The following is a 48,331-nucleotide window of genomic DNA, read 5'->3' as shown; positions in this document are numbered from 1 at the left end:
CATAGCAATCTATTCTTTCTCTAGAAAATTTATAAATCTTCTAATCAAGACTAGATAGCAAACCTTATATCTGTGTATCAAAAATGCGATATCAAGTGACATACAAACCTTGGCACAAAACCAACTGATTGCAACACCTATTGACATCTCAAATCCTCATAGTTGCAACTTTTAATGAATGTAAATCTTGCAGAAAGCTGACAAATGCATGACATTAGCCTCGGGCGATGCTGACGCTTTTAAGCAGCAGATTAGAAGTTCCTGCGGTATTGCATAGGAGACAGCCATCCAAATAGCTATTTGCAGTGTTCTTATGTCTAATTCTATGCATGCGCTTACCATATGCCGCTCTTTCTGCGCTGCTCGCAGCGTATAAGAATTAATTAGCGCTACAATAGGCGCATTCTTATCAAGACGAGCGAAGGAGCATCTCGCAATGGGTAGAGTTTACAATTTCTCGGCAGGTCCTGCAGTTTTGCCAGAAGAAGTGTTGCGTGAAGCACAGGCAGGCATGTTGGATTACAACGGTACAGGCATGTCGGTAATGGAGATGAGCCATCGTTCAAAAGCATTTGCTGAAATAATTGAAACTGCGGAAGCTGATATTCGCGAATTGATGGCAATTCCCGACAATTACCATGTGTTGTTTTTGCAGGGTGGCGCAACACAGCAATTTGCTGCTATCCCTATGAATTTGATGAAAAATGGCGTGGCTGACTATATTGTGTCTGGCTCTTGGTCAAAAAAGGCATTTAAGGAAGCAAAAATATATGGTGATGCCCGTTGTGTTGCATCTAGTGAAGATGAGAATTTTAGCTATGTGCCCGACGTGGACTCTTTGAAATTTTCCAATGATGCCGATTATGTATATATATGTCAAAACGAAACAATCTACGGTACGCGTTATCCGAAATTGCCCAACACGGGTAATATCCCGCTGGTTTCAGATGTGTCTTCTATGTTCCTTTCAGAGCCTATGAACGTTTCTGATTATGGTCTGATTTATGGTGGCGTACAGAAAAATGTAGGTCCGGCGGGTGTTGTTATAGTTATAGTTCGTGAAGATCTTGTTCGTGAAGACGTTAATCCGGCTACTCCTACTATTATGCGTTATCTTACTCAAGCTAATGCTAAAAGCTTGTCAAACACACCGCCTTGCTGGGGTATATATGTTTGCGGCTTAGTTTTCAAATGGCTGAAAAACATGGGCGGTCTTTCGGCAATGAAGCAAAAGAATGAAGAAAAGGCGGCGCTGCTATATGAATTCCTAGATCAGTCTAAGCTATTTAAAGGCACCGCACGCAAAGACTGTCGCTCTTTGATGAATGTGCCGTTCATAACTGGCGACGCTGATTTAGATGCAAAATTTGTTGCAGAATGCAAGAATCACAATATCGAATCGATTAAAGGTCATCGCTCTGTTGGTGGAATGCGCGCTAGTATTTATAATGCTATGCCTAAAGCTGGAGTGCAAGCACTTGTCGATTTCATGGGTCAATTTGAAAAGGAAAACTTGTAGCCAAGTATTTGTTTCCCAAAATTAAGGACATACAATGACCAAGAAGATTCTAATTACTGAAAAAATAGCCGACGAGGGAATAGATATACTGCGTAGGCGCGGTTTTCAGGTGGACGAAAAGTTAGAGCTTTCCTCCGAGCAGCTTGTAGAGCAAATAGGGGAATACGATGCCCTTATTGTGCGCTCTGCTACTCATGTTACTTCGCAGGTTATAGATGCAGCGAAGAATCTTAAAATTATTGGTCGCGCTGGTGTTACTGTTGACAATATAGATATAGATGCCGCCAATTCTCACGGAATTGTTGTATGCAATGCACCTACATCGAACATAATTTCTGCAGCTGAATTTGCTATGGCAATGCTTTTATCGTCTGTCAGAAAAATTCCTCAAGCAAATGCGTCTATGCACAGCGGCAAGTGGGATAGGCGCGATTTCATGGGAAGTGAGCTTTACGGCAAGACACTTGCGATATTCGGTCTAGGTCGCGTTGGCAGTCTTGTGGCTGAAAGGGCGAAGGCGTTTGGCATGAATCTTATCGCCTACGATCCGTATTGCAGTCCCGATCGCGCAATGCAACTTGATGTTACTTTGTTCAACAGTGTAGAAGACGTGCTTCCTCGCGCCGATTTCATAACCCTGCATTTGCCGAAAACTGAAGAAACAGTTGGCATGTTTGGACCGAAGGAATTTGCAGCCATGAAGAATGGCGTAGTTCTGATCAACTGCGCACGAGCTAGCATTTTGAACATGGATTCACTGGCTGATTTTGTAGCTGCTGGCAAAATAAGTGCAGCGGCTATAGACATATTCCCCGAAGAGCCTTGCTATTCTAGTCCGCTACATGAACTACCGAATGCGATACTAACGCCACATGTGAATGCTGTTACAAAAGAAGCTCAGGTGCGCGCCGGCGAGCAAATTGCCGAATACGTGTGGGCTGGGCTTGAAGGTTCAATAGTTCCTACAGCAATAAACGCTACTGGTTTGCCACCTGAGGTAATGGATAGATTGCGTCCTTATATGCCAGCTTGTCGAATGGTTGGACGCATGGCTTCAAGCATATTGAAACGCATTCCCAAACGGTTGTTGGTGCAGTTAGAGGGCAGAATCGCTGATGCAGACCCGGATATGTTAGTTGCGGGAGTTGTAGATGGCATACTTTCATATAAGCAGGTAGGCTCTGCTATGCCTGATAATGCACGCTTGATGGCTGAGCGTCACGGCATGAAAGTGGAGACACATTCTTGTGATGATGCTCAGGAATTTGCATCTGCTGTACGCATAAAAGCTGATGGCGTAGAAATAGCGGCTACTTTATACGGAATAGATATGCTTCCGCGCATTATTTCGCTTATGGGATACAAAATTGATATTGCTCCTGCGGCGCAATCGCTTGCATTTGAGTATATTGATGCCCCCGGTAGAGTAGGCATAATAGGCACGATTTTAGGTGCCGCTGATGTGAATATAACCACTATGCAGATTGGAACTAAATCTGAGGAAAAGTGTGCGCTTGTTTACATGAATGTAGAGGGCGAAGTTACCGACGCAGTACTTAATGAGCTTCGTGAATCAATAGACTTGAAGAACCTCTGGCACATACGTCTATAATATATTACTTACTTTGATATTATGCAGGCAGTCGTTTTATTGACGGCCTGCATTTATTTTGGGAGAACGGAGGATGCGTATGACTCGCAAGATTGACATCTTCGACACTACGCTGCGCGACGGCGAACAATCGCCCGGCGCTTCTATGAACACCGAGGAAAAATTAGTTATAGCGCGACAATTGCTGCGTTTGAATGTGGACGTAATAGAAGCTGGATTTCCAATTTCTAGCCCCGGTGATTTTGAGAGTGTGCGTAAGATTTCAGAGCTTGCGGGTGATAATGCTACAGTAGCAGCTCTAACGCGTGCGGTTGAAAAAGACATTGTTGTGGCGGCTGATGCACTGAAATATGCCAAACGTCCACGCATTCATACAGGCATTGGCGTATCTGAAAGCCATATGCGCGACAAACTTCGGCTTACTCCCGATGAAGCTGTAGAGCGCGCTGTGGCTGCTGTGAAGTGTGCAAAGCAATATGTAGACGATGTTCAGTTTTATGCAGAAGATGCCGGACGATCTGATTACGATTTTCTTGTTCGCATGATTCAATCTGTTGTTGATGCTGGTGCTACCGTTGTTAATATTCCTGATACTACTGGCTATTCATTGCCGGAGGAATTTGGGCAGCGCATTAAATATCTTGTAGATAATGTGGTTGGAATTGAAAACGTTACTATAGCTGTGCATTGCCACAACGATTTGGGTATGGCAACAGCTCTTGCTATGGCTGGTGTTGCAAATGGTGCGCGACAGATTGAGTGTACTATAAATGGTCTTGGTGAACGCGCGGGCAATACTGCCATGGAAGAAGTTGTTATGGCTATGCGTATGCACGGAGAAGAACTTGATGCGCATACTGATATAAATACTCGTGAGTTTATGAAGGCAAGTAGGCTTGTTTCTACTATCACGGGTATGAATGTTCAGGCTAATAAGGCGATTGTAGGCGCAAATGCGTTCGCGCATTCTTCTGGAATACACCAAGATGGTGTACTAAAGAAGCGCGATACTTACGAAATAATTGATCCTGCCGATGTTGGTGCTGGCGAAAGTCAGATTGTTCTTACAGCTCGAAGTGGGCATGCGGCACTGAAGCATCGTCTTGAAGAGCTCGGATATGAATTTGATGGCGAAAAACTTGATGAGTTATACGAGGCATTCTTGAATTTGGCAGACAAGAAGAAGGAAATTTACGACGAAGATCTGGAAAGCCTTGTAAACGAGCGCGATCGCGAAGAAACAGCGCTATATTCCCTTGAGAGCGTGCAGATAAGTTGCGGTTTCCCGCTGAAACCCACAGCTACCGTTACTATCCAAGACCCCGAGGGTGATGTTATTACAAAATGTGAGTGGGGCACGGGTCCGGTGGATGCAGCCTATAAAGCAATCGATAGCATAATAGGCATAAACGCAGACCTTACCGAATTTTCAGTGCAGTCGGTTACGCGCGGAATTGATGCATTGGGTGAAGTTACGGTGCGCGTGAAAGCCAAAAATGGCGAAATGTATACCGGTCGTGGTGCTGATGGCGACATAATCGTGTCGTCTGCAAAAGCGTATTTAAATGCCCTAAATCGTCTAATAGGAGAGCGCCACTAAGCGTTTATCGAAATCACAGTTCGTCGCATATATTCACTTGGATAATGTGGCGGGCTGTGATATTATCTATTCAGTGCGCAGGTATGTATAAAGACTTTTCGTTTTCTTTGAAAAGTGGGCTTGTCCCGCTTTTTTTATTGTCAGAAGGCGGAAGCCAGAAAGGGAGAAATGCTCACATCGAAAGAACAGAAGCTATTGTGCGCGCTTGAGCCGCGTGCAGCACAAGAGGGAATCGAAATAGTTACTATCGAGATAATTGGCGCTAAGCGCGCTCCTATCATACGTATCTATATCGATGCCGATGGTGGAGTTAGTTTCGATGAACTCTCGTCTGCTCAGGCTTGGATGGGCGAAATGCTAGATGTTATAGACCCGTTTCCGGGAGCATATACGATGGAAGTATCGTCGCCCGGCATAGATAGACCGCTACGTACACGTGCACATTTTGAGCGTTTTGTTGGAAGCCGTGCAAATGTTCGGACGGCTGCGCCAATAGATGGTAGGTCAAATTTCAAAGGTACGATAGAACCTTTCCGAGGCGAAAGTCTTGTACTTACGACTGATAACGGAGAAGTTTGTATACCTTTTGAGGCTATAAAAAGAGCCAATTTAATTGGAGAAATAGTTTTTTAAGCGAAGGAGAAAACGTGTCCGAATCAGAAAGCTCATTGATTGAAGCGTTGCAATTGTTAGCGCATGAGCGCAAGATTGACGAATTTTATATCATAGAGCGGTTAGAGGAGTCACTTGCAAAGAGTTACGAGCGCATTCTAGATTTGGAATACGATGCGCGCGTCACAATTGATCGCCAAACTGGCAAAATCTATGTATACGAACTTGTACCTATTGGTGAACCAGAAGAAGTGGAAGATGAAGAAACCGGAGATGTAGAGCTTGTTTATCACGACTTCGAAGAGCGCGATGTAACGCCCGAGAATGTAAGTCGTATCGCAGCTCAGAATGCCAAAAGCGTAATAGCTGCTATCGTTCGTGACGCAACTCGGCAGACCATATATGAAGAGTTTTCTGGTCGTGTGGGCGATCTTATTACGGGAACGGTTTTACAGGGCACACCCGACTTCACTATCGTAAAAATACGTGATGGCGTTGAAGCAGAACTCCCGCACTACGATTTGAAGCGTAATCCCAACGAGCGCAACGAGCGTCCGTCTAATGAGCATTATCGCCATAATCAGCGCTTAAAGGTGCTTATAATTGAAGTGCGCGACCCATCTTCTGATGCACCGCGTGTAAGGGGAGAGCAGGCGAAACCTTCAATTGTGGTATCGCGTACCCACCCCGACTTAATTAGGCGTCTATTCGAAATTGAAGTTCCTGAAATATATGAAGGTGTGGTTGAGATCAAATCTATTGCCCGCGAACCCGGCGCTCGTTCTAAGGTTGCTGTCGATTCGCGAGAGAGCAACCTAGACCCAGTAGGTGCGTGCGTTGGTCCAAAAGGCAGCCGTGTGCGTATGGTTGTAGAAGAATTGCGCAACGAGCGTGTTGACGTTATACAGTGGAGTGAAGATCCTAGTGTATATGTTGCAAATGCTCTGTCACCTGCTAAGGTACAAAGCGTTACTATAGACCCAGAAAACCATTATGCTACTGTTGTGGTGCCCGACGATCAGTTATCGCTTGCTATTGGTAAAGAAGGGCAAAATGCGCGTCTTGCAGCGCGACTAACAGGGTGGCATATAGATATTCGCTCTTCTAGTATGTCAGGTGAATCGCTTGTAGATGAAAATATCCTGATAGATGAAGAGGAAACAGAAGACGAATTCTGCATCTATGTTAGCGAAGATGGTACGCGTTGTCGCAATCATGCGCGTCCGGGTTCGAAGTATTGTGGGGTACATGCGGGCGCTGAGGAAGAGGCGCTGGTTTAAGATTGATGCAGCTTGAAGCGAAGCTTGAATGGAGTGATATATGGTCGCTATGCGCGTACATGAGTTAGCGAAAGAATTTAACATGTCCAGCAAAGACATGCTTGCGAAGCTTCGCGAAATGAAGATAGCAGCAAAGTCGCATGCTAGTGTGCTAACCGATGCGGATGTAGAGGCAATCCGCAAGAATATAGAGCCTGCGATACTTCAGCGTGCTGGTGAGCTTGACGCTAAAGCGAAGAAGGCTTTAGAGAAAGAGCAGGCAGAAAGCGCAAAGCAGAAAGCTGAAGAAGAGGCTGCTAGGCGTGCGGCTGTTGAGGCGGAGCGTGCTGCGCGTGAGGCTGCAAGAGCTGCGCGTGGTGAAGATGCTCCTCAACAAAAAGAGGAGGAAAAGGAAGCACCCGCCCCGCGTAAAGTGCGCAAGATTGAGACTAAGAGCTCTAGTTTTGATAGCTTAGCTAGCCAGATAGAGTCTGAAAAAGAGCGCGTAGAGCGCGAACGTAAGGAAGCACGTGCACGTGCGCGCGCTGAAAAGGCACGCGCTGAGGTGGCTAAAAAACAAGCGGTAGAAGAAGCTCTGCGCAGCAGAGGTAAAAAGTCGCAGGCAAAAGCCGCAGAAGCGCAGCCACAACACGAGCATGTGGCTGCACCGGTATCTACGCCTGCTGAAAACACACGGTTTAGCTCTTTGCTATCGCAGATAGAATCTGAAACACAGCGTATGCAGTCGCAGAAAAAGCCAGCGCCGGCGCAGAAGACAGAACATCAGAATCAAAAACGCGGAAAGCACAAGCGAAATAAGAATAAAGCTCAGTATGTTCCCGAATTAGAAACTGAACAAGAAAATCAAAGTGAAGATCGCTATGCGCAAATGGCGGTTCAAGCTGAAAAATTACAGCGTGACAAGGTTCTTGCAGAAGCGCGAGCAGCTGTAGAGGCGGCAACTACCCACGAGGGCGAAGGTAGACGCAAGAAGCGCAAGGAAAAGCGTGAAGCAGAGGCTAGAGAGCGTGCAGAGGCTGAGGCTATAGAGCGCGGTATAGACCCCACGCTTGTGCTGGATGATTCGGTGGTTGAGGTTCCGCAAGGTGCAACGGTTGGCAAGCTAGCCGAATTGTTAAATGTTCAACCAAATGACATTATTAAGCGTCTATTCTTGCTGGGACAAGCGCTTACATTAACTCAGTCTATGAGTGACGATTTGATCGATATTGTGGCAGACGATATGGATCGCAAAGTGCGTATTGTTTCTCCAGAAGAAGAATACGCTGTTGTGTACAACGATACAGAAGACGATTTGAAGCCAAGACCGCCTGTAGTTACTGTTATGGGTCATGTTGATCATGGTAAGACTTCGCTACTTGACGCTATTAGAGATACTGGCGTAGTTGCAAGTGAAGCTGGTGGCATAACACAACATATAGGTGCATCTGTTGTTGATATAAACGGGCGACAGATAACTTTTATCGATACTCCCGGTCATGAGGCATTTACTGCCATGCGTGCGCGTGGTGCACAAGTAACCGATATTATCGTTTTGGTCGTAGCAGCAGATGACGGCGTTATGCCTCAAACAATAGAAGCTATCAATCACGCAAAAGCTGCTGATGTTCCTATTGTTGTTGCTGTAAATAAAATAGATAAAGATGGAGCCAACCCCGATCGTGTTCGTCAGGAATTAACCGAATATGAGGTTATTCCAGAGGAATGGGGCGGGCAAAATATGTTTGTAGAGGTTTCTGCAAAGAAACGTCTATACATTGACGATCTGCTGGAAACTATTATTTTGCAAGCCGACGTGTTAGAGCTGAAGGCTAATCCCGATGCGCTTGCGTCCGGCTTTGTTATTGAAGCTAATTTGGATAAAGGTCGCGGACCTGTAGCTACGGTGCTTATCCAGCGTGGTACTTTACATCCGGGAGATGCTGTGGTGGCTGGAACATCTTATGGGCACGTTCGCGCATTGGTTAACCCGCATGGCGAACATGTTGAAGCTGCTATGCCTGCCGATCCGGTTGAGATATTAGGCTTGAATTCCGTTCCTGTTGCAGGTGATGAGTTCCGTGTGTTTGCAGATGAACGCGACGCGCGTAAGCTGGCAGAGGAAAGGCAATTGCGTGAGCGTGTGGCTGAACAGCGCCATGCATCTCATATGAGCTTAGACGATTTGTTTAGCCGAATTGAGGAAGGCAAGCAAACCGACCTCAATCTTATTGTGAAAGCGGACGTGCAAGGTTCAATTGAGGCATTGCGTGATGCTTTCGATAAGATGGATCAATCTGAAGTTCGCATCAATATTGTTCACTCTGCTGTTGGTGGCATAACTGAAACAGATGTAACTTTGGCGGCGGCATCCGATGCTATTATTATTGGTTTTAATGTGCGTCCAACTGGTAAAAGCCGCCAGCAAGCCGAAAAAGAAAAGGTAGACATTCGCCTGTATCGTGTTATTTATCAGGCAATAGAAGATATTAATCAAGCTAGGGTGGGATTGCTTTCTCCCGATATCGTAGAAGAAGACACTGGCATCGCCGAGATACGTGAAACCTTCAAGGTTCCCAAGGTTGGTACAATTGCTGGCTGCTATGTTATAGAAGGCGAAATCAGTCGCGATAATAATGTGCGTGTTGTGCGCGATGGCACTGTTATTTACGAGGGTACTATAGAAAGTCTTCGTCGCTTCAAAGATGATGTTAAGAGCGTTTCGCGTGGTTTTGAATGCGGCATTGGCATCGCAGGTTACCAAGATGTAAAAGTTGGCGATACTATCGAAGGGTATACTGTTAAAGAAGTAGAGCGTACCGAATAAGAACTTTTATAGCGACCTTGTTTTTGCATAAGAAGAAGTATTTTTGGCATAACGCAAGGTCGCTTGGTTCATCTAGGTTTTAGCCTTTAAGGAATTCTGACGCGCTGCGAATTCTTAATGTTGCTGATTGAATTGTGAGGTGATTTCAGTGAAAGAAGGCAATCGTAAAGTTGATGAACGGGCACGCGAAGTAATTTCAAACATTATGCTATTTGATATATCTGACCCAAGATTACAGATGGTTACTATTACCGGATGTAATGTTAGCTTTGATCGTGCATACTGCGATGTTTACTACACATCTGAGCCCAATAGGTATACAGACGTAGAAGCTGCTTTTAGCGCTGCAAAGGGTCATATTCGCTCCCTGATGGCAAAAAGGCTTGATTGGAAGCAAGCGCCAGAGTTGCGCTTTCACTTGGACGAAACAGTAGATGCGGCAGAAAAGCTTGAACAGTTCATCAATGCTGAAAAAGAACGACAAGCTGCATACGGCAATACAGTGGAGTAGGCAAGGAATTCGATAAGCTATGGCGGTAACTCCACAAACTAATACAACGCTTAACGAGATAGCGGAAGCCCTTTTGAAACATGACCGTATTTGTATATGCGGTCATGTTAGTCCTGATGGCGACTGTATTGGGTCGCAATTAGCGTTGCGTTGCGCACTAGCGCAACTAGGAAAAGAAGTTGTGGTGCTTTTAGCTAGCGCTGACAAGCTAGGTGTAAGTTTCGAATTTCTTCCGGGTTTTGAAGAATTGATACCAGCAGCTTCATTTGAAGGTACTTGCGATGTGTTTGTGCAAGTTGATGTTCCTAATGCGCGAAGATTGGGTGAGGATGCGTCGAAGATTAGACAGAGCGCTTCTCTTACAATAACTATTGATCACCATGCTGTAGATGAGCGCGAGACTCATCTTAGTTATACCGATCCAGATGCTGCGTCAACTAGTATGCTTGTGTGGGAGACTATAAAACATTTAGGGGTAGATTTAACTAAAGATATAGCAACTTGTGCATATACCGGATTAATGACCGATACTGGCAGGTTTCAGTATCAAAATGCCGATTTGCGCGCTTTTAGAGCAGCTTGCGAAATGGTAGAAGCTGGTGCAGATCCGGCGTTTATATCGGCAGAGTTTTTTCAGCGTGCTACATTGGCTTCCATACAACTTGAAGCAGCAGCCATAAGCAATATGCGCTTCATATGTGATGGATGTGTTGCTCTTAGTTTTATTACTCAAGACGAAATGAAGCGCGCAGGTGCTGTTAAGTCTGATTGTGAGCAGCTTATCAATACGCTGCGCTCTATTGATGGCGTTAAAGTGGCTGCTATGTTGCGCGATGAAGGCAAGCAAGTTCGTGGCAGTTTTCGATCAAAAGATACAACCGACGTATCTGCTATAGCAAAGCGCTTCGGTGGCGGTGGACACAAAGCAGCAGCAGGGTTCACACTATATGAGCCGCTAGATAAAGCTGTACGTATGGTTGAAAAAGCGCTATGCCAAGTTTTTTGCGAGGGTAATAATTGAAGCGCGGAGAGGCGGGGCTTAGCCTTGTTATAGGTGTTGATAAGCCGAAAGATCTTACATCACATGATGTAGTTGGTCGCTGCAGACGTATTTTTAATGAAAGGCGGGTAGGGCACGCTGGCACACTTGACCCTATGGCTACGGGTGTACTGCCAATTTTGGTAGGTTCTGCAACGCGCCTGAATCGATATATGTCTGGTCACGACAAGCGCTATGAAGCAGTTGTTGCATTTGGTAGCGCAACAGACACAGACGATGCGAAAGGTAAGGTTATTCGTCAATCTGCTGTGCCAAGAGAAGTGCTTGATAGCGGATTTGCTATGTCGGTTCTTGAGCGATTTACTGGCTGCATAAAACAGATTCCTCCGATATATTCAGCGCTGAAGCGCAACGGTAAGAAAGCATGTGATGAAGCGCGCAGAGGAAACGTGGTTCAACTAGATCCACGCGATATTGAAGTATACGAGGCGCGTTTGCTTGATATATTGGAAACGGATGGCGTTGTAGCTTGGCGTTTAATGTTTCATGTATCCAAAGGTACTTATATACGTTCATTAGCACGTGATATAGGCAATGCGTGCGGTAGCGCCGCACATCTTCAAGCACTAAGACGCACATCGGCAGGTTTGCTTCAAATTGACGATTGCGTAACGCTAGAGACGCTGGAAAGAATTGGGCTAGGCGCTTCGATAGACCCGGTGCAGGCGCTCGGTTTCCCTATAGTTTTTGTAGATGAAGCAAATGAAAAGAGAATAAGAAATGGCATGTCTTTCCCTTTGAATGACCAAATATTTTATGAATATCCTGCTGTGTCTTGGAAGGAACATGCTTGTTCGTGCACGTCTGGTTTAGTTGAATGTTGTGATGCGCCTATCGATGGGTGCGCTATTAGTGTGGTGCGCGCAAATATGCTGTTGGCAATATACAGAGTTGATGTTTCGAATTGTCTTTTAAGAGCCGAATGTGTTTTTCAGAATGGGGTTAGTCGTGGCAGAGGTATTTGAGCTTGGTATATCTTCGGCAGATATACGTCTTTCAGGATGTGTGTGTGCCATAGGTGTCTTCGACGGCATTCATTTAGGACATAAAGCCATAATAAATAAAGCTTTGGAAGATGCCAAAGCAAGAAAAGTTCCGTGCGTTATTATTACGTTTAGCGTAGATCCTGACGAAATATTTAAGGGTGAAAATTTCCGAAAAATAATGAGCAATACCCAGCGTATTTCGGCTTTATCTGAAACGGGTGCAGATAAAGTTGCTGTTCTTATGTTTGAAAGAGATATGGCATGTAAGTCTCCAGAGGAATTCTTAGATGCCGTGTTTTCAAATGCCGCTGTTGTTGCTATACATGTTGGCTGCGATTTTAGATTTGGTAAAGCTGCAGCGGGCACTGTGGCAGATTTGCGGAAATGGGCAGCTGAATATGATGTTTCTGTTTGTGCACACGATCTTCTAACTTTTGGTGGTGTTCGCATTTCATCTACGAGAATACGTGGATTACTTGAAGACGGCAATGTGGTATGCGCCCGAGAACTTTTAGGACATCCGTATACACTTGAAGGAAATGTTGTTCGCGGGCGTGAAGCTGGACGCGAAATGGGTATACGAACGGCTAATCTTAAAATACCTACCAACATGCGCGTATTGGGTAGTGGCGTGTATGCCGCGTATGCAGTTTTGGATAAAAAGCGATACAAGGCTGCGGTTTCTGTTGGAATATCGCCAACATTTGAAGACATTGCAGAGTCGAATATAGAGGCTCATATTTTAGATTTTGATGGTGATATTTACGGCAAAGAACTAGTGCTTGAATTTATTGATTATATTCGCCCTATGCAGCGCTTTGATAGTGTTGATAGGTTGGTGGCAACTATTAAGCACGATATATCCTATGTAAAAAAGAGCCTTTAGCAACATATTTAGCTGCATATACAATCCTTTAACATGTATAGTAGCTAACAACCGATAAAATCATGTTGTTGCTGTCTTGCGGCTGTAATTGCGTTTCAGCCACAAGACCACAACGTCACTCAAGGCTTAACCTTAGGAGGAGATGTGACAACAGCTATAGCTTGGCTTGCTCCTGTATGTGCCTTAGTTGGCATATTAGTGGCAACCTACCTCGGAAATTGGGTTTTAAAACAAAACCCGGGTTCTGACAAAATGAACGGTATCTCCAAGAAGATACAACAAGGTGCGAAAGCGTTTTTGATGAGCGAATATAAGCTGCTCATCATTTTTATGGTGGTAGTTGCCATAGTTATGGCGATTGCTTTGTCGTGGGTTACAGCTCTAGCATTCATTACTGGTGGTTTGCTGTCGGCGGCTGCCGGATATGTTGGTATGCATGTTGCTACTCGCGCTAATACCAGAACAGCGTATGCTGCAGAAACTTCTGTTGCCAAAGCTCTTACGGTTAGTTTCCGTAGTGGTCTTACCATGGGGCTTTGCGTTGCCTCGTTTGCGCTGATGGGTTTGTCGCTTTGGTTGATAGTTATGGTATTCTCCGGCATTAACCTGTTCGACCTAGAACTCGCTTATAAGTTCACTATGGATATTGCGCACGAGCATATCGGCATGGTGGAAGGCTTTGCAACTGGAGCGTCTGCTGTGGCTCTATTTGCTCGTGTTGGTGGCGGCATTTATACAAAAGCAGCCGACGTTGGTGCCGACCTTGTTGGTAAGGTAGAGGCAGGCATTCCCGAAGATGATCCGAGAAATCCTGCAACCATAGCTGATAATGTGGGCGATAATGTAGGCGATGTTGCCGGAATGGGTGCTGACTTGTTTGAGAGCTATACTGGCTCTATTTTAGCTCCTACAATTCTTGCGGTAACGTTTGGTGCACTTGGTGGCTACTTTGTTGGCGGAGATTTAATTTGGGCTATTGTTACTCCGGTTGTTATAGCGGCATGCGGCATTATTACTTCAATAATAGGTTTGTTTGCAGTACGCACCAAGGAAGGCGCCGATCTGCATAAGGCGCTAAATCGTGGTACTTATGTTGCTGCCGGTATAGAAATTGTAATAATACTCTGCATATTCCTAATCTGGAGTAATCAATCTGTTGTTTCTCAACCCGTGTGGCTGTTTGGTTCGGTTATATGTGGTTTGGTCGCCGGTCTTGCTATAGGCAAGATTACAGAGTATTTCTGCTCCGATCATTACAAACCGGTTCACAAAATTGCCGAAAGCGCAGAAACCGGTGCGGCAACTGTAATTATTGAAGGTCTGTCTACCGGTATGCTGTCAACTATTGCTCCGATAATCTTAGTAGCGCTTGCCATAATAGGCGCATTTGTATGCGGCAATATGGCTTTCCCGCTAGCTGGATTAGGTGTCGAAAAAACTATTGCTGTTGGTCTTTATGGTGTTGGTCTTGCTGCTACTGGCATGCTTTCAAATACTGCTATAACAATCGGTGTTGACGCATACGGTCCTGTGGCTGACAATGCTGGTGGCATAGCTGAAATGGCTGGTCTTCCCGAAGAAGTACGCGATCGTACCGACGCGCTTGATGCTGTAGGCAATACAACTGCCGCTATTGCTAAGGGCTTCGCTATTTCTAGTGCTGGTCTATCTGCAATATCGCTTTTCGTATCCTATCAAGCAACAATGCACAATTATTTGCCAGAATTTGAACTTGCGCTTACAGATCCACTTATCGTGGCTGGTATTTTTATAGGCGCAATGATGCCTTTCATGTTTGCAGCACTTACTATGGGCGCAGTTTCGCGCGCAGCGCATGCAATGGTTGAGGAAGTTCGTCGTCAATTCCGCGAAATACCCGGAATTATGGAATACAAAGCCGAGCCTGAATACGATAAGTGTGTGGCTATTTCAACTACATCTGCACTTCGCGAAATGATGACCCCGGGCATAATTGCAATTGTGGTGCCAATTGTAATCGGATGCATTGATCCGGCTATGCTAGGCGGCTTCCTTGCAGGAGCTGTTGCTACTGGTATGTTGATGGCTATATTCATGTCGAATTCGGGTGGCGCTTGGGATAACGCTAAGAAATACATAGAACAGGGCAACTTTGGCGGTAAGGGTAGTGAAGCTCATAAGGCTGCCGTTGTGGGCGATACTGTGGGCGATCCTTTCAAGGATACGTCTGGTCCCTCAATGAACATTCTTATTAATTTAATGACTATCGTGGCACTTACTTTTAGTCCTCTGTTTATTACTATACAGATGATGTTCTAGTTTGAATTGAAGCAAGTTACACTATATTCAGATGGCAGCGCGCGCGGTAATCCGGGAAATGGCGGTTACGGCGCGCTTCTGCTGTATAAAGGCGCTGATGGGAAGAATTACGAAATGCGCCTTTCTAAAGGTTTTCGTTTAACTACCAATAATCGTATGGAGATTCTTGGCGTTATAGCTGCGCTTGAAGTCTTAAATCAGCCATGCAAAGTAGATGTATACACCGATTCGCAGTATGTATGCAATGCATTCAATAAAGGATGGATTGCTAAATGGCAGGATTGTGGCTGGAAAAAAACTAAATCTACGCCCATTAAAAATGTAGATTTATGGAAGCGATTGCTCTTAGCTATGACACCGCATAATGTTACATTTAATTGGGTGCGCGGTCATGCAGGCAACAATTACAACGAAGAGTGCGACAGGCTTGCTACCGAGGCGGCAGACTCTAGAAATTTAGAAATTGACATAGAATATGAAGGCCTAAATCAGACTTCTTTCAATTTGGATCAGTCCGCATCGTAGTAATCTTTCTGGATGCGTCTTTTGCTATTTGGGAATAAGCGGGCATACATGTTCATGAAGTAATTATCAGTCATGGAAGCTATATAGTCGGCAACGATGCGGTTCGGCTCTTGCGATAGATAAGCGTCCGCTGTTAGCGAATGTGACATTTTTACAAGCGATTTTACGTGTTGTCTAAAAATTGGCGATTCATGGCGCTCTTTTACTAAATCATCTAATAGGCGCGCATACATTTCCTCAAACATGGTTTCCACGACATTGTCCGGTTTATCAAGTATGCCCTCCTGCGAATATATAACCTGATAATTTTGACGTTTCGCCAGCTTTAAGTCATCGAAAACCTCTCGACTCATGGCAATTTTATTAGAACCGTAGCTATTATTTACTATATCTGCTGTTACATTGTTAATAATGCGGGCATTGTCGCGTCCAATTACAGAGCTGTCGAACATATCAAGCGAATCAATAACACCCATCTCTATCGCATCTTGTCTGTCTTTGCCTAAATACGCAATCATATCGCTTACGCGTACAACGCATCCTTCTAAAGTAGATGGTCGCAATGTGCCTATAACCTGTTCGTCTTTATTGCACGCCTCAACCATTTCATCTAGCTGCTCAAATGTTTCTACATTGCCGCATTCAAGTGTTTGGCATGCAAATTCTCCATTATGAGTAATAACTCCATCTAGTGTCTGTAGCGATAAATTTCTGGGGTAGAGCTGGTCTAGTACACGAACTGAGTGCACGTTGTGATGGAAGTAGCGCCCTGTGCGTTTATGGTAGCTTTCAGATAGATAGCGCTCTCCTGCATGCCCAAATGGCGTATGTCCTATGTCGTGACCTAACGCTATAGCCTCAATCAGATTCGTATTCAAACCTAGTAGCGTACCTATTCCTTGCGCTACTCGATTTACTAGCTGAACATGAAGCATGCGTCGTGAAATGTCATCATTTTCTACTAAGCTGAAAACCTGCGTTTTGCCGGAGTAGCGATTATAGGCTGGAAGATTAACAATTTTTTCTACATCGCGCATGAAGGCAGGGCGAGTTAGCGTTGCTTGGTCGTGCTCTTTGCTTGAGCGACGCACTACATTTTCATCGCGAAAGCGGAACGGATGAAGCCTACCCGCCGCTCTGTCGGCTATTATTGACTTTTCGATTTCTGGATCGAGTGAAAGGTAGGGTATTTCTTCTTTTTGTGAATTGCTCATATGAATTATCTCCGCTCATATCTTTTTTCGAAATGATAGCATTCATATTCAATTTCTTGGTTGTAGTGTTTTATGATTCTCGTTTAGAGATTAAGGAGTAAATATTTGTAAATGATTAGCGATAGCGACATACAGAAAGTTCGTGAAGCTACAGACATTGTGGCGCTGTTTGCCGAAAGGCAGCAGATGCGCCAGCGCGGTCGCGATTTTTGGTGTTGCTGCCCTTTTCATAGCGAGCGCACGCCTTCATGCAAAGTGGATCCAAACACGCAATTGTGGCATTGTTTTGGGTGTGGGGAAGGCGGCGATGTTTTCAGCTATGTAATGAAAGCTGAAGATATGACATTTGTTGAAGCGGTACATTTTTTAGCTGACAAAGCGCACGTAGATATTGAAGAGACTGAAGGAAAGGGAATTTCGCGAGGTCATAAACAGCGTCTGCGCGATGTGTGTAAAGCTGCGGCGGATTTCTTTCATAATCAACTTATGCGCGGTGTGTCTAGCGGCGCGGCGCGTGCTAGACAATATTTGGCTGGTCGTAATTTTGGTGGCGATGTGCCTAAGAATTGGAACTTAGGCTATGCGCCCGGGTCAGCTTCTCTTGTAGATTATTTGACATCGCTTAATTTTAAAGCTGAAGAAATGCTAGATGCCAACGTGGCTTCGCGCGATTCCAGCGGACGTATACGCGATAGATTTTTTGACAGAGTTATGTTTCCGATAAACGATGCGTCAGGCGAGTGCATAGCTTTTGGCGGCAGAATTATTGGGGATGGTAATCCGAAGTATTTAAACTCTCAGGAAACGGCAATATTTCATAAATCGCAAGTTTTGTATGGACTAGACAAAGCAAAAACGCAGATGGCTTCTAGTGGCTCTGCGATAGTGGTTGAGGGTTACACAGATGTAATAGCATTACATGAAGCTGGAATACGCAATGTTGTAGCAACGCTTGGAACGGCGTTAACCATGCAACATATAAGACTGCTGTCTCGTCATGCAGGTAGACGTATTGTTTACTTATTCGATGGCGACGAAGCTGGACAGCGTGCAGCTGAAAGGGCGTTGCAGTTCATTGACTACGCTATGACTCCTGAAGCCGGTAAAACAAAAATGGAAATTTGTGCTGTAACTTTGCCGAACGGGCTTGATCCTGCGGAATTTGTAGCAGCGCATGGTAAATCTGGGTTAGACGATTTGCTACAAAATGCAAAACCGTTAATCGTATATGGGATAGAGCGCCGTATAGCAAAGCATGATATAGGAACAGCAGAGGGACGTAGTGCTGCTCTTGTTGATGCCTTGCAGATTTTAATTCCGATAAAAGAATCGGTGCTAGCTAAAGATTATGCAGCTCAAATTGCTGGTATGGTGCATGTTAGGGAAGCCGATGCTCTTGAGAAATTGGCATCACTTAAACAACCTAGTCGCAAAAGTTATGTACCGGAATCAGAGAAACCAAACACAGTGCGCACAACAACGCTTCCAGAGGCAGAGATGAATCGCCTTCGCTTTGAACGCGAATTTTTAGGATTGGCGGCGCAAAATCCACTTTTAGCTTTAGGTTTTGCTGACACTATGTCAAAAACTCGTTGGCACGATAAACAGCATTGCTGTATTGCGGATGCTATAGTTGCAGCATTAATGGAAAACCCCGGCATATCTGCTGCCGATTTAATAGCGAAGGCATCGCTAGTCAGTAAATATGCTCCGGCTATTTTAACTGCAGCGGAAGTGTCGGATGGATCTAGCGCTGCTGATAAGCTGGCATACTTAGCTAATGAAATATCTATAGGGGACGGCGAAGAGGCTATGGCTGCCCTAAAGGCTAAATTAATTGCTGGGAATATAGAAGATGCAGATGCGGCGTTTAATGAGTTGGTAGCCATGCAGCGCCGTTTAACTGAACTGCGTCAAACAAGAAATTTATCTTAGCGGATTTTTGGCGTATGCAATGGACACTTTTATCTGTTCGATTCACAATATTACTTAAAACATTGGCGCATGATATTCAAGGAGAGTTTGATGAGTCTGAAAATTGTTCAATCGCCCGATCCTAGTCTGCTGGAAGTATGTGAAGAGTGCGTTGTAGGCGATCGCGATTTGCTAAAACTAGGAAAGCAGATGGCGAAAATTATGTACGCAAATAACGGATGTGGCATCGCTGCACCGCAAGTTGGAAAGAAAATACGCTTTGTTGTAATAGATGTAGATTGGGATGGCGAAAACGCTTCTACGCGCAATCCAATTTTTCTTGTTAATCCAACAGTGGAAGAACTTCGCGGTGATAAAGTAGTCGATAAAGAGGCATGTTTGTCTTGTCCCGGAATTAGTGTTCCTGTAGCTAGACAGCCTTGGGCACGCGTGCGCTATTTTGATTTAGACGGTGAAGAGTGGGAAATAGAAGGCGATGGTCTTTTAGGTCGCTGTCTTCAGCATGAAATAGACCATTTAGATGGGCGCACTTTGTTTGAAGCCTGCGAGCCCTCTGTTCGCATAAAAGCCATTCAAGCTTATGATAAGGCTCTTGCTATGGGTGCTAAGCCCGGAGAATCGATGGTAGAGGTGGAGGCATAATATGCGGATTGTCTTTATGGGGACACCTGCATTTTCTGCAACTATATTGGAAGAAATAGCGAATGCTTTCGATGTTGTAGGTGTATTTACCCGTCCGGATGCTGTCAGAAATCGGGGTAAGAAACTAGAGCCTTCGCCCGTAAAAGAACTTGCACTTAGTTTAGATATTCCTGTTTTTACACCTACTACGTTAAAAGATGCCGATTCTTTGCGTGTAATTAAGGAATTAAAACCAGATGTTATATGTGTTGCTGCATACGGTGCCATTTTGCCGAAAGAAGTGTTAAACATACCAGCGCATGGTTGTTTGAACGTACACGCCTCTATTCTTCCTAGATGGAGAGGCGCTGCCCCTATACAGCATGCAATTCTCGCTGGAGACAAAGAAATTGGCGTGTGCATAATGCGTATGGAAGAGGGTTTAGATACGGGCGATTATTGCATTGTTCGACGTGTTGACACACAGGGAAAAGATGCTGCGTATTTAACCGATGAGTTAGCAAATCTTGGTGCCAGAGCACTTGTTAGCGCATTGGCGCAACTCGATAGCGGCTCTGTCATGTGGGTTAAGCAAGATGAAGCGAATGCAACCTATGCTCATAAAATAGAGAAAGGTCAGCTCGATCTAAGTGCCGACATTTCTGCCGAGCAAAATTTGTGCCGAGTGCTTGCTTCTGACGATGCGCATCCCGCTAGATGCACCGTAGCCGACAAACCGGTTCGCATTGTAAAAGCTAAACTTGCCGATAATTTCAATGGTGCTGCTTCCGGGTGTGTTGCGTGGCATGAAAAGCATCTCTATCTAGGTTGTTCTAATGCTTCTATAGAAGTGTTAGAGCTAAAGCCCAGCGGCAAGCGTCAAATGCTGGCTTCTGAATTTGTGGCTGGCAATGCAATATTGCGTGCGGGCGAGGCGGTCTGGAGCTAATGGGGCGCTTAAGCCCCGCGCGCATAGCTGCACTTGAGGCTACTTCTCAAGTTAGGAAGCGGGATGCTTTTGTGCGCGATATTCTGCCTTCTGTTTTGAATAAATATACTCTTCGTAGCAGCGATAGGGCTTTTGCTTCACTTTTGTCTATTGGCGTAGTTCAAATGCAAGGAACGCTAGATGCGATATTAGATCGGGCGATGAATTCTCCAAGCGATGTAAAGCCAAATCTTCGCGATGCGCTGCGCATATCGGTATATGAAATGTTCTGTCTTAGGCGCGATTTATATGCTGCGATAGATCAGGGTGTCGAACTTGCAGCTTATGTAGCACCGCGGGCTAGGGGTTTGGCGAATGCGGTTTTGCGAAAAGCTTCAGTAATTATTGCTGATATTTTGTCTGAAGATGCTACAAAAAGTGTAGGTGCTGCTGCGTTGCATTTTGGGTTTCCTGAGTGGTTGGCTAGCAATTTGTCAGAGTGGATGGATCTGTCTGCGGCGTGTAAATTCATGGAAGTCTCAAATGAGCAACCCCCTGTGTTTGTGTCTATAAATTCATTGCGCATATCTGATGCGAAGGCGAAAAATAAACTTATTGATGCATCTGTTGAATTTGAAACGATTGATTGCATTTCAGGATGTTTGAAACTGTCTAATTCGGCTGATATCGGCATGAAAACAGTTATAGACATGATAAACGCCGGCGAACTTATTGTTTCCGATGCTGCTGCGCAGATGGTTGCGCAAAAAGTTGTCGAATATACTAAGCATTCGCTTTTGGAAATTGGTGCTGGTCGTGGCACGAAAACAGTGCTTTTGCAAAATTTCTATAACAGGAAATGCGGCGACGCGGCTACAAAATTGGAAGGACTGAGTTCAGAAGCTTCGCAGCCTTCACTCCATCCTTCCAATTTTGCTTTATCGTCGTGTGGCGAAGAATGCAACAAACAAATAGAACGGTTTGTGTGTGTTGATAATGTAGAGAGCAAAGAGGCGCTTTTATACGAGCGCGTTGCGGCTTGCGGTGCGCATGTATCTGATGTAATTACCGCAGATGCAACCGATCTTAAAAGCGCTATTGAAAATGAATGTTTCGATACTGTGTTTATCGATACGCCATGTACAGGGCTTGGCACGCTTCGTCGGCATCCGGAAATAAGATGGCGCTTGACGCAAGACTCAATACATAAGGCTGCTGAACTAGATTTGCGTTTGCTTACGGAAGCTTCTTTGCATGTTAAACCAATGGGTAATCTTGTGTATGCGACATGCACAGTTACGCCAAATGAGAACATGGATACAATACGCGCCTTTTTAGAAAGTCCGCAAGGTGCGTCTTTCCATTTGTTGGAAAATTGCGGCACTTTTACAACGCAGCTTTCAAGCAACGGCTGCGACAGTCATTTCTGTGCCGTAATGGTGAAAAATAACTGACCATGTGCGCATCTTGGACTAATATATATCATTCAAATCTAAACTTAGATATGAAAGGCAATCATGGAACCAAATATCAAAGAGGTTGCGAATCGCATAAGAGTTCTTCGCGAAGATCTTGGATACACATTGGAAGATATGGCGCAGGCTACAGGAAGGTCTGTTGAGGAATATGAGGCTCAAGAATCGGGCACTCAAGACCTTACTTTCACTTTCTTGTATAAGTGCGCTAATAAACTAAAAGTTGACGTTATAGAGCTTCTAACTGGTGAAACTCCGCATCTTAGTGGATATTGCGTGACAAAAAATAATGACGGACTTGTTATTAAGCGTCGCGCTGGTTTTGAATACTTACACAAAGCGCCGCATTTTCGCAATAAACTAGCCGAGCCTTTCTTGGTTACTGCTCCTTATATTGCCGAAGAACAGGATAAGCCTATACATCTTTCCTATCACGAAGGTCAAGAATTAGACTTCATTATTTCTGGTCATTTACGCTTCGCCTATGAAGATCATATTGAGGAAGTTGGACCCGGAGATATGCTTATGTATAACTCTGGGCGCGGGCACGGAATGATAGCTACAGGCGGCAAACCTTGTAAATTCCTAGCAGTAGTTATGAAAGCTCCGGGTAAGGAAATTATTTAGGTGCGCACTGAGTATTCGGTTGTGCACCTAAAACATCTGTTGTCCATACCCGTTGCAGCTACTGCTGCCAGTTCTCAGGAATTAGATATGAGAGATATAAACCTTAGATATGTCGATGAAGAATACGATGAAAATGGTCTTCTAACTAAATTTGAATTACATAATGAACCCGACTACAACTTTGCTTACGATGTTGTAGACGATATAGCGCTAAACGACCCCACAAGGCGTGCTATGGTGTGGTGCAATCCTGAAGGAGAGGAACACATTTTCACCTTCGCCGATATGAAGAAGTGGTCGGATAAAACCGCTAACTTTTTGTCTGAGATCGGTATAGGCAGAGGCGATAAAGTTATGGTAGTGCTAAGGCGGCATTATCAGTTTTGGTTCGTTGCACTTGCCTTGGCAAAACTAGGTGCCGTTATGGTGCCGGCTACATTCATGCTTAAAGAACACGATATGATTTATCGTCTTAATGGAGCAGGAATAAAAGCTGTTATAGCTACGAGTGCGGGTGATGTTGCCGATGTGGTAGATGCCGTTGTAGGCGAGTGCCCTACAGTAGAAAAGCTAATTTTGGTAAACCCGGCTGGAGCCGGCATGACAAAACGCGACGATAACGGCAATCTTTTGGATGGTGGCGAAGGCTTTGGCGCTGCCTTATCTGGCGAGGATGGCATATGTGTATTGCCTGTTAATCGCAGCGGATGGATAGATTTCAATACGGAAGTTCGCAAAACATCTGATTCTTTTGCAAAGCGAGAAACATTGGCTGAAGAGCCTATGTTGTTATATTTCTCGTCTGGTACAGCGGGAAACCCGAAGATGGTTATGCATAATAGCCTGTATTCATTAGGGCATTTGATAACTGCAAAGCATTGGCACAATGTTCGTCCAGATGGAATTCATTTTACGATAGCTGACACGGGATGGGGCAAAGCTGTTTGGGGTAAATTCTATGGGCAATGGCTTATGGAAGCATGTGTATTAACATACGATTTTGATAGGTTTCATGCCGGAGAAATTCTAAGCCTAATAGGTCGCTATGGTGTTACCACTTTCTGCGCACCTCCTACAATGTATCGTCTTATGATGCAGGAAAATTTGGCTGACTTCGACCTATCTTCACTTGAGTATTCCACTACTGCTGGTGAAGCACTAAACCCAGATTTATTTGATTTCTGGAAAGAGAATACTGGGCTTACTATTTATGAGGGATTTGGTCAGACTGAAACCCCACTAACAATAGGCAATCTTACAAACTCTACGCCGCGTCCGGGTTCGATGGGTAAACCCGTGCCTTTATACAATGTTGCCATAATGCGTGAAGACGGTACTTTTTGCGATGTTGGCGAAACTGGCGAGATCTGCATAAATGTCGATCCGCATCCTGCAGGCATAATGATGGAGTATTACCGGGATGCGGAAAAAACTGCTGCCACCATGCACGACGGCTGGTATCACACCGGTGATACTGCTTGGGAAGATGAAGATGGTTATTATTGGTACGTGGGGCGCAATGATGACGTTATAAAATCCAGCGGATACCGCATAGGACCTTTCGAGATAGAAAGCGTTATGCTTGAACATCCTGCAGTACGCGAATGTGCTGTTACTGGCGTGCCTGACGATCTTCGGGGTATGCTAGTGAAAGCTACGGTTGTATTGGCGGAGGGCTTTGAAGGTTCTGATGAACTTACAAGCGAACTTCAGACGTGGGTAAAAGAGAATACGGCACCTTATAAGTATCCGCGCATTATTGAATACGCCGACGATTTACCTCGTACCGTCAACGGTAAGATACGGCGTGTTGCCATACGTGAAGCCGATCAGAGACAGACGGTTCCTGAGGGCTTGGTATAATCCAGATAGAGTAAGCCAGCTGAAGTGGGTCGCGATCTCAAAGCGTGGCCCACTTTCATTAGGACGAGAGGTTGGACTTATGGGCAAAGTTGTTATCGATGAAAGTTTTTGTAAAGGGTGCGGTATATGCGTAAGTGTATGCCCGCAGTCTATTCTGAAACTTGATACGGAAACTATAACGCCAAAGGGATATAACCCGGCTATGTGTATAAATGAACAAGCATGTACTGGGTGTGCTTCGTGTGCACTGATGTGTCCCGATGTGGCTATAAGCGTTTACCGGGAGGTGAGGGCATGAGCGAGAGAGTTTTAATGAAGGGCAATGAAGCGCTAGCTGAAGCTGCCATGCGCGCTGGTTGCCGATACTTTTTTGGATATCCAATAACACCGCAAACTGAGTTAGCGGCTTATATGTCAAAGCATATGCCAAAACGCAATGGAGTTTATCTTCAAGCGGAAAGCGAAATAGCTGCCATAAACATGGTGTATGGAGCTGCTTCTTGCGGGAAGCGAGCTATGACTTCATCTTCAAGCCCCGGAATTTCTTTGAAGACTGAAGGTATTTCATATATGGCAGGTGCCGATCTTCCAGCTGTAATAATTAATGTGCAGCGTGGAGGTCCGGGGCTTGGCAGTATTCAGCCTTCACAAAGCGATTATTGGCAAGCTACGCGCGCTATGGGTCATGGCGATTTCTATTTGCCAGTATTTGCGCCATCGACTGTACAAGAGGCGGCTGATTTAGTTTATGAGGCTTTTGATGTTGCTGATAAATATCGCACACCAGTAGTTATTCTGGCAGATGGCATGCTTGGGCAAATGATGGAGCCGGTTGTGTTGCCTGACGAGCGTAACTTGGAAGACTTGCCGGAAAAGCCATGGGCAACCGATGGGCATCATGGAAAGCGCACTCATAATATTGTTAACTCGCTGTTCTTAGATGCGCAGGAGTTGTGCGACAAGAATGTAGAGAGATTTGCTCGCTACGATCAAATAAAGCGCGATGAAGTTCGTGTAGAAGAATATTTGACACAAGATGCAGATGTTGTAGTTGTAGCGTTTGGAGCCGCTGCGCGTATAGCGCGTAGTGCTGTAAACGACGCTCGCTCTAAAGGAATTAAGGCTGGATTAATTCGCCCTATAACGCTTTGGCCATATCCGGTACAGGCGATAGAGAATTGCAATGCCCGAGCGTTCCTTGTGGTGGAAATGAATATGGGTCAAATGGTTGAAGATGTGCGTCTTGCTGTAAACGGTGCTGCACCTGTGGAATTTTTCGGGCGGACTGGTGGTGTTATCCCAAGACCAGATGAGGTTTTGGAGCAAATAGTTGCTATAAGCGAGAAAGTGGGTGAGTAGCATGGCAAATGAAATGGAATGCGTATTCGAGCGTCCAAAGTCGCTGCTTCCCGTTGTTACTAACTATTGTCCGGGATGCACGCATGGTATTGTCGAGCGTTTAGTTGCCGAATGTATTGATGAATTCAATATGGAAGGAGAAACGGTTGGCGTTGTACCTGTTGGCTGCTCTGTTATGGCATATGACTTTTTTGGCTGCGACATGATAGAGGCGGCGCACGGTAGAGCTCCGGCGGTGGCTACTGCTGTAAAGCGTGTATTTCCCGACTATCTCGTATTTGCCTATCAAGGCGATGGCGACCTAGCATCTATTGGCATGGCTGAGACGATTCACGCAGCAACTCGCGGCGAAAATATAACCATAATTTTCATCAACAATGCAATATATGGTATGACTGGCGGGCAAATGGCTCCAACAAGTTTGCCGCATCAGGTTACGCAAACATCTCCATATGGTAGAAATCCTGCATATGCTGGTTATCCCATTCGTGTGTGCGAGTTGCTTTCGTCGCTTGATGGAGTTGCTTATCTAGAGCGCGTAACAGTAGATTCTCCAAAAAATGTCCGCAAGGCAAAAAAGGCAATAAAACGCGGTTTTCAGAACCAGTTAGATAAAGTGGGCTATTCACTTATAGAGGTTGTTAGCACATGTCCAACAAATTGGGGTATGTCGCCTGAAAAGGCGTTTGAATGGATGCGCGAAAATATGTTGCCATATTATCCGTTGGGTGTATACAAAGATATTCAAGCTGAAGGTTATGCAGATGCTGCAGAGGCTGCTACAGCTCGTGCAGCGGCATGTCCGATGGTTTCCGAATACGAAAGGAGCAGTAGCGCTGATGTCTAAAGATATACAAGCCGTGCTTGCCGGATTCGGTGGTCAGGGTACTCTTTTTGCTGGTAAAGTTATTGCTTATGCAGGGCTTATTGAAGATAGATACGTTTCGTGGTTTCCGTCGTATGGACCAGAAATGCGCGGAGGTACTGCGAATTGTTCTGTTACTTTGTCGGTAGAGCCGATTGGCAGCCCCCTAGTTACTGAACCAGATGCAGTTATAGCAATGAATCAACCTTCTTATGATAAGTTTGTTGAAGAGGCATCTTCCGGAGCTGCTGTCGTTTTTGACAGCGATCTTGTAGAGCCCGGCGATAGTCGTAGCGACATCCAAAAGATTGGAATTCCTGCCGCCAGAATTGCGCAAGACGCTGAAATGGGCAAACTTGCCAATATTGTGCTTTTAGGAAAACTGTGGTCTATAACGCATTTTTGCGAAAGGGCTACGCTAGATGAAGCTATTAAAAAGTGCGTTCCTCCATCTAAAGCGCATTTGGTCGATATGAACAAACGCGCACTTGAGATGGGGATAGATGCTTAATGCTCCTAGAGAAAGGGGTAATAATGGACTGTGATATGAAAGAACTTGCGCAGCGTATTCAAGGATTACGCGAAGCATGTGATGTTTCTGCACAGGAAATGGCGGATGATATAGGCGTATCTCTTGAAACGTATAAGCAGTGGGAAAACTATGCCGACAATGTGCCTATTTCGGCTATTTATCATATGGCTCATCGTTTTGGCGTGGATATGACAGAGATATTGACAGGCACGGCTGCCAAGCTAGACACATATCATGTGGTACGGCGCGGCGAAGGTCGTGTAGTCGATCGTCATCCGGGTTATCACTTCGAGGATATGGCATGGCGCTATCGCAATAAAATGATGCAACCGCTTGTAGTAATACTAGAACCTAGCAGCGATGCGGTAGAACTAATAACGCATAAAGGTCAGGAATTCAATTTTGTGATTGAGGGTTCTGTTATTGTAACTGTGGGTGACAAGGAATTTACCTTAAACGAGTGGGATAGTATTTATTTCAACCCAGAAATACCGCACGGTCAGCGCTGCGCTGGCAATTCAGTAGCAAAATTCGTAACGATAATTGCTGAGTAGGATAAGATGGATTACATACTAAAGAAATATCTTCCCCGTATAGAATTTGATTCCTACGAGGATTTTGTCGAAAATTTTCGCATAGATGTACCGGAAGCCTTCAATTTCGGGTTTGATGTTGTTGACGAATGGGCGCGTGTACAACCTGAAAAACGCGCTATGCTATGGATTAATGATGCGGGCGAGCAGCGCACATTTACCTTCACCGACATTTCGCGCCTGTCTAATAAAACAGCTAATGCACTTGCGCGATTAGGCATAGGCAAAGGCGATGTAGTGATGTGTATTTTACGCCGTCGATGGGAATATTGGGTTGTGGCCGTTGCTCTTGCAAAACTTGGTGCAACCATTATTCCGGCATCGCTTCAGCTTACGAAGAAAGATATAGTTTTTCGCGCCAATAGTGCCAATGTGAAGACTATGGTATGTGTGTCTGACAATTACGTACTTACTCAGGTTGAAGAAGCGCTGCCTGAATCGCCCACCATTCAAAACGTTATTATTGCAGCAGGTCAGCGTGAAGGTTGGCTTTCATTTGACGAGCTGATTGCCAGTGAATCTGATGTATTTGAGCGACCTGTTGGCAATGCTGGGGTCACAAGCAAAGATACTATGCTTATTTATTTTACTAGCGGAACTACTGGCAATCCGAAAGCTGTTATGCATAATTTTGCTCATCCGCTTGGGCATATTATTACGGCAAAATACTGGCAGCAGGTTCAAGAGGACAAGCTGCATATGAGTGTGACTGATTCCGGTTGGGCGAAATTTGGCTGGGGTAAGATATACGGTCAATGGCTTTCGGGTGCTAGCATTTTTACCTACGACATGAATAAATTTATACCAGCAAAATTATTGCAGGTTATGCAAGATTACGAGCTAACTACATTCTGCGCGCCCCCTACAATGTACCGCTTTATGCTTCAAGAGGATGTGGCTTCATACGATTTATCTAGCATTCAGAACTTCGCTACAGCAGGCGAGCCACTGAATGCTGAAGTAACAATACAGTGGGAAAAACTTACTGGTAAGAAAATTCGCGAAGGGTTTGGACAAACTGAAGGACCAGTGTTGCTGGCTACTTTCCCATGGATAGAGCCGCGTCCGGGCTCTATGGGTAAGCCTTCGCCATTATTAAACGTGAAGCTTTTAGACGAGTCTGGTGCGGAAGTACCGGAAGGCGAAGAAGGTGCCATTTGTGTGACAGGCTTGCGTGAGGCATATCCACCGGGTTTATTTGTTGGCTATTATGGCAATGATGAAGCTACACGGGAATCTGTTGGTGGTGATTATTACAACCTTCACGATATGGCATGGCGCGATTCCGATGGTTATTGCTTTTTTGTTGGTCGAAACGATGATGTAATTAAATGTTCGGGTTATCGAATAGGACCATTTGAGGTTGAAAGTGCGCTTGTAGAGCATCCGGCGGTTGTTGAATGCGCTGTTACCGCTGCGCCTGACCCGATAAGGGGAAAGGTGGTAAAGGCAACAATAGTGCTGGCGAAAGGATATGAGCCATCTGACGAGTTGGTGCGAGAGTTGCAAGAACACGTAAAGCATACAACGGCACCTTATAAATATCCGCGTATCGTGGAGTTTACAGATGAACTTCCAAAGACTATTGGTGGAAAAATTAAGCGTAAACTTATCCGTACTAATGATGGGCTTGATTAGCAGATTTGTATCCTCGTAGAAGGAGAAGACCGTGCTGCCGTATTTTAAGAAGTACTCGATAATTGCTTGCGTTATAGGTATTGCTCCATCAATTCTTGTAACTACTGTGTATCCGCTATTTACAGGCACAATAATGGCAGCGTCTGTTGGTGGTTTGCTGCTTCTGTTTGTAATATTTTTTGCATCGCTTACGCTGGGCGTGAATATGATGGAACGCAAGGCTGAAAAAGACACGACGGATATGCTTTCTCTATATAACGATAAGTGCGATCCGCAGGCATTAATCGATAAGGGCAAAACGGTTGCTGCAAATATTACATTTCCATGCAAGGATACGGGTGCGTGGTTTATGTCATATTATGCGCAAGCCATGCTAGATGTAGGCAATAAAGACGATGCTTTGAATGTAGAGCGCGGGCTTCGCAGCAGTATGCAAGCGGCAAAAAAGCCACAGGCTAAAGTTGGCATTTTAGTGAATTTAATACCGCTTGTTGATAAAACAGGCGGTACTGAGCAGGCTATGCAGCTTATTCAGGAGGGACTGCAAATTTCAGAAGGCGATCCTAGTCCTATAGCGGCAACTAGGCGAGCATACCTAACTAGTCAAGATAAAATAATGAAAGTGCGCGCTTCTGGCGATGCGTTAGAAGCTGTAAAGATGGATGAATCTATTATAGGAAGCACCGAATATCCCATGCGAATTCGTGTAGAAGCGGCGTGGGCGCAGGCGCGGGCTTATTTCAGATTGGCTGACGCAGCAGGAGAGCGAACAGCGCTAGATTTTGTAATAAAGCATGGTAATAAGTTGGCATTGGTAAGCCAAGCACAACAGCGTTTGAGCGCTTTAGGCTAGACTTTTTGCGTGGAGGGAAACTATGGTCATACTGGATGCTCCTTATGCTTCGGATATGTTGCTTAGTTGGCTAGAGGAATCACAACATCCTGTTTTGACGAATCGTTTTACACGCTCTATTGATGGATTTAAGCTAAATTTAGTAGATGATGCTACAGCTATTTCGCTAATAGATTCAGGGCAGCGAGTATATACAAATTCAGAAAATGCGCTGGCGTGGATTATGGAAAATACCCACGCCGATTCGCTTAAACACGGTATATCTGTATTTAAAGATAAACTTGAAATGCGCCGGGTTCTTAAAGATTTGGATAAAAATCTGTTCTTCAAAGAGTGCGCAGCAGATGAACTAGCTGTAATTAATTATTCTGAATTGCCAGAAACAATAGTGTTAAAGCCCACAGTGGGCTTTTGTAGCATGGGTGTATATGTAATTAATAATGCACAAGAGTGGCAAAACGCACTTGAAGATATAAAGCGCGATTCGGCGCGCTGGCAGCAAATGTATCCCGATAGCGTTGTTAATGCCGGGCGCTTTATTATTGAGGATTATATCTGTGGGCAAGAATATGCAATCGATGCGTTCTTCGATTCGCAGGGTAAAGTGCATGTGTTAAATGTTTTGAAGCACGATTTTGCGTCTGCGGAAGATACAAGCGATCGAATGTATACCACAGGTGCAGATATTTACGCGCAAATGGCACCAGTGTTTACAGACTGGCTTCAGAAGGTAAATGAAGTTGTGCGAGTGCGCGACTTTCCTATACATGTGGAAGTGCGCGTTAATGGACAGCATGTAAGTCCCATCGAGTTTAATCCTATGCGTTTTGCGGGGCTTGGCGGCACAGATGTGTCGCAGTATGCGTTTGGATTTAAGACATATCAGGCTTATTTAGATAATGCTATACCGGATATGTCTGCTTATAAGTTGCATACTGAAAAAGTATTCACAATGTCGCTTTTGAATCCACCAGCAGATACAGATGGTACCGAAAACTTCGACTATGATGCTTTTATTGAAAACTTTCAGATGGTTCACGAGATGCGTAAATTCGACGTATCGAAAGTTGGAAATTACGGTTTCCTATTTATCGAAACAACTCCAGATAGCTCAGAATTAGATTTCTTAATGCATGATGATTTAAGCAGATTTATCGAGAAACGCTAACCTTGTTGCCGACAATGCGGGGATATGCCGACATTCCCCGCATTGTCGGCAATTCTCATAATCCTCATAGGAGTTAAAGTCGGCGGGATTGGCGTGCGAGGACGAGAATCTTCGAGCCTACTCGTAATCGTAAGAACGATCGGGGCGTGAAAAGGCGGCCGTTGCTATCGCCAGTATGACGCCGACGAGCGCATAGCTCCAAAGCGCATGGACGCCAGAGTTCCATATTGTGATTCCAGGGACGTTCGATACTATGTCATTCAGGCTCGCATCGGTAAACGTCTCAACGATCCATGGTAGGATGGGTTCAGGAAACGCCTCAAGAGAAACCCATCCTGCAATCGCGCCGATCAGAAGCAAGAGCCCGGCGGCGAGTGCGGCAAGCCAGAGACGGATTTGCGCCAAGCCTCCGAAGAACAGCATGACCAGAAACGACATGATCCACAGTTCGCCGATGGACGGCAGAAGCACGTTTGTATAGTGATAGGCGTTGACGAGTATCAGATAGTCGCCAATGGCCACTAGGATCGATAAGAGGGCAGATGCCAACGCAACGACAACGAGGCGCCTCACGCGGACTGCGAACGTGGCACCGCGCCGTATGGGGTATGCAACCGATAGCAGCAACGACGCCACTATAGGCGGCAGCAGGAGCCAGACGTGACACAGCGGGTCTACGTCGCGCTCGCCTATTTCCCCCGAGATGCTGCTGCCGGGATATTCCGAGCTCGCACTGAGACCGGCCGTGTTAAGAAGACGTGTGATGCTCGAGCCGACTTGCTGTTGCAGGACGGGGTCGGTCGTTTTTTCGACCACCACATCGACGACGGCGTTCTTCACGTCTTCCGTGCTGTTGGTTATGTTTTGGGTTGTTTCGTTGATTTTGCGCTTCGTGTAGTCCTCAGGGATGACGATGGCTCCTGTCACCTCCTCGTTTTCGAGCGCCGTGTTCAGTTCGTCTTGCGTCTTGTACGTCTTGAACTCTATGGAATAGGAGTTGAGATGAGTCTCGCTGCTGCCGGGCGTCGCCGTGAAGAGCTCGCCACTCGTCAGCTTCTCGACCATTTGGGACCCGAGGTTGCTTTGGCCTTGGGAGGTCTGCACGCCCTCGTCTAGCGAGACAATACCCAGCTTCGTGTCGCGCGGGTCGGACGTCAGGAACGTGTAGAAAAGAAGAGCCAGCAAGAACAGGAGCAATGCGAGGGCGAAAAGTATGATGTGTCCGTGCTGCTTTTTGTGATACCTCTTCGCCATGAGGGCATTATATATGAATCACGCGCTCCAAACAATATCCGTCGCGGACACCGTATTTGCAGATGGGCAGATGGACAGACTCTTCGCGCCCAGCTCGGAGATCAGCGTCTGGACGATCACCATGCCGGGGTCACAGCGAGCACCGGCACCAAAAACGTCGAGTGAACCCTTGGTCGCCCCGTTGTTTGGAGGGAGCGATGTTGCGACTTACGTCGAGAAGTTCGCTCACGCCGCATAATCCATTCGCCATGATGATCGAACAGGCAGGCAGCGTTTCTGGCGGAGCTCTTCAGGCTACAAGACATCTAATGGCTGACACTTTCTCGAAACAAGGGCTCCCTTTTCCACTCTCTTCTTATCTGGATACGCAAACCAAGAACGGAAGACCTTGGAATAAGATTATAGATATCATTCAGGAGCTCTCCATCGAAACAACTGGCGATAAACGTCAGGCAGAAGCCATTTATATCCGTCTATTCACTATAAGAGCGCAAGATTTCATCGGTGGAGGTGCGGCGCTTGTATTGACCTCCGCATACATTAAAGCGCGTGGTATAGATGATTCCATTCGTAAGACGCAATTGAAGCTGGCGTACAGGGACGTGTAATATGCGTGTGTCATATAATTAGCGGGAATGGAATTTAATCTGAAAGGATAAGTTATGCCGGTTAAATCTCCTCAACATCGACCGCCTCAAGATATGAACTGCCCAATGCTTCCCATTGTGGATGGTTGCGCTCATGGAAAATGCCGATTCTGCGACATATTTACAGATATTCCCTTTACAGCGCTACCTATGGAAACCGTAATATCTGATATTGAGGAAATTGCAAAATATTCAACCGCCATAACTAGACGCATTTATCTTACCGGTGGTAATCCTTTTACATTGCCTACTAAGCGTCTAATTGAAGTGTTTGACGAGGTGGAAAAGCGCATTCCCACAGTAAATAGCTATGGTGGATTTTGTCGCATAGCCGATATTGCCAATAAAAGCGATGAAGATCTTGCGCTGCTTGCAAGTAGAGGCGTGGACGACATAGCTATAGGTGCAGAAAGTGGATTTGACGAAGCGTTAGCTTTTATGTGCAAAGGTCATACCGCTGCAGATATCATCGAGCAAGCAAAACGTCTTCATAAAGCTGGTATAAGTTTTACTTTCTTCTACCTTACAGGAATGGCTGGTGCGGGGCATACAGAGGAAAATGCTATCGCATCGGGAAAAGTTTTCAGCGAAGCTGCGCCAAAGCGCATTCTGGTAGTTACAATGACTCCAACTAAAACATGGCCCTTAGCAGCCGACATACAAGCGGGTAGATGGAAAGTACCCACGGAAATTGAAATGGCACACGAGATACGTACTCTTATCGCAAATTTGAATTGCGACTGTACGGTGAACTGTTCGCACGATACTGACATTCTGCGTTTTCAGGGTAGAGTTCCCGAAAACCAAGAAAAAATGCTGGAATTGCTTGACAATCTAATACCCAAAATGAACGAGCAAGCATCTAGGCGCATGCGCGAAATGCTTCATAAAGCCACTTTCTAGTTGGTTGGGTATTTATCATTGGCGCTGCACATTAGCATGCTTAAAAATTAATTGAAGAATAGGGGTTACTTGGTGCACGGGTTCGTGGCATACTGTTCCGTGACCTTTAAAAGCGGTACAGAGAGACCGACAAGGCACGCAGCTTAAACACGGCAGCTTTTCTCGGTTCATCTGTACGCACTCGACCAGTAAGGAGTGTGTATGAGCGAACCTCTCGTAAAATCCATTTGCATGAATGAAGAGGATATTGATCGCGCACTTACGCGCATGGCACATCAGATCCTCGAAGCAAATCACGGCGCAAAAAGTTTAGCGCTTGTGGGCATTGTTACACGCGGAGACATTTTGGCGAAGCGCCTGCGCGAACGCATTGAAGAAATTGAAGGCGTTTGCGTACCGCTAGGCAAATTAGACATCAGCTTCTACCGCGACGATTTTATGACGCACTTTGCCCCCGAAGTGCTAGGTACAGACATTCAATTTAACATAGATGGTAAAACCATAGTGCTAGTTGATGATGTACTTTACACCGGTCGCACAATTCGTGCGGCGCTTGATGCATTGATGGATATCGGTCGCCCTGCGGCGGTACAACTTGCGGTGTTAGTAGATCGCGGGCATCGCGAACTTCCCATACGCGCAGATTATGTAGGCAAAAACGTACCGTCAGCAGCAGATGAAAGCGTAAGACTTTTCTTACAAGATGTAGATGGTAAATCGGCGGTGGAAATTCTGGATGTTGATCCGGGTGGGCGCGCGGGAGCGGCGCCTCTGGGCACAAAGGAGGATACGGAATAATGGCTTTCCCGCACAAGCATTTAATTGACATCTCGGAATATTCAGCAGATGAAATAATGCTGCTATTGAAGACAGCCGAGAGATTCAAAGAAGTGAACGAGCGCCGCATCAAGCAGGTGCCGACACTAAAAGGCGCAACTATTGTGAACATGTTTAACGAGCCTTCTACACGTACACGCTCGTCGTTTGAAATTGCTGAGAAGCGCCTTTCTGCCAACAGTTTAAATTTCGGTGGAAGCTCCACATCTACAGTTAAAGGCGAAAGCTTATCCGATACGGTGGAGACACTTTGCGCCTACAAAGTGGATATGATAATTGTGCGCGATAAGCACGCAGGTGTACCGCGCAAAATTGCCGATTTATCTGGCGTGCATGTAATAGATGCAGGAGACGGCAAGCATCAGCATCCGACACAAGCTTTGCTTGACCTTTATTCCATCTGGGAACACAAAGGCAAGTTTGAAGGGCTAAATGTTGGCGTTGTGGGCGATATAAGCCACTCGCGCGTATGCGGCTCTCTTATTCCTGCGCTAAAAATAATGGGCGCTAATGTTTGTGTTATAGCACCGCCTACTTTGCTTCCGGCTGACGTAGCCACACTTGGTGCTGACAGCGCTACTAGCGATCTAAACAGCGTTCTTCCCGACCTAGACGTTGTTTATATGCTGCGCGTTCAGCGCGAACGTTTGGAAGGTGCGCCATTTCCTAGTTTGCGTGAATACAATATGTTGTTTGGGCTTACAAAAGAGCGAGATCATTTAATGAAGCCAGATGCTATTGTATGCCACCCGGGTCCCATTAATCGTGGCGTGGAACTAGATAGCTTTATGGCAGATCACCCCAAGCGTTCAGTAATTCTAGATCAAGTTTATGCAGGCATTCTCGTGCGCATGGCTGCGCTATATCAGCTTTTGGGAGGTACAAACGATGGCATTGATGCTTAAAAATGCGCGCGTAATCGACCCGCAGGTAGAACTTGACGAGGTAATCGATTTACTTGTGCGCGACGGACGCATTGTTGAAGTAGGCAAAAATCTTTCTATGGAAAAAGGTGAAGAGGTAGACCTTAGCGGAAAGATTTTGGTGCCGGGGCTTGTAGACATGCATGTGCATTTACGCGAGCCGGGTTTCGAACAAAAAGAAGATATAGCAAGCGGCACTAGGGCGGCGGCGCACGGTGGTTTCACGGCAGTATGCGCTATGCCCAACACTAATCCAGTAATAGATAATGCTGTCGGCGTAGAGTATGTGAAAGCGCGTGCAACGCAAGTAGGTAAATGCCGCGTTATTGTTTCTGGGGCATGCACTAAAAATCTTGAAGGCGAAGTATTGTCCGAGATGGGCGATATGATAGCGCACGGTGCAAAAGCATTTACCGATGACGGGCACGGTGTGCAAGACAGCGGTATGATGCGCCGCGTACTAGATTACGCTTCTCAGTTTGACCGCGTGGTTATGGTGCACTGTCAAGATAACTCCCTTGTGGGCGAAGGCCAGGTAAATGAAGGCGTGGCATCTACTCGCCTTGGCATGTTTGGCTGGCCAGCAGAGGGCGAAGAGCTAGAAATTGCACGCGACATAGCTCTTTGTAGATTAACTGGTTGCCCGCTTCATATTCAGCATATAACTACTGCTCGCGGTGTCGAAATGGTAAGAGCAGCTAAAGCGGAGGGGCTACCTGTTACTTGCGAAGTTACGCCACATCACATGTTCTTAACAGAAGATGATATTGACGATACATACCCCACTTCCCTTAAAGTAAATCCGCCGCTGCGCACTAAAGCTGATGCTAAAGCGCTAATTGAAGGTGTTGCAGACGGAACCATTGATGCCATAGTTACCGACCATGCTCCACATACCGATTGGGAAAAAGATAGAGAATTTGAGCTTTCGCCTTTCGGAATGATTGGACTTGAAACATCACTTGGCTTGGTGCTTACAAATTTGGTGAATAGCGGCGTAATAGATTACGCGCGCATGATTGAACTTATGGCAATAGCGCCGCGTGCTATATTGCGCGAAGACCCTGTGCGTATAGAAGCAGGAAGCATTGCCGACTTCACAGTGATTGATCCCGATAAAAAGTGGAATGTATCTCGCGATAATTTCTATTCAAAAGCCGGTAATTCAGGTTTCTTAGGGTTTGATTTAGTAGGGTGTGCCACCGATGTATATGTTGGCGGCTATGCAACATTGCGTGATGGGAAGATAGTTGAGTAAAGCTAGTGAAGCATTATTGTCGGGCACCTCTAAAGCTACAAGGTGCCCGGCACTGTTGGTGCTAGAAGATGGCAGCGCATTTTCTGGATTTTCGTGTGGTACTAAAGGAGAGGTTTTTGGGGAGGTGTGTTTTAACACCTCTGTTGAAGGTTATTTAGAAGTTATAACCGACCCTTCTTATGCGGGTCAAATAATAACCATGACTTATCCGCAAATAGGAAACTATGGCGTTGACGTGCAGGATGTACAGCGCGATACGCCCGCATTGCGCGGACTGGTTGTATATGATATGTGCAGCACGCCCTCTAGTTGGCGAAGTGTAGTTAGTTTGCCCGATTATTTGGCAGAACATGGTGTGGTAGCAATTGAAGGCATAGATACAAGAGCGCTTGTAAGACGCATTCGCGAATCTGGAGCTATGCGTGGTGGTATTTCTACAGAAGACTTGAATGTTGAAAGTCTGCTTAATAAAGTGCGCTCTCAAAAAAGCATTGTGGGCGAAAACTTGGTTGCCAGTGTCTCTTGCGATGCTATGCGCGCGGCTCCACATGTGCCGACAAATCACACATTCGCTTTGAGCGAAGCGCAGCCGCGTCAATTCAAAGTAATTGCATACGATTGCGGAGCTAAAGATTCAATATTGCATTCATTAACATTGGCAGGATGTGAAGTTGGTGCAGTTCCATGGAATACACCGGCGCAAGATGTTTTAAATATGCAACCTGATGGTGTATTTCTATCGAATGGTCCGGGAGATCCGGAGGCGGTTCAACAAACATATGATCAAGTGGCAAAACTTATGGGTAAAGTACCAATTTTTGGAATATGTTTGGGGCACCAAATGTTGTCGAAAGCAGCTGGAGCTAAAATAGAAAAGCTGAAATATGGTCATAGAGGTGGCAATCATCCTGTGGTCAATCTACTTAGCTCTCGCGTGGAAATAACTGCTCAAAATCATGGGTTCGGGCAAGTCTTTCAAAGTTTAGGTGAAATTATTCCAGAACAATCAGCAGGGCATGCGCAGCACTTCGACGATTTGCGCAAGTGGGCTGCATTGGGTGTAGCACCCGTTGTAAAAAATGAACGCTATGGACGCATTCGCTTAACCCATGTGAACTTAAACGATGGCACGCCTGAGGGAATGGAGTTTTTAGATATTCCGGCTTTCAGTGTGCAATATCACCCGGAAGCCTCTCCGGGTCCTACCGATTCGCATTATCTATTTACGGCATTTATGCGTCTTATGGCAGGAGATTCAGACTATCTGAATATTGATATAGCCCACGATCGTTTGCAGGGATGGAAGTTTGCTTGCAAGGAGGCCGCTAATGCCAAGGCGTAATGATATAGAAACCATTTTAGTAATAGGAAGCGGTCCGATTGTTATAGGTCAAGCATGCGAATTTGACTATTCAGGTGCGCAGGCGTGCAAAGTTCTTTCGCAAGATGGCTACAAGGTTGTGCTTGTTAATTCGAACCCAGCCACCATTATGACCGACCCCGAATTGGCTGACAGAACATATATTGAACCTATTACTGCTGATGCAATTCGCGACATTATTAAGAAAGAACGCCCCGATGCGCTGCTTCCAACCTTAGGTGGTCAAACTGCGCTAAATGCCGCAGTTGAACTTGCTGAAAAGGGTATTTTGGATGAGTTCGGCGTAAAAATGATCGGGTGCGATTTGGCTGCTATTCAGCGCGGTGAAGATCGCAAGGTCTTCAACGAATGCATGGCTGAACTCGGAATTGAAACAGCGCGTAGTGGTTATGCATACTCTGTTGAGGATGCAAAAAAGATTGTGGCGCAAATTGGCTTTCCTGTTGTACTGCGACCTTCATTTACACTGGGCGGCGCTGGTGGTGGCATAGCTCATAACGAAGAAGAATTAACGCGCATAGTTTCTCAGGGTTTAGAGTTATCGGTAACATCTGAGGTTTTGGTTGAAGAATCTATTGAGGGTTGGAAAGAATACGAGATGGAGGTTATTCGCGATAGCGCCGGAAACGGCATTATTGTGTGCTCCATAGAAAACCTAGACCCAATGGGTGTCCATACGGGCGATTCAATAACCGTTGCGCCGGCGCAAACTTTAACCGATATTGAATACCAACGCATGCGTGTAGCTTCTCTGGCAATTCTAGAACGCATAGGGGTGGAAACTGGCGGCAGTAATGTGCAGTTTGCCGTAAACCCGCAAAACGGTCGCATGATTGTAATAGAGATGAACCCGCGCGTATCTCGTTCTTCGGCGCTAGCTTCAAAAGCTACTGGTTTTCCTATAGCGAAGGTGGCGGCAAAGCTTGCTGTGGGTTACACCTTAGATGAAATATCAAACGATATAACAAAAGTAACACCGGCATGCTTTGAGCCCGCTATAGACTATTGTGTGGTGAAAGTTCCGCGTTTTGCTTTTGAAAAATTCCAAGGTTCTGACGATACTTTATCTACAAGGATGAAGGCTGTTGGAGAGGTTATGGCCGTTGGGCGTACATTTGAGGAAGCGTTTGGAAAAGCAATGCGCTCGCTCGAAAATGGACGCGCGGGGGCGCTATCTTCTGGCAATATTTCAGATCTTGATGAATTGCGTGAATTGATAAGTCGTCCTACTCCAGAGCGCATTTTCCATATTATGGATGCGCTTTGGGCAGGCATGTCATCTTCCGATATTTGCGAGATAACTCGTATAGATTCATTCTTTGTACAGCGCATGGCTGATATGGCGACCATTGGGCGTAATTTGGAAAATATGCGCCTAGATGAACTAGATGCGGATGCAATGCGCTTGCTTAAACAATACGGTATTTCTGATGTTGAAATAGCGCGCGCCACACATGCAAGTGAAGCAGAGGTTCGCGCAACACGTAAAGCGCTAGGGGTAATACCTGCCTTTAAGGCGATAGATACATGCGCTGCCGAATTTGAATCCAGCACCGATTATTTCTATAAAACTTACGGTGCAAGTGAAAGCGAAATAAGCACTTCCAATAAGCCGCTAGTTATCATTTTAGGGGCAGGACCAAACAGAATAGGTCAAGGTATCGAATTTGATTATTGTTGCGTTCATGCTAGCTATGCGCTTGCGGAACGTGGATTTGAAACAATAATGGTTAACTGTAACCCCGAAACCGTTTCCACCGATTACGACACTTCTGACAAGCTGTATTTCGAGCCACTAACATTTGAAGATGTAATGGATATAGCAGATGTTGAACACGCAAGCGGCGTAATAGTTACTTTAGGTGGACAAACGCCACTGAAATTGGCACGCCGTCTTCAGGATGCAGGCATTCCCATAATGGGAACATCTCCCGATTCGATCGATCTTGCAGAGGATCGCGATAGATTTGCAGCGCTTTTGGATAGATTGGCGATATCTTATCCGCCCGCCGGCATGGCTCATACTTACCAGCAGGCTGTGCAGGTGGCAGATAAAATTGGCTTTCCGCTGCTTGTGCGCCCAAGTTATGTGCTTGGTGGCAGAGGCATGGCTATTGTCTATGATGGTGTGCAGCTTGAGAAATACATGGGTGAAGCCGCGCGAATATCTCCAGATCATCCTGTGTATTTAGACCGCTTCTTAGAGGGAGCAGTAGAATTAGACTTAGATGCAGTTTGCGATGGCGAAACGGTGTACATCGGTGGCATTTTAGAACATATCGAAATGGCGGGTATTCATTCGGGCGATTCTGCGTGCTGCATTCCGCCATTTGCATTGCCGGAAGCTATTCAGCAGCGCTTGCGCGATATAGCGCGTATGCTTGCGCTCGAATTGGGCGTAATTGGACTTCTGAATATTCAATTCGCCATAAAAGATGGCATAGTATATGTGATAGAAGCAAACCCGCGTGCCAGCCGTACAGTGCCGTTTGTTTCGAAAGCAACCGGAGTACCGCTTGCTAAGGTGGCAGCGTGCGTTATGTCTGGTGAAAAGTTAGTCGATATGAATCTTCCACCCGATACGCGGCTTTTAGATCATTTCTGTGTGAAAGAGGCTGTTATGCCTTGGGGCAGATTCCCCGGATCAGATGTGGTACTTGGACCGGAAATGCGCTCTACCGGCGAAGTTATGGGAGTTGCACGCAATTTCCCACTTGCTTATATGAAAACTCAACTTGCTATAGATTACGAAATGCCCAAAGGTGGTAAAGCGTTTATTTCTGTAAATGACCGCGATAAGAGAAACGTGCTACCCATAGCTAGAAATATTAAGCGTCTTGGCTTTGAAATTTTAGCAACACAGGGAACAGCGCGTGCATTGCGGGCTGCTGGTGTAGAATGCGAAGAAGTTGGCAAGATTTACGAAGGCTCAAGCGATATAACGGCATCCATTGCTGCAGGAGAGATTTCTATTATTATAAATACTCCAATGGGTTCTGCTACGCGAGGTGATGGATACGAACTGCGAGCAGCAGCTGTGCGTCATGGCATAACATGTGTTACTACTTTAGCAGCGGCGCAGGCTTTTGTAGCAGGTATGGAAGTGGCTTCAGAAAGCAACTTTGAAGCGGTGTGTTTGCAAGATCTACCTAGATGGAGATGATGCACCTTGAGCGGATTATTTGATGAAATGGGCGAGGTCAAGCAGAACTTACAAGTTGGTCCCAATCTTTATCTTTTAAGTATGCTTGCACCTAAAACAGCTAGTAAGATACTTCCCGGTCAATTTGTACATATGCAGATATCTACAAACCCAGCACATGTGCTCAGGCGACCATTCTCTATTTATGCGGCAAATCCTGAAAATGGAATGATTGACATTTTGTATCAGGTTGTTGGCAGCGGTACGCGCGAGATGACGTTTTGGCAAGCGGGCGATAAAGCACCTATGATTTCGCCTATAGGGCATGGGTGGACGCTGTCAGACGATATTCATAAAGCTTTGCTTGTTGGTGGTGGAGTAGGAGCTGCTCCTCTCTACATGCTCTGTGTTGCGCTATGTAAAAGCGGAGTTCAAGTTGATGTCGCTTTGGGTGCGGGTTCTTCAAATAGTTTAGTATGCCTAGATAGATACAATGAACTTGCTATGCCTAAACTTCGCGTGCTGTGCGCAACCGATGATGGTAGTTACGGAATTTCTGGGTTCTGTACATCCATTGCTCAAGATGCCCTGCAATGCGCTGCAGATTCTGATGCTCCTTACGATTATGTAGCTACATGTGGTCCAGAGCCTATGATGAAAATAGTTGCTAATTTGGCGCACACTGCTAACGTGCGTTGCGAAGTTTCGCTTGAGCGCCGTATGGCTTGCGGTGTTGGGGCTTGTCTTTCGTGTGTAGTTGATACTAAAGATGGCAAAAAGCGTGCTTGTGTGGATGGTCCAGTATTCGATGCGCAGGAGCTACTATGGTAAACATGAGCGTCAATTTAGGCGGGTTACACATGAAAAACCCTGTAACCACAGCTTCTGGTACTTTTGCTGCCGGGCTTGAATATTCCGACTTTATAGATGTGGCGGCTCTTGGTGCTGTAACTACTAAAGGAGTTTCTCTGAACGGGTGGGAAGGCAACGCTAGTCCGCGTATCGCCGAAACACCTTCTGGCATGCTGAATTCTATAGGATTGCAAAATCCCGGAGTAAACCATTTAATACAAAATGAAATACCTTGGTTAAAAGCTAAAGGTGCAAGTGTAATTGTTAACGTATCCGGGCACAGCATCGATGAATATGTCCAAGTTATAGAGGCTTTAGAGCCGCATCCTGTAGATGCTTACGAAGTGAATGTATCTTGCCCTAATGTAGATGCAGGCGGCATGACAATGGGGTGCAGCCCAGTCTCTGTCGGACAAGTAGTTCAAAAGTGTAGGTGCGCTACGTCGCGTCCGTTAATTGTGAAGCTAACACCTAACGTTGGCGACATAACAGAAATCGCTAAAGCAGCAGAAGCATCTGGAGCTAATGCCATTTCGCTTATCAATACTCTTTTAGGCATGGCAATAGATGCCCGCACACGAAAGCCTAAACTTGCACGCGTAGTGGGTGGTTTATCAGGACCTGCAGTAAAACCTGTAGCGCTTCGTATGGTTTGGGAATGTTCGCATGCCGTATCTGTTCCCATACTTGGAATGGGTGGCATATGTACCGGTGAAGATGCTGTTGAATTTATGCTTGCAGGCGCTACAGCTGTAGCAGTAGGTACTGCGAACTTTACAAATCCGCACGCTAGCGCCGATGTTGTAGATGGTATCAGGCATTATTGTGAGATGTATGGCGTAAAAGACGTAAACGAATTGATAGGAGCACTGGAATGCTAAATCATTTCAATGAAGAATCTCGCAAAGATAGAGTTATTGTCGCGCTCGACTGTGAAGCTGATAAAGCGATTGCAATTGCTTATGAATTAGCTGGTGTTGCTTCTTGGGTAAAGATTGGTATGACGCTATATTATGCGTATGGTACCGACCTAATCAAAATGCTGAAACAACGCGGTTATAAAGTATTCTTAGATCTAAAATTCCATGATATTCCGCATCAAGTTGAAGGCGCTGCCAGATCGGCGGCGGAATCGGGTGCGGATATGCTAACTATGCATACATCCGGCGGTGTCCCTATGATGGAAGCCGCGCAGCGTGGGGCAATAGCTGGTGCTAGCAATATTGGAAGAAGCGTACCTGTAACGCTTGGCATTACGGTATTAACGTCAATGGATGAGACTACGCTTAACCAATGTGGAGTTGCACGTCCTATGCAAGATCAGGTTCTCGCTCTGGCCGATCTTGCAGTAGATGCTGGGATATCGGGTGTTGTTGCTTCACCTATAGAAGCCGCTGCCCTTCGTGCGAAAATGGGAGAGAATGCCTATATTGTGTGTCCGGGCGTGCGTCCCGCTGGTTCTGCACTTGGCGATCAAAGCCGTGTAGCAACACCTTCACAAGCATTCGATAATGGTGCTTCGCACATTGTGATAGGTCGTCCAATTACAGATGCTGACGATCCGATAGCAGCCTTCTGCCGCATAGCAGAAGAATTAAACTAGCGAAACTAAAAGGCTGCAACTATGAGCAGAGGTCATCTAATAGTTATATCCGGACCTTCTGGGGCAGGGAAAGGCACGCTGGTAAAGCGTTTAATTCAAGATGTAGCAAATACATGGATTTCTGTGTCTGCAACAACGCGCCCGCCGCGCCAAGGAGAACGTAATGGTCGCGAATACTTTTTTATGTCGCGCGAAGCTTTTGAGAAAGCAATAGAGCAAGATCGCTTTTTGGAATGGGCTGAATACGACTCAAATTTGTACGGCACACCTATGGGTTCTGTTCTTGAACATATTGATGCAGGCGATGAGGTAATTTTAGAAATAGAAGTACAAGGTGCTGCAGCTGTAAAAAAGCGTATGCCTGAATGTAAAATGGTATTTGTAGAGCCACCATCTCTTTCCATACTCGAAGAGCGCCTAAGGGGTAGGGGAACTAATAGCGAAGCATCCATTCGAGCTAGAATGGAAACCGCAAAACTGGAGCTTTCGCGCAAATTAGAGTATGATAAATTGCTTGTGAATGATGACCTTGATACCGCAGCGAAAGAGCTTGCGGATTATGTGACCGGTTTGACAGATTAGATTTGAGGCAAGAAGACATATGAGCATAATCGAACCACCTATCGACATTCTGCTTGAAGAGGCTGATAATGATCGTTTTTTGCTGTGCACACTAGCTTCTAAACGTGCACATGATATTAACGACATGATGCGTGGTCAGCGAGATCGCGCTATTGCATTGCAAACAGCAGTTGAAATTGCTCGTGCTGCCGACACAAAGCCGCTTACAATGGCGTTTAATGAAATAGCACGCCATGATGTGTCGTATAATCCCGAAAGCATAGATGTTCATAATCACTAATTTTATTGAGAACAGTTTGCGCTTTGATTATGTATCAGCGAGTAATACTGGTTCATTACCACGAAATCGGGCTTAAGGGCAAGAATAGAGGGTCTTTCGAGCAGAGGCTTCTTAAAAACTTGAAGTTTCTTCTTGAAGGTTTTCCCGTAGTTGATATTCATAGAATTTCTGGACGGCTTGTCGTTTTTCTTAAAGAAGGCACAAGTCTTCATATTGCCTGTGCGTGCGAAGAAATAATTGCGCAGATACCCGGGGTGGCGCGTGCGTCTTGCGGTTTTAAATGCCCGCGAAATATGGATGATATTGGGCAAGCTGCTATAAATGCTTTAGCTGAGGTACAAACATTTGAAACCTTTAAGGTACAAGCGCGACGCAATCATACCGATTTCGAGATAGATTCAATGCAAATTAACCGCGATATTGGTGCGGTTTTGTGTGAGGCTTATCCTACCAAGCATGTAAAGATGAAATCCCCCGATGTGCAAGTTGATGTAGAGGTTATACAAAATAGCGCGTTTGTGTATGCAAAAAGTATCGTTGGCATAGGCGGCTTACCGGTGGGAAGTTCGGGGCGCGTTGTGTGCCTGCTCTCATCTGGCATCGATTCACCTGTTGCTTTGTGGCGCCTAGCGCGTCGCGGAGCCAATTGCATAGGCGTTCATTTTTCGGGTGCGCCTGTTACGAGCGACACATCAGAGTATCTCGTAGACGACATCGCGCATGTTCTAGAGAAAACAGGATGTATATCTCGTATATACACTTGCGCTATGGGCGATTATCAGCGCGAAATATCGGTATTAGCTCCGCCACCGCTACGTGTAATTCTGTATAGGCGTCTTATGTTTAAGACGGCAGAACGCATAGCGCACATAGAAGGTGCACGTGCTCTTGTTACAGGCGAGAGTTTGGGACAAGTTGCATCACAGACACTAGATAATATAGCCGCAACAGATCAATCTGTTAATCTACCAATTCTGCGACCACTTATTGGTACAGATAAGCAGGAAATAATTGCTCAGGCACAGCAGCTTGGCACATTTGAGATTTCTTCTCAGGATGCTCCCGATTGTTGTACCTTGTTTATGCCGCGCTCTCCTGAAACGCACGCAAAGATAGATGCTGTTTTGCAAGCGGAAAGCGAATATCCACTAGAGAATTGGGTAGAAGAACTTGCAAGCAATGCATGTGTGCATGAATACAATTCACCATTACTAAAACGCAAGAATTAGCTCCCTTACTGCACGTATTTATATAGTGTTAGATAAGTGCCAGAATTATGCACGATATTTGCAAGGTTTCTGCAAGATTTATATTGAAATAAATTCGCATTTTATTTAGTAAAAGATAGTTTTGATATTGAATGCATACTGCCATGTGCGCATAAATTTATAGTAATTAATCTTGCATTTCTATAACGCCTACGTTAGATCTAATATCTACACTTCCGAGGAAACCTAAGTTTTGGAGGCGAAAATGGGTTTCCAAGATTATTCGGAAAGTGCAAAATCAAAACTACACCTAGGACAAATACGTCCGCAAATAGTAATAGGAATTGCTGCAATATGTGTCGTAGCATTAGGTGCTCTGCTTTTCGGTTTGAAGAGCGTTGCCGATACAAATAACTTTCAAATTGTTGAAGCTCAAGCAGCAGAGACTACAGAAGATGCGGGGGTACAAGTAGAAGATGCTAAAGAAGCAAGCATCTTTGTTCATGTAACAGGTTGTGTTCTTAACGCTGGTCTTTATGAATTAACTGATGGTGCACGAATAGCTGATGCTATAAGTGCTGCTGGTGGTTTTTCTGATAATGCCTGTACAGATGCGTTGAATCTTGCACAAGTTATCACTGATGGAGAACAAATCTCAGTACCCAGTAAAGAAGACATGGCGCAAATTTCCGCTGCTACAGCAGCCCCTGAAGACACTTTGTCTGCATCTAATCAGACACCGAGCGGTGCGCAGTCTTCAAGGGTAAACATCAATACAGCTGATGCTGCGCAACTACAGACAATAAGCGGAATTGGCGAGTCTAAAGCAAAGAAGATAATCGCCTATCGCGAATCAAACGGAAAATTCAAAAGTGTAGAAGACTTAACAAATGTATCGGGTATAGGCGAGAAAACGCTCGAATCAATACGCGACCAAATTTGTGTATGATGAAAAATACAAGCAACACACTTATATCCGATGAAAGACCCACTAAACCGGGTCTTTCGATTTTACTCCCATTTGCTTTATTGCTTTGGCTAGCATGTGCGCTTACATACAACGCATCGTTTCTATTGAGTATTGATAGCTGTATCCGCTATTCACTTATAGCTACAGTCGCATTTCTTGTTGCGTCTTTGCTTTGCATATCGAAAAAAATTCGTCCACTTGCACTGATGTGTATTTCGCTAGCACTAGGTTGCGCTTTTGGCTTTTTCGGTGCAGGCGCAATACATAGTAAAGCAGACGCAGCAATAAGGGATAGTGGTCAGTGGCACCTATCGCTTATTTCAGATGCCAAAGATGGTGCTTTTGGGTCTTCTGCATACGTACTATCGCGTGGTCCGCACAATCAGACAGCTAAAATATTCGTTCAATTCCGCGAAAATGTAGAACTGTTTCGTGGGGACGAATTAATACTAAGTGCCTCTCCTAAAACTATTAAAGAATCAAGTTCTGAGTTTTATTGGAGTCAAGGAGTAGGTTGTTCGATAACAGCGGATACATACGAACTTGTTGTGCGCGATGGTATTATTTCGGCTTTACAAAATATAAGAAAACAAGCTATTAGTCTGTTTGAGGAATTTGGTGGGGACCAAGCGGGATTGTTGCAGGCTTTAGCTTGCGGTTATAGACAAGGCATTGAAGACAGTGGAATTTATGAATATTACAAAAGGTGTGGCTTAGCACATCTTGTAGCTGTATCAGGTGCACATCTTGGCATTGTCACCATTCTTTTTCGTTGGCTGCTTAGCTTTCTTAAAATGCCACGTATTGCTGTAACTATTATTCTTATAGCGTTTGTTTTAGCTTACTTAGTGCTTGCTGGTGTACCAATATCTGCGCTACGCGCGGCTTTTATGGTTGTACTGTCGCTCTTATCTCCCTTTGCTAAACGCCGAGATTCCGCAATAAGCGCTCTAGCATTATGCATAATTGTATTTATTTGCACCGATCCTGCAGTTTCAATATCTGCTTCGTTTGTATTATCAGTTGGTTCAACTTTGGGAATTTTGCTATTTGCAGGGCTTGTGTCATCTTGGTTTTCCTCTTGTCCTAACTCTATTCGCAAAACGATAGGCGCTCCTATCGGAA

At 45.4% G+C, this 48,331-nt stretch carries 43 protein-coding genes (1 of these 43 cut by a window edge); 41 read left to right on the top strand and 2 right to left on the bottom strand.

Features of this window, described 5'->3' with window-relative positions:
* Window positions 1–436: 436 nt before the first annotated feature.
* The 12 genes from serC (at window position 437) to rnhA (ending at window position 15,695) form a co-directional block, all read left to right on the top strand.
* Window positions 437–1,519, top strand: a complete 1,083-nt coding sequence (gene serC / locus G7Y46_RS03245; RefSeq protein ID WP_165060329.1) for a 3-phosphoserine/phosphohydroxythreonine transaminase — start codon at window positions 437–439, stop codon at window positions 1,517–1,519.
* Window positions 1,520–1,553: 34 nt separating this feature from the next.
* The gene (gene serA, locus G7Y46_RS03240) at window positions 1,554–3,131 is read left to right on the top strand and encodes a phosphoglycerate dehydrogenase (protein ID WP_165060327.1); all 1,578 of its coding nucleotides are present in this window, start codon (window positions 1,554–1,556) and stop codon (window positions 3,129–3,131) included.
* Between the two features lie 79 nt (window positions 3,132–3,210).
* A complete protein-coding gene (locus tag G7Y46_RS03235) occupies window positions 3,211–4,731 on the top strand; it encodes a 2-isopropylmalate synthase (RefSeq protein WP_165060325.1) in 1,521 nt (506 codons plus the stop codon).
* 168 nt (window positions 4,732–4,899) lie between these two features.
* Entirely contained in the window at window positions 4,900–5,364 is a 465-nt protein-coding gene (gene rimP / locus G7Y46_RS03230) for a ribosome maturation factor RimP (RefSeq protein ID WP_165252426.1), read from the top strand.
* A 14-nt stretch (window positions 5,365–5,378) separates the two neighbouring features.
* Complete coding sequence (nusA, locus tag G7Y46_RS03225) at window positions 5,379–6,623, top strand: transcription termination factor NusA (protein WP_241155942.1); 1,245 nt, start codon at window positions 5,379–5,381, stop codon at window positions 6,621–6,623.
* 40 nt (window positions 6,624–6,663) lie between these two features.
* On the top strand, window positions 6,664–9,429 hold the full coding sequence (gene infB, locus G7Y46_RS03220; protein WP_165252424.1) for a translation initiation factor IF-2: 2,766 nt from the start codon (window positions 6,664–6,666) through the stop codon (window positions 9,427–9,429).
* 148 nt (window positions 9,430–9,577) lie between these two features.
* Window positions 9,578–9,940: a 30S ribosome-binding factor RbfA gene (gene rbfA, locus G7Y46_RS03215; protein ID WP_241155941.1), complete on the top strand. Its 363-nt coding sequence runs from the start codon at window positions 9,578–9,580 to the stop codon at window positions 9,938–9,940.
* A 19-nt stretch (window positions 9,941–9,959) separates the two neighbouring features.
* On the top strand, window positions 9,960–10,961 hold the full coding sequence (locus G7Y46_RS03210) for a bifunctional oligoribonuclease/PAP phosphatase NrnA (RefSeq protein ID WP_165252422.1): 1,002 nt from the start codon (window positions 9,960–9,962) through the stop codon (window positions 10,959–10,961).
* Complete coding sequence (gene truB, locus G7Y46_RS03205; protein WP_165252420.1) at window positions 10,958–11,965, top strand: tRNA pseudouridine(55) synthase TruB; 1,008 nt, start codon at window positions 10,958–10,960, stop codon at window positions 11,963–11,965. The genes G7Y46_RS03210 and truB overlap by 4 nt, the downstream gene beginning before the upstream one ends.
* A complete protein-coding gene (ribF, locus tag G7Y46_RS03200) occupies window positions 11,949–12,872 on the top strand; it encodes a riboflavin biosynthesis protein RibF (protein ID WP_241157031.1) in 924 nt (307 codons plus the stop codon). Before truB ends, ribF begins: the two co-directional genes overlap by 17 nt.
* Before the next feature lie 144 nt (window positions 12,873–13,016).
* Complete coding sequence (locus tag G7Y46_RS03195; RefSeq protein WP_165060310.1) at window positions 13,017–15,170, top strand: sodium-translocating pyrophosphatase; 2,154 nt, start codon at window positions 13,017–13,019, stop codon at window positions 15,168–15,170.
* 6 nt (window positions 15,171–15,176) lie between these two features.
* Window positions 15,177–15,695: a ribonuclease HI gene (rnhA, locus tag G7Y46_RS03190; RefSeq protein ID WP_165252416.1), complete on the top strand. Its 519-nt coding sequence runs from the start codon at window positions 15,177–15,179 to the stop codon at window positions 15,693–15,695.
* Here rnhA and G7Y46_RS03185 read toward each other — a convergent pair.
* Window positions 15,680–16,909 (bottom strand): HD domain-containing protein, encoded by a 1,230-nt coding sequence (locus G7Y46_RS03185; RefSeq protein WP_165252414.1) that lies wholly within the window; start codon window positions 16,907–16,909, stop codon window positions 15,680–15,682. The genes rnhA and G7Y46_RS03185 overlap by 16 nt on opposite strands.
* A 111-nt stretch (window positions 16,910–17,020) precedes the next feature.
* On the opposite strand from G7Y46_RS03185, the gene dnaG reads away from it, so the two are divergent.
* From dnaG to G7Y46_RS03115, 14 genes are all read left to right on the top strand, one after another.
* Window positions 17,021–18,844: a DNA primase gene (dnaG, locus tag G7Y46_RS03180; protein ID WP_241157030.1), complete on the top strand. Its 1,824-nt coding sequence runs from the start codon at window positions 17,021–17,023 to the stop codon at window positions 18,842–18,844.
* A 90-nt stretch (window positions 18,845–18,934) separates the two neighbouring features.
* Window positions 18,935–19,486: a peptide deformylase gene (def, locus tag G7Y46_RS03175; protein ID WP_165060301.1), complete on the top strand. Its 552-nt coding sequence runs from the start codon at window positions 18,935–18,937 to the stop codon at window positions 19,484–19,486.
* Window position 19,487: 1 nt separating this feature from the next.
* Complete coding sequence (gene fmt / locus G7Y46_RS03170; RefSeq protein WP_165252412.1) at window positions 19,488–20,414, top strand: methionyl-tRNA formyltransferase; 927 nt, start codon at window positions 19,488–19,490, stop codon at window positions 20,412–20,414.
* Window positions 20,414–21,847, top strand: a complete 1,434-nt coding sequence (locus G7Y46_RS03165; RefSeq protein ID WP_165252410.1) for a transcription antitermination factor NusB — start codon at window positions 20,414–20,416, stop codon at window positions 21,845–21,847. The genes fmt and G7Y46_RS03165 overlap by 1 nt, the downstream gene beginning before the upstream one ends.
* A 63-nt stretch (window positions 21,848–21,910) precedes the next feature.
* Window positions 21,911–22,495, top strand: a complete 585-nt coding sequence (locus tag G7Y46_RS03160) for a cupin domain-containing protein (RefSeq protein WP_165060295.1) — start codon at window positions 21,911–21,913, stop codon at window positions 22,493–22,495.
* Window positions 22,496–24,358 (top strand): AMP-binding protein, encoded by a 1,863-nt coding sequence (locus G7Y46_RS03155; protein ID WP_241157029.1) that lies wholly within the window; start codon window positions 22,496–22,498, stop codon window positions 24,356–24,358. It abuts the gene before it with no gap.
* Window positions 24,359–24,437: 79 nt separating this feature from the next.
* Entirely contained in the window at window positions 24,438–24,656 is a 219-nt protein-coding gene (locus G7Y46_RS03150; RefSeq protein ID WP_165252408.1) for a 4Fe-4S binding protein, read from the top strand.
* A complete protein-coding gene (locus G7Y46_RS03145) occupies window positions 24,653–25,717 on the top strand; it encodes a 3-methyl-2-oxobutanoate dehydrogenase subunit VorB (RefSeq protein ID WP_165060291.1) in 1,065 nt (354 codons plus the stop codon). The genes G7Y46_RS03150 and G7Y46_RS03145 overlap by 4 nt, the downstream gene beginning before the upstream one ends.
* Before the next feature lies 1 nt (window position 25,718).
* Window positions 25,719–26,564, top strand: coding sequence for a thiamine pyrophosphate-dependent enzyme (locus G7Y46_RS03140; RefSeq protein ID WP_165060289.1), 846 nt, complete (start codon window positions 25,719–25,721; stop codon window positions 26,562–26,564).
* Window positions 26,557–27,093: a 2-oxoacid:acceptor oxidoreductase family protein gene (locus G7Y46_RS03135; RefSeq protein WP_165060287.1), complete on the top strand. Its 537-nt coding sequence runs from the start codon at window positions 26,557–26,559 to the stop codon at window positions 27,091–27,093. Before G7Y46_RS03140 ends, G7Y46_RS03135 begins: the two co-directional genes overlap by 8 nt.
* 23 nt (window positions 27,094–27,116) lie before the next feature.
* Window positions 27,117–27,668: an XRE family transcriptional regulator gene (locus tag G7Y46_RS03130; protein WP_165060285.1), complete on the top strand. Its 552-nt coding sequence runs from the start codon at window positions 27,117–27,119 to the stop codon at window positions 27,666–27,668.
* 6 nt (window positions 27,669–27,674) lie between these two features.
* The gene (locus G7Y46_RS03125) at window positions 27,675–29,345 is read left to right on the top strand and encodes an AMP-binding protein (RefSeq protein ID WP_165060283.1); all 1,671 of its coding nucleotides are present in this window, start codon (window positions 27,675–27,677) and stop codon (window positions 29,343–29,345) included.
* 31 nt (window positions 29,346–29,376) lie between these two features.
* Window positions 29,377–30,198, top strand: coding sequence for a hypothetical protein (locus G7Y46_RS03120; RefSeq protein WP_165060282.1), 822 nt, complete (start codon window positions 29,377–29,379; stop codon window positions 30,196–30,198).
* Between the two features lie 22 nt (window positions 30,199–30,220).
* Window positions 30,221–31,366 carry an ATP-grasp domain-containing protein gene (locus tag G7Y46_RS03115; protein ID WP_165252406.1) on the top strand — a complete coding sequence of 382 codons (1,146 nt, stop codon included), beginning with the start codon at window positions 30,221–30,223 and terminating at the stop codon, window positions 31,364–31,366.
* A 117-nt stretch (window positions 31,367–31,483) separates the two neighbouring features.
* On the opposite strand, the gene G7Y46_RS03110 is transcribed toward G7Y46_RS03115, so the two are convergent.
* Window positions 31,484–32,620 carry an ABC transporter permease gene (locus tag G7Y46_RS03110; RefSeq protein ID WP_165252404.1) on the bottom strand — a complete coding sequence of 379 codons (1,137 nt, stop codon included), beginning with the start codon at window positions 32,618–32,620 and terminating at the stop codon, window positions 31,484–31,486.
* Between the two features lie 197 nt (window positions 32,621–32,817).
* On the opposite strand from G7Y46_RS03110, the gene G7Y46_RS03105 reads away from it, so the two are divergent.
* The 15 genes from G7Y46_RS03105 to G7Y46_RS03035 all read left to right on the top strand — a co-directional run.
* Window positions 32,818–33,228 (top strand): hypothetical protein, encoded by a 411-nt coding sequence (locus G7Y46_RS03105; protein WP_165252402.1) that lies wholly within the window; start codon window positions 32,818–32,820, stop codon window positions 33,226–33,228.
* Between the two features lie 54 nt (window positions 33,229–33,282).
* The gene (locus G7Y46_RS03100) at window positions 33,283–34,170 is read left to right on the top strand and encodes a radical SAM protein (RefSeq protein WP_165252400.1); all 888 of its coding nucleotides are present in this window, start codon (window positions 33,283–33,285) and stop codon (window positions 34,168–34,170) included.
* A 201-nt stretch (window positions 34,171–34,371) separates the two neighbouring features.
* Entirely contained in the window at window positions 34,372–34,968 is a 597-nt protein-coding gene (pyrR, locus tag G7Y46_RS03095; RefSeq protein ID WP_165060275.1) for a bifunctional pyr operon transcriptional regulator/uracil phosphoribosyltransferase PyrR, read from the top strand.
* Window positions 34,968–35,912, top strand: a complete 945-nt coding sequence (locus G7Y46_RS03090) for an aspartate carbamoyltransferase catalytic subunit (protein ID WP_165060274.1) — start codon at window positions 34,968–34,970, stop codon at window positions 35,910–35,912. Before pyrR ends, G7Y46_RS03090 begins: the two co-directional genes overlap by 1 nt.
* The gene (locus tag G7Y46_RS03085; RefSeq protein WP_165252398.1) at window positions 35,896–37,188 is read left to right on the top strand and encodes a dihydroorotase; all 1,293 of its coding nucleotides are present in this window, start codon (window positions 35,896–35,898) and stop codon (window positions 37,186–37,188) included. Before G7Y46_RS03090 ends, G7Y46_RS03085 begins: the two co-directional genes overlap by 17 nt.
* The gene (gene carA, locus G7Y46_RS03080) at window positions 37,181–38,530 is read left to right on the top strand and encodes a glutamine-hydrolyzing carbamoyl-phosphate synthase small subunit (RefSeq protein WP_165252396.1); all 1,350 of its coding nucleotides are present in this window, start codon (window positions 37,181–37,183) and stop codon (window positions 38,528–38,530) included. The genes G7Y46_RS03085 and carA overlap by 8 nt, the downstream gene beginning before the upstream one ends.
* The gene (carB, locus tag G7Y46_RS03075; RefSeq protein WP_165252384.1) at window positions 38,517–41,732 is read left to right on the top strand and encodes a carbamoyl-phosphate synthase large subunit; all 3,216 of its coding nucleotides are present in this window, start codon (window positions 38,517–38,519) and stop codon (window positions 41,730–41,732) included. The genes carA and carB overlap by 14 nt, the downstream gene beginning before the upstream one ends.
* A gap of 6 nt (window positions 41,733–41,738) precedes the next feature.
* On the top strand, window positions 41,739–42,542 hold the full coding sequence (locus tag G7Y46_RS03070; protein ID WP_241157028.1) for a dihydroorotate dehydrogenase electron transfer subunit: 804 nt from the start codon (window positions 41,739–41,741) through the stop codon (window positions 42,540–42,542).
* A complete protein-coding gene (locus G7Y46_RS03065) occupies window positions 42,536–43,444 on the top strand; it encodes a dihydroorotate dehydrogenase (RefSeq protein WP_165252375.1) in 909 nt (302 codons plus the stop codon). Before G7Y46_RS03070 ends, G7Y46_RS03065 begins: the two co-directional genes overlap by 7 nt.
* Window positions 43,438–44,166 carry an orotidine-5'-phosphate decarboxylase gene (gene pyrF, locus G7Y46_RS03060; RefSeq protein ID WP_165252373.1) on the top strand — a complete coding sequence of 243 codons (729 nt, stop codon included), beginning with the start codon at window positions 43,438–43,440 and terminating at the stop codon, window positions 44,164–44,166. The genes G7Y46_RS03065 and pyrF overlap by 7 nt, the downstream gene beginning before the upstream one ends.
* A 21-nt stretch (window positions 44,167–44,187) precedes the next feature.
* Entirely contained in the window at window positions 44,188–44,748 is a 561-nt protein-coding gene (gene gmk / locus G7Y46_RS03055; protein ID WP_165252371.1) for a guanylate kinase, read from the top strand.
* A 19-nt stretch (window positions 44,749–44,767) separates the two neighbouring features.
* Window positions 44,768–45,028 carry a DNA-directed RNA polymerase subunit omega gene (locus G7Y46_RS03050; protein WP_165252369.1) on the top strand — a complete coding sequence of 87 codons (261 nt, stop codon included), beginning with the start codon at window positions 44,768–44,770 and terminating at the stop codon, window positions 45,026–45,028.
* 23 nt (window positions 45,029–45,051) lie between these two features.
* Window positions 45,052–46,257: a tRNA uracil 4-sulfurtransferase ThiI gene (thiI, locus tag G7Y46_RS03045; RefSeq protein WP_165252367.1), complete on the top strand. Its 1,206-nt coding sequence runs from the start codon at window positions 45,052–45,054 to the stop codon at window positions 46,255–46,257.
* Window positions 46,258–46,501: 244 nt separating this feature from the next.
* A complete protein-coding gene (locus G7Y46_RS03040; protein ID WP_165252365.1) occupies window positions 46,502–47,185 on the top strand; it encodes a helix-hairpin-helix domain-containing protein in 684 nt (227 codons plus the stop codon).
* A gap of 125 nt (window positions 47,186–47,310) precedes the next feature.
* Window positions 47,311–48,331 carry the 5' portion of a DNA internalization-related competence protein ComEC/Rec2 gene (locus G7Y46_RS03035; protein WP_165252363.1) on the top strand. Its footprint extends 1,190 nt past the window's final position, so the window shows 1,021 of its 2,211 coding nt (coding positions 1–1,021); its start codon is at window positions 47,311–47,313; the stop codon falls past the right edge of the window.

The sequence above is a fragment of the Adlercreutzia sp. ZJ304 genome, from assembly GCF_011039075.1.
In the GTDB taxonomy this organism is placed as follows: domain Bacteria; phylum Actinomycetota; class Coriobacteriia; order Coriobacteriales; family Eggerthellaceae; genus Adlercreutzia_A.
The sequence above is the reverse complement of the archived record's forward strand: the minus strand, read 5'-3'. Positions and strand labels throughout refer to the sequence as shown.

Coding starts and splice junctions, on each gene's coding strand:
- serC (WP_165060329.1), top strand. CDS start 437: ATGGGTAGAGTTTACAATTTCTCGGCAGGTCCTGCAGTTTTGCCAGAA.
- serA (WP_165060327.1), top strand. CDS start 1,554: ATGACCAAGAAGATTCTAATTACTGAAAAAATAGCCGACGAGGGAATA.
- G7Y46_RS03235 (WP_165060325.1), top strand. CDS start 3,211: ATGACTCGCAAGATTGACATCTTCGACACTACGCTGCGCGACGGCGAA.
- rimP (WP_165252426.1), top strand. CDS start 4,900: ATGCTCACATCGAAAGAACAGAAGCTATTGTGCGCGCTTGAGCCGCGT.
- infB (WP_165252424.1), top strand. CDS start 6,664: ATGGTCGCTATGCGCGTACATGAGTTAGCGAAAGAATTTAACATGTCC.
- G7Y46_RS03210 (WP_165252422.1), top strand. CDS start 9,960: ATGGCGGTAACTCCACAAACTAATACAACGCTTAACGAGATAGCGGAA.
- G7Y46_RS03185 (WP_165252414.1), bottom strand. CDS start 16,909: ATGAGCAATTCACAAAAAGAAGAAATACCCTACCTTTCACTCGATCCA.
- dnaG (WP_241157030.1), top strand. CDS start 17,021: ATGATTAGCGATAGCGACATACAGAAAGTTCGTGAAGCTACAGACATT.
- def (WP_165060301.1), top strand. CDS start 18,935: ATGAGTCTGAAAATTGTTCAATCGCCCGATCCTAGTCTGCTGGAAGTA.
- fmt (WP_165252412.1), top strand. CDS start 19,488: ATGCGGATTGTCTTTATGGGGACACCTGCATTTTCTGCAACTATATTG.
- G7Y46_RS03165 (WP_165252410.1), top strand. CDS start 20,414: ATGGGGCGCTTAAGCCCCGCGCGCATAGCTGCACTTGAGGCTACTTCT.
- G7Y46_RS03160 (WP_165060295.1), top strand. CDS start 21,911: ATGGAACCAAATATCAAAGAGGTTGCGAATCGCATAAGAGTTCTTCGC.
- G7Y46_RS03150 (WP_165252408.1), top strand. CDS start 24,438: ATGGGCAAAGTTGTTATCGATGAAAGTTTTTGTAAAGGGTGCGGTATA.
- G7Y46_RS03145 (WP_165060291.1), top strand. CDS start 24,653: ATGAGCGAGAGAGTTTTAATGAAGGGCAATGAAGCGCTAGCTGAAGCT.
- G7Y46_RS03140 (WP_165060289.1), top strand. CDS start 25,719: ATGGCAAATGAAATGGAATGCGTATTCGAGCGTCCAAAGTCGCTGCTT.
- G7Y46_RS03135 (WP_165060287.1), top strand. CDS start 26,557: ATGTCTAAAGATATACAAGCCGTGCTTGCCGGATTCGGTGGTCAGGGT.
- G7Y46_RS03130 (WP_165060285.1), top strand. CDS start 27,117: ATGGACTGTGATATGAAAGAACTTGCGCAGCGTATTCAAGGATTACGC.
- G7Y46_RS03125 (WP_165060283.1), top strand. CDS start 27,675: ATGGATTACATACTAAAGAAATATCTTCCCCGTATAGAATTTGATTCC.
- G7Y46_RS03115 (WP_165252406.1), top strand. CDS start 30,221: ATGGTCATACTGGATGCTCCTTATGCTTCGGATATGTTGCTTAGTTGG.
- G7Y46_RS03110 (WP_165252404.1), bottom strand. CDS start 32,620: ATGGCGAAGAGGTATCACAAAAAGCAGCACGGACACATCATACTTTTC.
- G7Y46_RS03105 (WP_165252402.1), top strand. CDS start 32,818: ATGTTGCGACTTACGTCGAGAAGTTCGCTCACGCCGCATAATCCATTC.
- G7Y46_RS03100 (WP_165252400.1), top strand. CDS start 33,283: ATGCCGGTTAAATCTCCTCAACATCGACCGCCTCAAGATATGAACTGC.
- pyrR (WP_165060275.1), top strand. CDS start 34,372: ATGAGCGAACCTCTCGTAAAATCCATTTGCATGAATGAAGAGGATATT.
- G7Y46_RS03090 (WP_165060274.1), top strand. CDS start 34,968: ATGGCTTTCCCGCACAAGCATTTAATTGACATCTCGGAATATTCAGCA.
- G7Y46_RS03085 (WP_165252398.1), top strand. CDS start 35,896: ATGGCATTGATGCTTAAAAATGCGCGCGTAATCGACCCGCAGGTAGAA.
- carB (WP_165252384.1), top strand. CDS start 38,517: ATGCCAAGGCGTAATGATATAGAAACCATTTTAGTAATAGGAAGCGGT.
- G7Y46_RS03065 (WP_165252375.1), top strand. CDS start 42,536: ATGGTAAACATGAGCGTCAATTTAGGCGGGTTACACATGAAAAACCCT.
- pyrF (WP_165252373.1), top strand. CDS start 43,438: ATGCTAAATCATTTCAATGAAGAATCTCGCAAAGATAGAGTTATTGTC.
- gmk (WP_165252371.1), top strand. CDS start 44,188: ATGAGCAGAGGTCATCTAATAGTTATATCCGGACCTTCTGGGGCAGGG.
- G7Y46_RS03050 (WP_165252369.1), top strand. CDS start 44,768: ATGAGCATAATCGAACCACCTATCGACATTCTGCTTGAAGAGGCTGAT.
- G7Y46_RS03040 (WP_165252365.1), top strand. CDS start 46,502: ATGGGTTTCCAAGATTATTCGGAAAGTGCAAAATCAAAACTACACCTA.